We start from the raw sequence: 57,671 nt of genomic DNA on the forward strand, positions 1-57,671 counted from the left end.
GTCTCGCCGCGCACCAGCACGGTCACATAGCCGCCGCCCACGAACTCCCGCCCGATCAGCCGCACTTCGGCGGCCTTGGTCATGGCATCGGCCGCCTCAATGGCGGGGACCAGGCCGCGGGTCTCGATCATCCCCAGGGCAATGCCATATTTGTCGCCACTCATGATGTCTCTCCTGTGTTGTTTCGGATCATCGTTGTCAAAATCCCCGTCATGCCGGTTCCCACTGGTCAATCACCCCGCCCACGGTCAGGTCGGTGAGGATGTCCGCGTTGCCCATGGCATACCGGGCCGCGGAGCCGCTGACCAGGAACACCCAGTCACCCGGGCGAGCCCCCACCGGATCGGTGGCCACGGCTTGGTGGCCTTGGGGGTCCTGCACCAGACGCAGATCCACATGGGCTAGCCCCGGGATGCGCTGGGTGCAGACCAGCGAACCCACCACCTGTCGGACCTCCATCAGCCGTGCTCCCCGGGACCGATGGCACCCGTCTCGGATTCCGGCGGCCAGCGGTCGATGATGCCGACGATGGTCAGATCACTGGGGAATTCCTTGCTGCCGGCGGCCTCCCGGGCCGCCGAACTGCCCACGCAGATCACCCAGTCGCCGGGGATGCAGCCCACGGAGTCCACCGCCACCTGACGGGAACTGCCGTCGCGCACCACCAGCAGATGCTTGTGTTCAAAGCCGGGTATCCGGTTGGTGGATACCAGGGGGCGTTCCACCTGACAGATCTTCATCGGTGTCCTCCTTGTCCGGTCGGGTCCAGGGACGAGGCCACCCGTTCCAGACCGGCGCGGGTGTCACAGTCCCGCACCACCAGCAGTCGGTGCAGCAGGCCGTCGCGAACCTGGGGAGCGAAGCGTTCGGTCATGGCCCGGTCCACCTGCCGGCAGCGGGTGATGGCCCGTTCCCGGGCACCGGGTACCTGACCGTGGTAGTCGAAGCGGATCACCACCGGAATGGGTCTGCCATGGGGGTGATTGAGTCCGCCCAGGATGCGGCAGCCCACATCCAGGTCGGCGGCACCTTCCTCCACCGTGCGCAGGCAGGCGAAGAAGGTAAGGTTGCGCAACTGGATTTCCTCGAAGCCGACGCCCACACCCATGAAACGCTCCGCATGGCCCTGATCCGGGTAGGCACCACCGTGACGGCGTCTCACGTAGTCCAACTGGGACAGATTGTGTTCCACCAGCTGAGCGATCAGTTTCACCATGCCCTCGTCGGGGGCGGCGGGGGCGTGCCGACGAACCTGCTCCAGGATGTACCTGCGGGCGGCCTCCGGCGTCATGGACAGGGTTTGATGGTATATGTCTCCGGTGTCCAGACTCAGTTGCAGATCCATGTGCCCCTGGGCATCGGGGACGTGGATGCGTAGGGCATCGGTATCCGTATCCAGACCCATGAGCAGCAGGGCGACGGAGGCGCCGCAGCAGAATCCGTTTTCCACCGCCTGGCGGAAGGCCAGCAGGCGCTCCAGGCCGGCTCCGGCCGCCGCCGTATCGTCGGAGCCGTGGGCGGCGCAGCCCTCGTGGGACGGGTGACGGGAGCTGAAGTGATAGATCACCGTCTTCAGATAGCGGGTGGGGGCGTCAGCAGTGTTGGGGGTCCCGGCCCGATAGCGGGCATGCTCCACCTCCACCCATTTGCTTACCGTGTCCTCCACATCGAACAGGGCGCCGGCGGATGAACGCCGTCTGACTGCGCCGAAGGGCAGGCGCAGCACATAGCTGATGGCATGGGCCAGACGTCCGTCGGCGCAGGGGGTGACATCCATCAGATGAAAACCACAGCTCTGCAGGAAGGCATTGAAGGCCCGGGTGTCGTGGCCCTTGAGCGGGTCGTGGGCAAAGAAGCCGTCGGCCATGCGGCAATAGGTCTCGAACAGGCAGGCGGCATGGAGCCGTGACATATCCAGCCCCTTGATCCAGGCATCTTCCAGCAGGTGTTCCGGTAGCCGGATGCCCAGGGTCTGTTCCGCCAGGGCCTGTGCCTTGGCAATGAAACCCTTCTCCCGCCGCAGGCCGGTCAGTTCCCGTAGCAACGGCAGGATCCGGTCAAAGGATGACTTCACCGCCGTCTCGTAGGCCTGGAGTCGGTGGTTGGCGGCCTTGTCGGTGAGCGGATGCAGCGGGGGCTGGCCGTTGTGCGCCGGGGGCGTGATCCGGTGCACATGTCCGGGATGACTTTCCTGCCCCTGTACCGGTTCGGGCCGGTGAAACGTCTGGACTGCCGGTGTGTGCGGAGCGGGTGCCCTGCCACGGCCACGACTGTGTACCGTCGGGGCGGTGGCCCAGATCAGGCTGTCACGGTGTGAGCGGCGGCGGGTGAGCATGGTGTGTCGGTCTCTGGCGCTTGTCAGGTCGGTGAATGAACAATGGCTTGGTTCGGTCAGCCCCGGGCACCGCCCGAGTAGGTGACCAGTGATCCCTTTTCCGTGCTGCCGCTGCTGCCGGTGACGCGGCTGACCGGGGGCGGCACATCCTCGTTACGCTTGTGGGCCACGGCCGGCATGGCACCCATGGGGCCGAGGCGAGTGGGATTGCGGCGGCGGGCTGAACTGCCCTCGGTGCCGGTCACCCGCTCGCCCCGTTCCCAGTCATCACCGGTGATTTTTCGGCCGCTGGACTGGCCCTCACCGGTGATGCGGGTCCGGCGGGGTGTCTCCGGCTGGGGGTCAAAGTCGGCCGGCGGGGTATCCGGGATCGGGGCCTGGGGATCCAGCGGCACGGCAGGCAGCCGTTCCGGGCGGACCTGTTCGGTACCGGTGACTTTGTCCGCCGCCATGTCGAAGGGGCCGGTGATCCGACCACCCCGCTGCTCATAGCGGGTACCCGTCACCCCCACAGTGCGTTGTCCACGCGCGACCTGCCGGGCCGGGGAGGCGATGCTGAATTCTCCCCGCGGGGTTGCCTCCAGGGGTTGGGGTAAGTCCGGCCGGCCGGGTTGAGCGGCGAGGCTGGTGCGTGCTTCGATCCGTGCCTGTGCCGCGGGGGGGCAGTAGGCGGCAAACTCTTCCGGCCCGGCGTAGGGTGTGCCGGTCACGGCCTGGCAGGTGCCTGGTTCATCGCCGGTCACCTGATGGGAGCGGCCAGGCAGGCTGCCGGAGAGGGTGTGTCCCCGGGCGGTGGTGCCGTGGCTGACCTTGGGGGGTTGGGTCGGCCCCGGCGGCGGGGTATCGCAGAACTGTTCGTACTGCTCCTGCCCCACGTATTCGTTCCCGGTCACCCGGCGGCAGGTGCCCGGCTCGTTACCCGTCACCCGGGCACCCCGGCCCAGTTCGTTGCCGGTCACCCGGCTGCCCTGGCCGGTGCGGGTGACGTGAACTTTTTCCGGCTGGCTGGGCGGCGAGGTCTGGCAAAACTCGTGAAAGATCTCGGCGCCCAGGTATTCGGTGCCGGTGACCGCGAGGCAGGTGCCCCTGTCATCGCCGGTCATGCCCCGGCTGCGTCCTACCCGCGTCCCCGTCACCGCCTGACCGCCGGCAGTCTCGGACAGACCCACCTTCCAGGTCTGATCCTGCGCCGGCCCCGGACGACCGGGGCGGGTACGCCCGGCGGGAGTGGCGCGTCGGGTGCCCATGGCGCCACCCTGGCTACGCTGGGCCCGTACACTGCGGGCCAGTTCCCGCCCGGACAGGCGAGGGTTGGCCTGACGGGCGAGGCTGGCCGCAGATGCCGGGGTACCGGCCGCTGATTTGCCTCTGGAAGACAGGGCTGCGCGCCGGGCCAGGGACTGCAGGCGGCCGGTGGGCTGGGTATTCGGGGCGGCGCGCCGGGGTGCCGGCCGGCGCCGGTCGCTCCCGGGACGGGACAGGACGTGGCTGCGGGTCACGGTGCTGTCCTGTTTCTGAACGGTGGACTCGGTGTGATGGCCGCATTGTCCGCCGCACCGGCAGCCGGAAGCCTGCGGGTCCCACGCCGCGGCGTCGGGAGTGACGTTCGCGGGGGGGCGGCGGACCCGGTCGCTGGTGGTATCGGCCCGCTTGCCGGCCCGGGAGAGGGCGGCGCGGCGGGCCTGAGCCTGAGCGCGACCGGAAGACTCCGCGACCACGGGCCTGACGGCCGTGTTGCGCCGCCGGGGCGGGGTCGTCACCGTCACCGTTTGCGTGGCCGGGCGGGCGCGGGGGTCCGGCTGGCTGGAGACCGGCGCCGGTCGAGGTGTTGCCGCTCGGGTGGCGGCACCCGCGTTGCCCTTCCCCTGGCTGGAAAGTGCCTGGCGACGTGCCAGTGCCGCCTGGCGCCCGCTGGAACTGCTGGATACTGGATTAGCCATGGTCTCACCCCCGCTCGTGGTCCGCCTCTGTCCGCGATCAGCGCCGCCCTTCGAACACCACGAAGGATGCGCCCTGGCTCTGGGTGTAGTTGTCATAGCCCGTGAGTCGCACATGGTGATCCGGATAGGCCCGGTGGCACGCCTCCAACTCGGTTGCCACGTGGTCCAGGTTCACTTCACCGAAGAAGGGCAGTTTCCACATGGGCCAGTAGTGGTTCATGGCAAAGTCCGGATGTACATGTTCGATGCCCGGCGTCCAGCCCTGGGCAATGATGTAGGCGATCTGGTCAAAGACCTCTTCCTGGGTCAGCGGGGGCAGGAAACCGAAGGTTTCCAGGGTCTGGCGGGTCTGGTAATCACCCATGGTGTTCTGGAAAGGCATGTCTGCAGGTCCTCATGTTCGGAAAAGGGAATGATCCGGTCCGGGATGCCGGGGATCAGCCCGCGTCCAGCTTGTCCACGGTGTCGAATTCAAACTTGATCTCTTTCCATGTCTCCATGGCGATGGCCAGTTCGGGGCTGTGGCGGGCCGCGTCGGTGAGGATCTCGCGGGACTCCCGTTCCAGTTCCCGGCCTTCGTTGCGGGCCTTGACGCAGGCCTCCAGGGCCACCCGATTGGCGGCGGCGCCGGCGGCATTGCCCCAGGGATGGCCCTGGGTGCCGCCACCGAACTGCAGTACCGAGTCGTCGCCGAAGATGCTCACCAGGGCAGGCATGTGCCAGACATGGATGCCGCCGGAGGCGACGGCAAATACCCCGGGCATGGAACCCCAGTCCTGGTCGAAGAAGATCCCCCGGGAGCGGTCTTCGGGGATGAAGGATTCCCGCAGCAGATCCACATAGCCCAGGGTGGAGGCCCGATCACCTTCCAGCTTGCCCACCACGGTGCCGGTGTGCAGATGGTCGCCGCCGGAGAGGCGCAGGCACTTGGCCAGGACGCGGAAGTGGATGCCGTGCTTGGGATGCCGGTCGATCACCGCGTGCATGGCCCGGTGGATATGCAGCAGCATGCCGTTCTTGCGGCACCACTTAGCCAGGCCGGTATTGGCGCAAAAGCCGCCGGTGATGTAGTCGTGCATGATGATGGGTTGCCCCAGTTCCTTGGCGAACTCGGCCCGCTCGTACATTTGTTCCGGGTCCGGGGCGGTGACGTTAAGATAGTGGCCCTTGCGCTCACCGGTCTCCACCTGGGCGGCGGCCACCGCCTCGGCCACGAACTCGAAGCGGTTCTGCCAGCGCATGAAGGGCTGGGAGTTGACGTTCTCGTCGTCCTTGGTGAAGTCCAGGCCGCCGCGCAGGCATTCGTAGACGGCGCGGCCGTAGTTCTTGGCCGACAGTCCCAGCTTCGGCTTGATGGTGCAGCCCAGCAGGGGGCGACCGTACTTGTTGAGCTTGTCCCGTTCCACCTGGATGCCGCTGGGCGGCCCCATACAGGTTTTCACATAGGCCAGAGGGAAGCGGATGTCCTCCAGGCGCAGATGGCGCAAGGCCTTGAAGCCGAACACGTTGCCCACCAGGGAGGTGAGCACGTTAACGATGGACCCTTCCTCGAACAGGTCGATGGGATAGGCGATGAAGGCATAGAAGGATTCTTTGTCGCCGGGCACGTCCTCGATGCGGTAGGCGCGCCCCTTGTAAAACTCCAGGTCGGTGAGCAGTTCGGACCAGACGGTGCTCCAGGTCCCGGTGGAGGACTCGGCGGCCACGGCGGCGGCCACTTCCTCCCGCGGCACCCCCGGCTGTCCGGTGACCTTGAAACAGGCCAGCAGGTCGGAATCCAGAGGGACGTAGTCCGGGGTCCAGTACATCTCGCGGTACTCTTTCACACCCGCGTCGTAGGTCTTCACGCTCATGGTCATCAGCTCCTGTGGTCTGTGCCCCGCCTCTGACGGGAAGGCGACGTTTGCTCTATGGGAAAGCTACATGACCTGTGGGTATATCTATAAATCGATTGTTTCTATTTAATAGATCGACGGAAATCTATGTATGGGCAGGAAGGCCGTGACTACGCTTGATGATTGAGCGATGCGCGCTCCCGCTCCCTCTCCCGCTCCCGCTGTCATTCCCACGCACACTCTCACTGTCATTCCCGCGCCCTTTCCCACCGTCATTCCCGCGCCCCTTCCCACCGTCATTCCCGCGCCCCTTCCCACCGTCATTCCCGCGAAAGCGGGAATCCATGGCTTCAATCCGCGACTGGATTCCCGCTTCCGCGGGAATGACGAATCAAGGTGCGGGAATGACGAATCAAGGTGCGGGAATGACGAATCAAGGTGCGGGAATGACGAATCAAGGTGCGGGAATGACGAATCAAGGTGCGGGAATGACGAATCAAGGCGCGGGAATGACGAGTTCCGGCGGGAATAACATCTTCATGCTCGGGGGACCTATTCAGGCATGGCGATGCCTGAACCTGGAGCACTCATAGATTCGATGAAATGAATTCCTTAACGAACTTCGATTATTGTTGAACTGAATCCCCTTCGATAATGGGTCTACTCAATGAGGAAGCCCAGATGCGAGTCTTCAACGAGATCCGTTTCAACAACCTGAAGGGGGACCTGTTCGGCGGCGTGACGGCGGCGGTGATCGCCCTGCCCATGGCCCTGGCCTTCGGCGTGGCCTCTGGCGCCGGCGCGGAAGCGGGGCTTTACGGCGCCATCCTGATCGGCCTGTTCACTGCCCTGTTCGGCGGCACGCCCACCCTGATTTCCGAACCCACCGGCCCCATGACGGTGGTGTTCACGGCGGTGATCGCCTCCCTGATCGCCGCCAATCCGGAGCAAGGCATGGCCATGGCCTTCACCGTGGTGATGCTCACCGGGGTGTTCCAGATGGCCTTCGGCGCCATGAAGCTGGGACGCTACGTCACCATGATGCCCTATACCGTGATCTCCGGATTCATGACCGGCATCGGCATCATCCTCATCATCCTGCAGCTTCCCGGCCTGCTCGGGCATGCCACCCCGGCGGGGGGCGTGATCGGGACCCTGCAGGGGTTGCCCGGCCTGCTGGCGGCCATCGATCCCATGGAACTGTTGCTGGGCGGTGCCACCCTGGCCATCCTGCTGTTCATGCCGGCCCGCCTGAAACGCTACCTGCCACCCCAACTCATTGTGCTGGTGCTGGGAACGCTGGCGGTCATGTACTGGCTGGGCGGTGAGCAGGTACGGGTGATCGGCCCCATCAATTCCGGGCTGCCCTCCCTGCAACTGCCGGTGTTCACGGCGGAGCAGTGGCTGATCATCGTGGTGGACGCCCTGGTGCTGGCCCTGCTGGGGTCGGTGGATGCCCTGCTGTCCTCTGTCATCGCCTCCAGCATGACCCGCCATGAATCGAACTCGGACAAGGAGCTGGTGGGGCAGGGCATGGGCAACCTGGCCTCGGGCCTGTTCGGGGGCCTGCCGGGGGCGGGGGCGACCATGGGGACGGTGGTGAACATTCAGGCTGGCGGCCGCTCAGCCCTGTCCGGTATCGTGCGTGCCCTGATCCTGGCCGTGGTGGTGATCTGGGCCGCCGGGCTCACCGCCAACATCCCCCTGGCGGTACTGGCCGGGATCGCGGTGAAGGTGGGGCTGGATATCATCGACTGGCGCTTCCTGCGCCGTGCCCACCGGGTATCTCCCAAGGGGGCCCTGATCCTCTACGGGGTGATCGCCATGACCGTGTTCGTGGACCTGATCACCGCCGTGGCCATCGGCCTGTTCGTGGCCAATGTGATGACCATCCGCCGGCTGGCGGACGTGCAGGCCGAAGCGGTCTGCATCCTGCCGCCCCGGCGGCCCGAGGACAACGTCACCAACGGCCGCTGCGCCGACCTGTCACCGGAGGAACGGGCGCTGCTGGCCCAGGGCAAGGGACGCTTGAAGATCCTGCATCTGAGCGGCCCCTTGGTGTTCGGCGCGGCGGCGGCGATCACCCGTCAGGAACCCAAGCTGGAAGGGGCCGGCGTGCTGGTGGTGGATCTGGGCCGGGTGCCCCACCTGGGCGTGACCACGGCGGTGGCCCTGGAGGCCGCCATCCGGGACGCCCTGGCCGGGGGCGTGACCGTGATCATGGCCGGGGTGCAGGACCAGCCCCGGGCGCGGCTGGCCCAGTTGGGGCTGGACACCCTGCTTGGCCCGGATGCTTGGCTCCCGGAGCGGTGCCAGGCGCTGGAGCAGGGGCTGCAGCACCTGATCTGACCCGTTTATTTGAAACGCAGATCCACCAACAGCATGTTTTCCCCCTGATTGGGGGAGCGCAGGCCGGCGTTGCTCAGGTGACGGAACACCAGTCGCAAGTGTTTTCCCAAGCGCAGGGATGCCCCGGCATGGATGTTGAGATGGCTGCCCATGGAGCTGGTGGTTCTGTCCAGTACCGCGCCGCCCAGCATCAGGTCCAGGTGCCCGGTGAAGGGAATGATCACTGACTGACCCAGGAAGGCGGCCGGATAGGCGTGGCCCATGTAGCCGAGGGCCGTTTCCCAGCGGCGGTTGCCGCTCATCTCCATGGCATAGTCGCAACTGCCCACCCAGACAGGTTCCTGAAAATCCAGGCGTCCCAGGTTGCTGCCGGTGGCGATGATCCCGGCCCCCGCATGACAGCGGCTTTCCTGGGCCATGGCGCAGGAAGCAGCCAGGAATAGCCCAAGGGCCAGGGCTGTATGGCGAACGGCATGAAAATACTGCATGGAATACATTGGGTGACTGAAAATGCTTGGAGCCAGGTGATTGAGCCGGGCCGCCCGGCCCCCGTCTCCCAAACCGGGGAGAGGGGGCGAAGAGCCGCGTTACCGGTTTTCCTGCGGGGCCTGGTCGCGGCGGGCCTTCCACCCGTCGGCCATGTCCTCCAACAGTTTATAGAACAGCGGTACGAACAAGAGGGCCAGGGTACTGGCCGCCAGCATGCCGCCCACCACCACGGTGCCGATCTCCTGACGGCTGGCCGCCCCGGCGCCGCTGGCGAATACCAGCGGCAGCGTGCCGATGATGAAAGTGAACGCCGTCATCACGATGGCCCGGAAACGTTGCCGCACCGCTGCCGTGGCGGCCTCGGTGGTAGACATCCCCTCACGCCGGTTCTGGGCCGCAAACTCCACGATCAGGATGGCGTTCTTCGCCGCCAGACCGATCAGCACCAGCAGCCCGACCTGGAAATAGATGTCGTTGGGGAAGCCCCGGCCGAAAGAGGCGATCACCGCCCCCAGCACCCCGAAGGGCACGGCCGATACCACCGCCAGCGGCAGGGTCAGGCGTTCATACTGGGCCGCCAGGATCAGGAGCACCATCAGCATCCCCAGGGCGAAGGCGGCACCGCCGGCACCGGCTCCTGCATCCAGCTGATAGGCCTCGCCGATCCAGCCCAGCAGGGTGTCCGCTTCCTGATTCAGTCCCGCCGCCACCGCTTCCAGGGCCGCCTTGGCCTGGCCGGTGGTATAGCCCGGGGCCGGGTCCGCCAGGATCTTCGCCGCCGGGAAGATGTTGAAGCGGTCGATGAGATCCGCCCCGCTGGTGCGTTCCAGGGTCACCAGGGAACTGAGCGGGATCATGTCGCCATTGCTGGATCGCACGAACACCCGTCGCAGATCCTCGGCCTGGCTGCGGAATTCACCCTCGGACTGCAGGTTCACCTGCCACAGGCGTCCCGAAAAGGTGAAGTCATTCACATACAGGGAACCGAAGGTGCTGCGCATGGCATCGAAGACCTCGGTGATGGGCACGCCCGCGGCCATGGCCTTCTCCCGGTCCACCTCGGCGTGGTAGCGGGGGATACCCGTGGTCAGGGTGCTGCGCACGTTGGTCAGCTCCGGCCGTTCGTTGCCCAGGGTAGCGAGCTTCTGGGCCAGGGCCTCGATCTGTGCCGGCGTGGTGTCCCCCCGTACCTGCAGGTAGCCTTCCACGCCGCCGGTCAGGGACAGGCCCATGATCGGGGGCGGGATGAAGGCAAACACGTTGGCCTCCTGAATCCCCATGCCCATGCCCATGATGCGGCGGGCGATGGCAGCGGCATCCTGCCCTTCACCCTGGCGATCATTCCAGTCGGTCAGATTGGCAAAGCCCACGGCGGCATTGGTGCGCAGGGAGCCGGCGATGATGTCGAAGCCGGCAAACGCCGTGAAGTCCTGGATCTCCTCTTGGCCGATGAGTTGGGCGGACAGGGCGTCCCGCACTTGTTCGGTGCGTCCCAGGGCCGACACCGGCGGCAGCTGCGCCACCACCAGGGAAACCCCCTGGTCTTCCTGGGGCACCAGTCCCGTGGGCATGCGATCCAGCAGCCACACGGCACTGCCGGTGAAAACGGCAAACAGCACCAGCCCCAGCACCCACCGGCGCAGCAGGAAGGCCACCGTGGCCACGAAGGCCTCGGTGATGCGATCAAAGAGCCGGTTGAACAGGCGGAACGGGGCGCTGGGGGCGTGGGGCTGCTTGTCCAGCAGCAGGGCGCACATGGCCGGGGTGAGGGTGAGGGCGACGATACCCGAGATCACCACCGAGACGGCGATGGTCACCGCAAACTGGCGGTACAGTTCGCCGGTCAGCCCGCCGAGAAAGGCCACCGGTGCGAACACGGCCACCAGGACCAGGGTGGAGGCCACCACGGCGCCCGCCACCTGCTGCATGGTCTGGATCGAGGCCTCACGGGCCTTGAGGCCCTTTTCCGCCATCAGGCGTTCCACGTTTTCCATCACGATGATGGCGTTGTCCACCACGATACCGATGGCCAGCACCAGCCCGAACAGGGTCAGCAGGTTGACGGAAAACCCCAGTGCCTGCATGCCGGCGAAGGTGCCGATCAGGGACACGGGGATCGCCGCCACCGGGATCAGGGTGGCGCGCAGGTGCTGCAGGAACAGGAAGGTCACCAGGACCACCAGGGCCACGGCAATGAACAGGGTGATGAACACCTCGCGGATGGAGATCTCCACGAACTCGGTGGTGTCATAGGGAATATGGTAGGTCAGCCCTTCCGGGAAACGGTCCGAAAGCTCATCCAGCGCAGCCCGCACCGCCCGGGCCGTGTCCAGGGCATTGGCCCCGGGTTGCAGATAGATGCCCATGGGCACCGTGGGGCGGCCGTTATGGGTGGCGGAGAAGGCGTAGTTCTGCGCCCCCAGTTCCGCCCGGGCCACATCCCCCAGCCGCAGGGTGCTGCCGTCGGGCTGGGCGCGCAGGATGATGCGCTCGAATTCCGCCGGGTCCGCCAGCTGGCCGCGGGTGGTCACGGTGAAGGTGAAGGCCTGATCCACCGGGGCGGGTTCGGCGCCCAGGCGCCCGGCGGCGAACTGGGCATTCTGCTGCCGGATGGCGTTGGCCACGTCGGACGGGGTGAGATCGAACTGGGCCAGCTTGTCCGGCCGCAGCCAGATGCGCATGGAGTAGTCCTGAGCCCCGAACAGGGAAGCATCCCCCACGCCGGGTAGGCGCACCAGTTCATCCAGTACGTTGAGCAGGGCGTAATTGCTGATGAAGATGGGGTCGTAACGGCCGTCCGGGGAGCTGAGTACCGTCACCAGCAGGATGTTGGTGGAGCGAGCCTGCACCCGCACTCCCTGGTCACGCACCTGCTGGGGCAGGCGGGGCAGGGCGGCCTGAACCCGGTTGTTGACGTTGATGGCCGCCTGGTCCGGGTCCGTGCCCATCTCGAAGGTTACGGTGATCTGGATGGTGCCGGCATCGGTACTGGAGGACTCCATGTAGATCATGTTGTCCACCCCGTTGATCTCCTGCTCCAGGGGCGCCGCCACCGACTCCGACAGCACCTGGGCACTGGCGCCGGGGTAGCTGGCTTGGACCACGATCTGGGGCGGCACCACGTCCGGGTACTGTTCGATGGGCAGCGCCCGCAGCGAGGCCAGCCCCGCGACGATGATGATGATGGAGATGACGGACGAAAAGATCGGTCGATCGATAAAAAAACGCAGCATCACTGATCCCGTCCCTGAGCGTTCACGGGAGACACCTTGATGCCGTCACGCAGGCCCACGTGGCCGTTGATCACTAGGCGTTCGCCCGCGGACAGTCCGTCCAGGATCACCTGCCGGCCATCCACCAACGGTCCCAGGCGCACGTGCCGGGCACGGGCGGTATCGTCCTCGTCCACCAGGAAGACTCGGGGGCCGTCCCGGTCCTGGCTCACCGCGGTTGGATCGATCAGGAACACGTCCTTGAGCTCCTGCACCATGATGCGTACCCGCACGAACTGACCGGGGACCACCAGACGCTCAGGGTTGGGGAACACGGCACGGGCGGAGACGGTGCCGGTGCGGGGGTCGATGTTGCTGTCGGTGAAATCCACCTGGCCCGTGTGTTCATAAAGGCTGCCGTCGGGCAGCAGCAGCTGAACCTCGTGGCTCTGTACTGCTTCGCGTGTCATCATGGCCTGGCGGGCGGTGCGCTGGATGGCGGCATCCTGCTCCGGCAGGGAGAAGCGGACATGGGCGGGGTCATGCTGGGTCAGTGAGGTGAGCAGAGTACCCTGACTGATAAGGCTGCCCTCGGGCAGACTTTCCAGCTCCGTGGTCCCTTCGATGGGGGCTACCACCGTGGTGTAGCGCAGGTTGCGCTGGGCATCGGCCACCGAGGCGCGGGCGAGATCCAGGCGGGCGCGGGCCAGTTCCAGTTCCGACAGGGCCTGGTCCCGGTCCCGGGTGCTGACGACATTGCGCTGATACAGGTCGGAGATCCGGTTCCATTCCCGCTGGGCCTGATTCAGCCCGGCCTGGGCGTTGGCCTGCTCTGCCTCGGCCATCTTCAGGGCGATCTCATAGGGTTCGGGGTCGATGCGGAACAGCGGGGTCCCCTGACTGACCGCCTGGCCTTCCACATAGAGCCGTTCCTCCAGAATGCCCTCCACCCGGGCCCGCACTTCTACTTCCCGGGAGCCGCGTACCCGTCCGGCATAGTCGCCGCGGACCTTCACGTCTTCCGGCTCAAGGGCGTCGAGGGTCACCGGCGGTGGGGGCATGCCGCCGGCCCGGGGGGCGGCGGCTTCTTCGCCGTTGCCGCAGGCGGACAGCCACAGGGCGGCGAACAGGGTCGCGATCAGGCCGGCAACGGGCATGGCCCGGCGGGTCGGGGAGCGGGTGGGCATGGAGTGGATCTCCGGAAAGGGAAATTGCAAAATCACATACAGGCGTGTATGTATACTAAGTTCAAAATACTGACTGTCAAGTGCAAAATTCATGCGACGAACCAAAGAAGAAGCCGAACAGACCCGCGCCCTGCTGCTGGACGCGGCGGAAACAGTGTTCCTGGAAAAGGGCGTATCCCAATCCAGCCTGGAGGCCATTGCCCGCGAGGCGGGCATGACCCGGGGCGCTATCTACTGGCATTTCCGTGACAAAGCGGCGCTCTATGGGGCCATGCTGGACCGGGTACGACTGCCGCTGGAGCGGCTGCGGGATGAGTTCGTCCAGGAGCCGGGCGTGGATCCCGTCGAGGTCATCGAACGGCTTTGTCTTGCGGCGTTGGAGACATTGGCCGGTGATCCGCAGGTGCAGCGGGTGTACACCATCGTCTTTCACCGCCGGGAGCGGGAGGCGGACAATCAGGTCTGGCGGGATGCGGAACTGGAGGGGCGCCGTCGGGCGGCCCGAGTCATGCTGGAGTGCTTCCAGGCGGCCCAGGCGTCGGGACGTCTGCGCCCCGGAGTGACGCCGGAAATGGGACAGCTCACGCTGGAACTTTATTTCACCGGCCTGTTCTACGCCTGGTTGCTTGAACCGGAATACTTTGATCTTCTGAAGGATGCGCCCGCCATGATCCGGCGTATCCTTGATGGTCTGCTGCTCCCGCCCCGGTAGGTCGGGTTGCACTGCCCCGCCCCGTGGGGCGCCAACACACAGTCACCCAGCAGGGAGTTCACATGGAAACGCACCTCAAGGATCTCTGGCACCACCTCCACCATGATGAGGTGCTGGAAACCCTGGAGACCCATGAGCAGCAGGGCCTCACTGACCAGCAGGCCCGCGAGCGCCTGGAGACCTACGGCCCCAACACCCTGACCGCCGCCAGCCCCACCTCCTGGTTCAAGCGTCTGCTGCTGCAGTTTCACAATCCCCTGATCTACATTCTGCTCATCGCCACGGCCGTGACACTGGCATTGGGCGAATACATCGATTCCGCGGTCATTTTCGGCGTCGTCCTCATCAACGCCATCATCGGTTTCGTCCAGGAATCCAAGGCCGAGGACGCCATCCAGGCCCTTCGGGGCATGCTCTCCTCATCCGCCGCCGTCATCCGGGACGGCAATCGCATCACCATCGCCGCCGTCGATCTGGTGCCCGGTGACATCGTCCTACTGGCTTCCGGCGACAAGGTCCCCGCCGATCTGCGCCTCCTGTCCTCCCGGGACCTGCAGATCGACGAGTCCACCCTCACCGGCGAGTCGGTGCCGGTGGACAAGCAGCCCGGCAAACTGGTCCAGGATACGGTGCTGGCGGACCGTGCCAATATGGGCTTTGCCGGCACCTTGGTGACCTACGGCACCGGCCGGGGCGTGGTCATCGGCACCGGTGACCGCACCGAGACCGGTAAGATCGCCGGCATGATCAATGACGCCGTCAGCCTGGACACTCCGCTCACCCGCAAGATCAATGGCTTCAGCCGGATCCTGCTGTGGGTGATCCTGGTGCTGGCGGGCATTACCTTCGGTGTGGGCCTGCTCTATGGCCAGCACTGGGTGGACACCTTCATCGCCGCCGTGGCCCTGGCGGTGGCCGCCATCCCCGAGGGTCTGCCGGCGGTGGTCACCATCACCCTGGCCATCGGTGTGCGCCGCATGGCCCTGCGCAACGCCATCATCCGCAAGTTGCCGGCGGTGGAGACCCTGGGGTCCACCACCGTGATCTGCTCCGACAAGACCGGCACCTTGACCGAGAACCAGATGACGGTGCAGCGAATCATCGCCGGTGATACGGCGTTTGAACTCACCGGCGGCGGCTATGATCCCGACGGTCGAATCCTGCAGGACGGCAGTCCGGTGGAAGCCCCCGCCACCCGTCATCAGGCCCTTCATCACTGCCTGCTGGCCGGCCTCTTGAGCAATGACAGTGAACTGGTGGAACAGGACGGGCGCTGGACCGTGCATGGTGACCCCACCGAAGGGGCGCTGATCGCCAGCGCCCTCAAGGCGGGGTTCGACCGTCACGACATGCGCCGCCGGCTGCATCGGGTCGATGCCATTCCCTTCGAGTCGGATCGCCAGTACATGGCCACGCTCCATCGCCACGATGAGGGCCATCGGGTCTACATGAAGGGCTCGGCGGAGCGGGTGATCGCCCATTGCGACCGGGCCATGAACGCCGAAGGAGAGCGGGTGCCGATGGATCAGGGACGCCTGCAGGAACAGGCGGAGGCGTTGGCGGCTCAGGGCTTGCGGGTGCTGGCCTTCGCCATGCGTGAGACGGACGCGAGCAATCTGGATGTCCCCGATCCGGGCAAGGCCGAGGATCGGCTGATCTTCCTGGGGTTGCAGGCCATGATCGATCCGCCCCGGGAAGAGGTGATCCATTCCGTGGCGCTGTGCCGCAAGGCCGGCATCCGGGTGAAGATGATTACCGGTGACCATGCCCTGACCGCCCGTGCCATTGCCGAGCGCATCGGCATCATTCGGGATGGAGAAAAGGATCAGCGACGGGCACTGACGGGGCGCCAGCTGGCGGAGATGCAGCCGGATGAATTGAGCAAGGCCGCCGAGGAGGTGTCGGTCTTTGCCCGGGTGGCGCCGGAGCAGAAGCTGCGGCTGGTGGAGGCACTGCAGGCCCGGGGCCATGTGGTGGCCATGACCGGCGACGGCGTCAATGACGCACCGGCCCTCAAGCGCGCCGATATCGGCATCGCCATGGGGATCAACGGGACCGAAGTCTCCCGCGATGCCTCGGACATGGTGCTGGCGGACGACAACTTCAGTTCCATTGAGGCGGCGGTGGAGGAAGGGCGCAACGTCTTCGACAACCTGATCAAGTTCATTACCTGGATCCTGCCCACCAACCTAGGGCAGGGCTTGGTGATCATGGTGGCCATCCTGCTGGGCCTGACCCTGCCGGTATTGCCGGTGCAGGCCCTGTGGCTGAACATGACCACGGCAGTCTTCCTGGGCCTGATGCTGGCCTTCGAACCCCGGGAGCCGGGGATCATGACCCGGGCACCTCGCCTGCCCGATGCACCGATCCTGAGCTGGGAGATCATCGGACGGATCTTCTCGGTCAGTGCCCTGCTGCTGCTGGGGGCGTTTGGCCTGTTCCAGTGGTCACTGTCGCAGGGAGCCGGCATCGAAGAGGCCCGGACTCTGGCAGTGAGCCTGTTCGTGGTGGTGCAGAGTTTCTTCCTGCTCAATTGTCGCTCGCTCACCCGCAGCGTGTTCCGCACCCATCCCTTCTCCAATCCCTGGATCTGGTGGGGGATCGGGGCGATGTGGGTGGCCCAACTCCTGTTCGTCTACACGCCGCTCATGAACCTGCTGTTCCAGAGCGCGCCGCTGTCCCTGCAGCACTGGGGCCTGATCCTGGCCTACGGGGTCTTCGTGCTGCTGGTGGTGGAACTGGAGAAGGGGCTCTGGCGTTGGCGCAAGCGGACGGAGTGACCGGTCAGCGGCTGGATCTGAGCCACTCCCCGAACCGCCGCAGCACCCGGCTGCTCTCCGGGGTCGGCCGGACATTGGCCAGCAGGCCATCGATCTGCCGTCCCTGTTCCGCCAGCCGGTCCCGGTAATGCATGACGTAATGGGGGGTGATGCGTTCATCGAATTCCGGATGAAACTGCAGCCCCCACGCGCATCCGTTCACCACGAACCCTTGGTGGGGCTCCATGTCGCTTTCGCCCAGGGCCATGGCGCCGGGCGGCAGTGTGAGCACCGACTGGCTGTGGCTGACCTGGCCGTAAAACCGGCCCGGCAGCACCGAGAACAGGGGATCTTCGGCGGCCTCGGCGCGGAGTCGGATCTCCACCGTGCCCACCTCGATCCCCCGGGGATTCCAGTCCACCCGGCCGCCCAGGGCGTGGGCCAGGATCTGGTGGCCGAAGCAGATCCCCAGGGTTGGCACCCTGGCTGATACCGCCTGCGTCAGCCAGTCGGCGGTCTGCCGGATCCAGGGATCGGCTTCCGTGACCATGGCCCCGGAGCCGGTAATGACGACGCCGGTAATGTCATCCGGTGCCGGCAGGGGATCACCCGCCGGTACATCCACCACCTTCGCCTGGGCCAGGGGCCAGTCCATGCCGTCGGCAATCCAGTCTTCGTAATCCCCGGGAAAGTCCTGAAGAGAGTCGACCTTGGTGCCGGTCTTGATGATGAGCAGTGTGTCCATGTGGCCTCTCGTTATGCGTCCGCTATGCAGGAAGTCAGGAGATTACTCCAGAAAGCTGCGGTGCATCAAAACCCCCTGCCGGAGGGGCTTTTATCTGCCACCGTATTCTCCGGAGTTTAACCCCCAACGCGCCATCCCTCGTTGGAGCGAACTCTTGGTAGAATTGGCTAAACTTGGCAATTCAGGCTGCGAAAGATCAAGCCGAATGGTTTTTTTAACTGGTCAGTCAGCATTGAAATGCAGTTCCAACGGCAGGTCGAGGAGCGCAGGCTGTTTACCGTCAAATGGAAGTTAAGCTATTGACCTGGCAATCGAAAGACTTTGATTGAAAATTTCAAGTCATCGGCTTTGTTTATTTATAATGGAAAACAATCATACTTGTTTGATTGCCGGTTTAATGAATCGAGGATTCGGACGTGGCCGCTACCAACTTCAAGACTGAGAACAACACCTTCAGAAAACTGATCGGCAATGGTTTGACTTACCGCATTCCACGCTTCCAGCGCGACTACAGTTGGACCAGCGACGAATGGGAGGATTTGTGGGTGGATATCCTTGCCATGTTGCAGGCCGATGGCGATGCCTCGCATTACATGGGCTACCTCGTCCTGCAATCTGCCGATGACAAGTCTTTCGATGTGATCGATGGCCAGCAGCGCCTCACTACCATCAGCCTCATCGTGCTGGCGGTGCTCAAGAATATCCAACGGCTTATCGATTCAGGCAACGAAGCTGAAGCAAATGCCCAGCGACTGAATCAGATTCGGCAAACCTATGTCGGCTATCTCGACCCCGTCACGCTTATCGCACGTCCCAAGCTCACGCTCAACCGCAACAATAATAATTATTTCCAGACTTATTTGGTGCCGCTCGGGCATTTGCCCCAGCGCGGATTTCGTGCGTCGGAACATCTACTGCGCAAGGCGTTCGAATGGTTCGACAAACAGATCGCCGTCTATTTGAAGGCTAGCACGGGCGATGAAGGCAAGCGGCTGGCACAACTGATCGAAGACATCAGCGACCGTTTGTTTTTTACCGTCATCACCGTTACCGATGAACTCAATGCGTACAAGGTATTCGAGACGCTGAATGCCCGCGGTGTGCGCCTTTCAGCCACCGACCTTCTCAAGAACTATCTTTTCTCCGTACTCGACCGTGGCGGTGAATCCGACCATGAGCTGCACAGCCTGGAAGAGCGCTGGGAAAATATCGTAGGTCGTTTGCAATCGGAGAATTTCCCGGATTTCCTGCGCGTGCATTGGAACAGCCGACACAACTTTGCGCGACAGGCCGATTTGTTCAAGACCATTCGTGCCAAGGTTGCAAACCGGGAAAGTGTTTTCCAATTACTACGGAATATGGAAGCGGATCTTGATACCTATCTTGCGCTGTCCTCACCGGAAGCCTCGGAGTGGCCGCAGGACGACAAGCAGCTGGCCGGCGTGCTTAAGACCTTCCGCGTGAGGCAACCATTTTCGCTGCTTCTGGCAGGGCGGCGCGCCCTCGACGCCGCCGATTTCACCGGCCTGTTGCGCGCTACGATGGTGATTTCTCTGCGCTACAACGTCATTGGCGCTTACAGCACCGCCGAGCAGGAGCGCACCTACAATGCAGTGGCCGAACGCTTGGCTAAAGGTGAATTGAATCAACTGGGTCCAGTATTGCAGGCCATGCGTGGTATTTATGTGGAAGACAGAAATTTCCGTACCGCATTTGCCGAGAAGTCAATCCGAACCACGGATTCACGCAACAACCGCGTGGTGCGTTTCATCCTGTGCGCGCTGGAAAAAAACCTGTCTGGGCAGGATCACAGCTTTACCAGCGACGCTTTCAACATCGAACATGTCCTGCCTCAGAACGCCCCGGATGGCTGGGGTAGCTTCAGCAATGAGGAGGCCAATAATCTTGTTTATCGATTAGGCAATATGACCTTGATGCAATCCGGTGCCAACCGTGATGCAGGAACGTCGGAATACGTAGCCAAGCATACCAGCTATGAACAAAGCGGTTTTGAAATCACCAAGAAAATGGCAAAGGACAACACCGAATGGACGCCCGAGCGCATCGCCGCGCGACAGGTCTGGATGGCTGATCAGGCCACTTCCATCTGGCGCATTGCGCAACTGAGTTGAGCCGGATTATTTGATCACGGTCAATCAGCAAAAACTCGAACTCACCTGGATCGGGAAGGAGAAGTACTGAACGCCATCAGCGGCCGCCGTAAGCTGAATCCCTCACCAGCTTGGGGCGCTTGCCGCGCACCGGGGCAGGCCGGGGAGATCACGCCCGATCCAGGCTCTTGCGCAGGTCCTCCAGCCGCTTCACCGACACCTTCTCCACCGTCCCCAGTTCCTGGGCAAACAGGGACACCCGCAATTCCTCGATCAGCCAGCGGTAGCGCGACCACTCGCCGCCGGTGCGTCCGGCCGCCCGGCGGGCCTTGCAGTCCTCCCACAGGGGTTCCACATCCACCCGGGCGCGCCGGTCCTTGTCCGGGGCATGGTCCAGTCGTTCCATGCGCCGTTCGATGGCCGCCAGATAGCGGGGGTAGTGCGCCAGCCGCTCCGGCGGGGTCTCCAGCAGGCAGTGGGGATGGACCAGATGATCCAGCTGGTCCCGGATATCCCCTGCCGCCTCCACCCAGGACAGGGGCAGGGCGCCCTTGAGGCGGGCACGGATGCGCTGATAGGCGCTCAGGATCTCGCCCGTCAGGGCGCACAGGGCATTGGCCGTCGCTACCAGTTCGCCCCGGCCCGCCTCCAGGCGTTGCTGAAAGCCTTCCGCGTCCACGGGCCAGGGCGCGGCCATGAACACCCGCTCCACCGCCGCAAACACCAGGTCATCCTTGAGGACTTCGCAGCGATCCACGGGGTTGTACTGCAGGCACAGGCGCTGGATGTCCGGCAGGCTCCGGTACAGGTACTTCACCGGCTCCCTCACCCCCAGCATGAACAGGCGTCGCAGGCCGGCACGATGGATCTGTCTGGCCCGGGCGGGACTGTCCGCCAGGATCAGGGCCACGCTGTCGCCCCGGTCCTCCAGGGCCGGATAGCCCCGCAGGGTGGCGCCGTGTTGTTGAAACTCCACGAAGTCCGCCAAGGGGCCGAAATCCCAGTCGGTCAGACCTTCCCGTTCCCTGTCCTCGGGTCGGTGGGCCTCGAAGCTCTCCACCGCCCGTCCGGAGAGTTGGTCCTTCAGGGCCTGCAGGTCCCGGCCGCTTACCAGGGTCTTGCCCTGGGCATCCACCACCTGGTAGCGCAGTTGCAGATGGGGTTCCAGGCGATCCGGCTGCCATTGGTCGAGGGGGACATCGGTGCCGGTGATCTGGCGCAGGACCCGGGTCAGGGCCGGGATCAGCTCGCCCTCAGGTTCTCCCAGCCGGGCCAGGGCCGCCCGGGCAAACTCCGGGGCCGGCACGAAATGGCGTCGCAGGGATTTGGGCAGGGTCTTGATCAGGGCGGCGAGCTTTTCCTCCAGCAGACCCGGCACCAGCCAGTCCCCCAGCGTCGGGTCCAGGGCATTGAGGGCGGCCAGGGGGAGGGTGAGGGTGACCCCGTCCGCCTCATGGCCCGGCTCGAAACGGTAGCTCAGGGGCAGTCGCAGCCCCGCGCTCTCCAGCACGTCCGGGAAGCGCTCGCCGCTCAGGTCCGGGGCCTGTCGCTGCAGCAGGATGTCCCGGTCCAGGCGCAGTATCGCCGGGTTGCCCCGCTCCGCCTGCTTGCGCCAGCGTTCAAAGCCCGCGCCGTCATGGACTTCGGCCGGCAGGCGGCTGTCGTAAAAATCGTAGAGCACCTGTTCGTCCGCCAGCAGGTCCCGGCGCCGCCCGCGGGCCTCCAGATCCTCGATCTCCCGGGTCAGGGCCTGATTGTGGGCCAGGGCCGGGGCACGGCTGCGCAGCCGACCCGCCACCAGACCCTCGCGGATGAACACCCGACGGGCATCTTCCGGGTCTACCCGACCGTAGTTCACCTTGCGCTTGGGATTGACGATCAGACCGAACAGGGTCACCCGGTCCCAGGCCGCTACCGTGCCCCGGCGGGGTTCGAAGTGCGGCTCGTAGTAATGGTGCTTGAGCTGGTGGCCCGCCACCGATTCCAGCCACTCCGGACGGATGGCGGCACATTCCCGGGCGTAGACCCGGGTGGTTTCGGCGATTTCGGCGGCCATGACCCAGGCCGGGGCACCCTTGAACAGCCCGGAGGCGGGGTGGATGTGAAATCGCCGGTTGCGGGCACCCAGGTAGTCGTTCTTCTCCGTCCGGGTCCCGATCTGGGTCATCAGGCCGGTGAGCAGGGACCGGTGGATGGCCGCCGGCTCGGCCGGTTCCTGGTTCTCCTTCAGGTCCATTTCCCGCAGGCTCCGGCGCAGTTGGCCGTGCAGGTCCTGCCATTCCCGCATGCGGATGAAGGACAAAAAATGCTCCCGGCACCAGGCCCGCAGCTTGGCCTTGGACAGATGGCGGGACTGTTCCCGCCAGGCGGCCCAGAGCTTCAGGTAACCCAAAAAATCAGAACCCGGCTCCCGAAATCGGGCGTGGGCTTCGTCGGCGGCCTGGCGTTTCTCGGCGGGGCGTTCCCTCGGGTCCTGGAGGGCCAAAAAGGCTACGATCAAGGTCACTTCCGCCAGGGCCTGTTCCCGGCTTGCCGCCAGCAGCATGGCGCCCAGCGTCGGGTCCACCGGCAACCGGGCCAGTTGTCGGCCCGTCTGGGTGATGCGATGAGCGCCGTCCACTGCCTGCAGGATCTGCAGCAGTTTGAAGCCGTCCCGGATCAGGCGCGAGTCCGGTGGGTCCACGAAGGGGAAGTCCTCCGGATCACCCAGGTTCAGGTGGGCCATCTGCAGGATCACCGAGGCCAGGTTGGTGCGCAGGATCTCCGGGTCCGTGTACGCCGGGCGAAGCTGGAAGTCTTCTTCGCCGTAGAGGCGGATGCAGATCCCCGGTCCCAGGCGACCGCAGCGGCCGGCCCGCTGGCTGGCGGAGGCCTGGGACACCGGCTCCAGGGACAAGCGCTGGATGCGGGAGCGCCAGGCATAGCGGGCGATGCGGGCCAGCCCCGAGTCGATCACGTAACGGATGCCCGGCACGGTGAGGGCGGTTTCGGCCACGTTGGTGGCCAGCACCACCCGACGGCCGGTATGGGGGGCAAAGACCCGATTCTGTTCCGACGCCGACAGCCGGGCATAGAGGGGCAGGATCTCCGTGTGCCGGGGGTGGTGCTTGCGCAGGGCCTCGGCGGCCTCGCGGATCTCCCGCTCCCCGGGCAGGAAGACCAGGATGTCGCCGGGGCCGGCCTGGGCCAGTTCATCCACCGCCGCCAGCAGGGCCTCGTTCAGGTCCCGCTCGGTGTCGGCGTCATCCTCGCCGGTGACCGGGCGGTAGCGGATCTCCACCGGGTAGGTGCGGCCGGGCACTTCGTAGATCGGGGCATCGGTGAAGTGGCGGGCGATGCGTTCCGGGTCCAGGGTGGCGGAGGTGATGATGAGCTTGAGGTCGGGGCGCCGGGGCAGCAGGCGCTTGAGATAGCCCAGCAGGAAGTCGATGTTGAGGCTGCGTTCGTGGGCCTCGTCGATGATGAGGGTGTCGTAGGCGCTCAGCAGCGGGTCCGAGCGCAGTTCCGCCAGCAGGATGCCGTCGGTCATGAGCTTGACCAGGGTGCTGGGACCGACATGGTCGGAGAAGCGCACCTTGAAACCCACCTGCTCGCCCAGGGGGCTTTTCAGTTCTTCGGCGATACGGCTCGCTACCGAGCGGGCGGCGATGCGCCGGGGCTGGGTGTGGCCGATGAGGCCGTCGGTCCCTCGGCCCAGTGCCAGACAGATCTTGGGCAGCTGGGTGGTCTTGCCCGAACCGGTCTCGCCGCAGATCACCACCACCTGATGGGTCTGGATCAGGCGGCCGATCTCGTCTCTATGAGCACTGACGGGCAGGTCATCGGGAAAATCGAGGTTGGAATGGAGCATGCGATTTCGGGGGCGGGATGCTGACGCCTTCAGGCGTCGGGCACCCGCACCATGATGGTCTGGACCTGGTTGGCGTGCAGGCGTTCACGCATCCGGTTCAGGTTGTCCAGATCCGTGAACGGTCCTACCTGTACCCGGTGCCAGGTATCGCCGTTTACAGACACCTGCTGGATACGGGCCTCCACCCCCATCAGGGCCAGGCTGGCCCGCAGGCGGTCCGCCTCCTGCTGGGCCCGGAATGAGCCGGCCTGCAACAGGTAACGACCGGGCTGCTGCACCGGGGTCGGTGGGGGCGGCGGACCGCCGGGGGCGGTGCGGGGCTGGACCTGGGGTTCCGGGACCACCACTTCCAGTTCCGGCAGCAGGGTATAGAAATCGAACCGGGGCCGAGGCGCCTCCTCCACCGGCTTCTGGGCCGGTGCCGGGGCTGCTGGTCGAGGCTGTTGCAGCGGCTGCTGCAAGGGCTGTTGCTGGATCTGGGGCGCCGCCACCGTCGTCGTGGTGGTCGGTGCGTCGCGCTGGGTCTGCAGATAGACCACCGCGGCAGCGAACAGACCCACCGCCAGGCCGGCCGCGCCCCAGACCCAGCCGGGCAGAGGTGCTCTTTCTTCCGCCTGCCGGCGGCGGCTGGCCTGGCGCCGGGAGCTGCGGGCCATTACATCTCCTCGGGCGCGGATACGCCCAACAGCGTGAGACCGTTGGCCAGTACCTGGCGCACGGCCAGGATCAGGTTGAGGCGGGCATCGCGCAGGTCGGCATCGTCCACCAGGAACTGATGGGCGTTGTAGTAGGTGTGGAAGTCATTGGCCAGATCCCGCAGGTAGTTGGCCACCTGGTGGGGTTCTTCCGCCAGGGCGGCCGCTTCCACCAACTCGGGATAGTGGGCCAGGCTGCTGAGCAGGGCGGATTCATGATCCTCCGTCAGACGATCCAGGCGGGCGTGGCCGTTGACCGGATCATGACTCAGGCCCTTGGCCTGCATCTGCCGCAGCACGCTGCATACCCGGGCATGGGCATACTGGATGTAGTACACCGGGTTGTCGGCGGATTGGGACTTGGCCAGATCCAGGTCGAAGTCCAGGTGCTGTTCGCAGCGGCGCATGACATAGAAGAACCGGGCGGCATCGTTGCCCACTTCTTCGCGCAGTTCCCGCAGGGTGACGAAGCTGCCGGAGCGGGTGGACATCTGCACCCGCTCGCCGCCCCGGTAGAGGATGGCGAACTGTACCAGCAGCACGTCCAGACGGGCATCGTCCCGGCCCATGGCATGCAGCGCCGCCTTTACCCGGGGCACGTAGCCGTGGTGATCGGCGCCCCAGACATCGATGACCCGATCATAGCCGCGGTCGAACTTGTCCATGTGATAGGCGATGTCGGAGGCAAAATAGGTGGTCTGGCCGTTGTCTCGCTGGACCACCCGATCCTTCTCGTCGCCGTATTCGGTGGAGCGGAACCACAGGGCGCCGTCCTTTTCATACAGGGCGCCCTTATCCCGCAGCTGTTCCAGGGCCTTGTTGACGGCCCCCTTGTCGGTGAGGGAGCGCTCCGAATACCAGGTCTCGTAGGTGACGCCGAATTCCGCCAGATCGTCACGGATATCATCCAGAATGACGTTCAGGCCCAGTTCGAAGACGTAGCGGTAGCGGTTGTCGCCAAGCAACGCCTTGGCCCGGTGGATGACCGCATCGATGTATGCTTCCTTGTCGCCGCCATCCGGCTCGTCCGGCGGCAGCCTGTCCATCAGGGCCTCGGTGGTGACGGCGTAGTCCTGGCCGTGTTCCTGGAACAGGGTGTCGGCGATGTCACGGACATAGTCGCCGCGATAGGCGTTGGTGGGAAAGTGGAACTTCACCCCACAGCGCTCCAGGTAACGCAGCCAGACGCTGGTGCCGAGGATGTCCATCTGTCGGCCGGCATCGTTGACGTAGTACTCCCGGTGCACATCAAAGCCCACGCTCTCCAGCAGATCCGCCACCGCCGCACCGTAGGCGGCGCCGCGGCCATGGCCCACGTGGAGGGGGCCGGTGGGATTGGCGGACACGAATTCCACCTGCACCTTCTTGCCGGCACCCAGCCGGCTGCGACCGTAGGCGTCACCGGCTTCCAGTACCTGGGTGATTACCGTCAGGCGGGCGCCGCGGCTGATGAACAGGTTGATGAAGCCGGGACCGGCGATCTCCACCTTGTCCAGGATGTCCGACTCGGGCAGGTGGTCGATGATCAGCTGCGCCACCTCCCGTGGCTTGCGTCCCAGGGGCTTGGCCAGCTGCAGGGCCAGATTGGTGGCAAAATCACCGTGGGCCTTGTCCCGGGTGCGCGTCAATTGAACCTCCACCTTCATCTCGGCGGGCAGACTGCCGTTGCCGGTCAGGGTGTGGAGGGATTGTTCGAGCAGGGCCTGTAATTGAGGTTTCAAGGTTTCGGTATCCGAAGAAGAGCGAACGGCGGGGAACATCTGAACGAGGGCAGATTCTATCGGGAATGGCAAGGGGGGTGAATACCCTTGCCGGGATGCGGGACGGGATGATGGGTCGGAATGACGGGGAGGGGCGGTCGTTCATTGCAGATCCACCGGATCCACATCCACGGACCATCTGACCTTTTTGGCCCCCGGTAATCGGGCCAGTCCGGGCAGCCAGCCCGCCAGGGCCCGCTGCAGATCCTGCCGCCGCTGTGCCTGCAGCAGCAGATGCGCCCGATATCGACCTGCCTTGCGCTCCATGGGGGCCGGGGCCGGCCCCCATGCCTGCACCCCTTTGGGGGTTCCCGACTCCAGGGCTTGGCGGGCGGTCTCCAGAAACACCTGGGGCGCTTCGGCCGCCGTGGCTTCCGCCCTGAGCAGCGCCAGCGCCGCATAGGGGGGTAGCCGGGCCTCCCGGCGCTCCGCCAGTGCCGCCCGTGCAAAGGCCCCGTAGCCGGCGCCCAGCAGGGTCAACAGCAGCGGATGTTCCGGGTGATGGGTCTGAATCAACACTTCGCCGGGTCGGGTTCCGCGCCCGGCCCGTCCGGCCACCTGGACGATGGTCTGGGCCAGCCGCTCCACTGCCCGGAAGTCGGCACTGAACAGCCCCTGATCCGCCTCCAGGATGGCCGCCAGGGTCACGTTGGGAAAATCATGGCCCTTGGCCAGCATCTGTGTCCCCACCAGGATCCGGTGCCGGCCACTGCGCACCCCCTCCAGTACTGTTTCCAGAGACCCCTTGCGTCGGGTGCTGTCCCGGTCGATGCGCACCACGGGGTAAGCAGGAAAATGTCGGCGCAGGGCCTGTTCCACCCGTTCGGTCCCCTGGCCCCGGCCGGCCAGGGGGCGGCTGCAGTCCGGGCATTGGCCGGGCACGCCGCTTTCATGGCCGCAGTGATGGCAGCGCAGGCGACGGGCACCGGCATGCCAGGTCATGCGGGCGTCGCAGCGATGGCAGTCGGCCACCCAGCCGCATTCGTGGCAGATCAGGGCCGGGGCATAGCCGCGTCGGTTGAGGAACAGCAGCACCTGACCATCGTCTTCCAGGTGTTGCTGCATGCGGTCCAGCAAGGGGACGGACAGGCCTTCATCCATGAACTGGCTGCGCACGTCCAGCAGCTTCAGGCGCGGCGCCGAGGCGCCACCGGCCCGGCCGGGCAGGGACAGGTGCCGGTACTGCCCGCGCTCCACGTTGGCCAGGCTCTCCAGGGCCGGGGTGGCCGACCCCAGTACCACCGGCACCTGTTCCCGATGGGCGCGCATCACCGCCAGGTCCCGGGCGTGATAGCGGAAGCCGTCCTGTTGCTTCAGGGAGGGATCATGTTCCTCGTCGACGATGATGAGACCCGGGCGTGCCCAGGGCACGAAGACCGCCGAGCGGGTGCCGATGATGACACCGGCCTCGCCGCTACGGGCCGAGAGCCAGGCGCAGTGACGCTCGCCGTCGCTCAGGCCGGAGTGGAGCACCGCAATGGGGACATCCAGACGGTCCCGGAAACGGGCCAGCAGTTGAGGGGTGAGAGCGATCTCGGGCACCAGTACCAGGCACTGGCGTCCGCTCGCCAGCACCTGCCGGATCACCTGCAGATAGACCTCGGTCTTGCCGCTGCCGGTGACACCCTCCAGCAGATGGCAGGTGAACCGGCCCAGGGTTGCAGCGATGGTATCCACCGCCTGTTGCTGGGCGGCATTGAGTTCAGGCGCCGGTGCCATGGACGTCTCCGGCGGGCTCAGGCAGGGGCGGCTGCGGATCTCTGCCAATCCCTTGTCCACCAGCGCCTTGAGGGACTGGCGAGGATCGGTGTCCTGGTGTTCCCTGAGCCGTTCCAGGTTCAGGCCCTCGGGAGCGTCCTGCAACAGGTGCAGCAAGGCCGCCTGGCGGGGTGCGCGGGTGAGGGTGGCCGGGTCGGTGCGACGTCCGGTCTCGGTCGGGATACCATACTCGATGCCCCGGGCCTCGGCGGGCTTGCCCTGGCGCAGGCTCAAGGGCAGGGCGGCGGCCATCACCTCGCCCAGGGGATGCTGATAGTAGTCGGCGGCCCAGGTGAGCAGGTTCAGCAGCGGAGCATCCAAGAGCGGCGCGGCATCCAGGGTGGCCTTGATGGGGCGCAGCCGGTGAGACGGTATGTCGGACTCCCGGCTGTGACCGATGACCAGGCCCACCACCTGGCGTCGTCCGAAGGGCACCCGCACGCGGGCGCCGATGGCGGACAGGCCGGCTTCATCGGGAGCGGGCAGGTAGTCGAAACACCCATGCACGGGGGTGGGGACGGCGACACGGAGGATGGTGGGCGCAGAGGACTGGGGCATGGTGGCGAATGATGCCACATCCATCCGAGGATAAAGCCCCTCTCCCCTTGCGGGAGAGGGATTGGGGTGAGGGGGGGTAAAACGAAAAAAGCCCGGCGATGACGCCGGGCCTTGTCACGGTCCTTCGTGGGAGCAGGATTAACCGATTTCCTTGATGCCGGAGATCAGTGCGCTGGCGGCCTTCTGGCCGTCGCCGTACAGCATGCGGGTGTTGTCGGCGAAGAACAGGTGGTTCTCCACGCCGGAGAAGCCGGCACCCTTGCCACGCTTGATGACGATGACGTTCTTGGCCTGGTCCGCATTCAGGATCGGCATGCCGTAGATCGGGCTTTCCGGGTTGGAGCGGGCCACCGGGTTCACCACGTCGTTGGCACCGATGACGATGGCCACGTCGGCGGTCTTGAACTCGCTGTTGATTTCATCCAGGTCGTAGATGATGTCGTAGGGCACACCGGCCTCGGCCAGCAGCACGTTCATGTGGCCGGGCATGCGGCCCGCCACCGGGTGAATGGCGAACTTCACCGTCACGCCCCGCTCCTGCAGCAACTGGGTCAGTTCCCAGATCTTGTGCTGGGCCTGGGCCACGGCCATGCCGTAACCGGGGACGATGATCACCTTGTCGGCAAACGCCATCATCACACCGGCGTCGGAGGCCTCGATCTCCTTCATGGTGCCGGTCACTTCGGACTGATCACCACCGCCGGTTTCGCCGAAGTGGCTGAACAGCACGTTGGAGATGGGACGGTTCATGGCCTTGGCCATCAGCTGGGTCAGCAGGGTACCGGCGGCACCCACCACGATACCGGCAATCATCAGCGCGGCATTGTCCAGCACCAGACCCTTCAGGCCCACGGCCAGACCGGTGAGGGCGTTGTACAGGGAGATCACCACCGGCATGTCCGCGCCGCCGATGGGCAGGGTCATGAGGATGCCGAAGGCCAGGGCCAGCAGCAGGAACACGGTCAGCAGGGCACCGTTCACCTGGGCACCGCTGAAGCTGATGATGATGCCCAGCAGCACGGTGGCGCCGAGCACGCCCAGGTTGATCTTCTGCTGCATGTCAAAGCGCAGGGACTTGGTGATCAGGCCCTGCAGCTTGGCAAAGGCGATCAGGGAGCCGGAGAAGGCCACGGCGCCGATGATCACACCCACCACCGCGATGAACTGGATGGCCCAGCTCAGTTCGTAGGAACCCATCAGAGCCACGATGCCGATACCGGCGGCCGCGCCGCCGCCCATGCCGTTGTACAGGGCGATCATCTGCGGCATGTCGGTCATGGCGACGCGTTTGCCGGTGTACCAGGCCAGACCACCGCCGATACCGATACCCAGGATGATCAGCAGGTAGTTGATGAAGCCCCGTACTTCAGGGTGCAGGAAGGTGACCAGCGTGGCGATGACCATGCCCCAGCCGGCCCAGACGATCCCGCGACGAGCGGTGACTGGCGAGGCCATCTGCTTGAGGCCGACGATGAACAGCACCGCCGCCGCAAAGTAGGCTACGTTGATGATGAAACCCATTTACTTGGCCCCCTTGCTGGACTTGAACATCTCGAGCATGCGCTCGGTCACCACGTAACCACCCACGGCGTTACCGGCGGCCAGGATCACGGCAATGAAACCCACCCACATCTGGGCAGTGGTTTCGGCATGGCCCAGGGCCACCATGGTACCCACCAGCACGATGCCGTGGATGAAGTTGGAACCGGACATCAGTGGCGTGTGCAGGATCACCGGCACCTTGGAAATGACCTCGTAGCCGGTAAAGGCGGCGAGCATGAAGATGTAGAGTGCAACAAAACCCTCGATCACTTTTGATCTCCTTCCACAAGGCTGCGGGTTGCGTCGTGCTTGATCTCACCGTCGTGGGTCAGACAGCTCTTGGCAATGATCTCGTCGTTCCAGTCCAGGTTCAGCTTGCCGTCGGCGAGCATGGGGGACAAGAAGTTGAGCAGGTTCTTGGCGTACATTTCGCTGGCGTGCAGCGGCACCTGACTGGGCACGTTCAGGGGGCCGTGAATGGTCACGTTGCCCTTGGTGACGGTCTTGCCGGGCTTGGTCAACTCGCAGTTGCCGCCGCCTTCGGCGGCCAGGTCGATGATGACCGCGCCGGGCTTCATGCCGTCCACCATCTTCTGGGGAATCAGCATGGGGGAGGGGCGGCCGGGAATGGCGGCGGTGGTGATCAGCACGTCACACTGGCTGATGAACTTGGCCAGGGCCTCCTGCTGCTTCGCCTTTTCCTCGTCGGTCAGTTCGCGGGCATAGCCGCCTTCCCCTTCCGCCTTCACGCCCAAGTCCAGGAATTTGGCGCCGAGGGATTCCACCTGCTCCTTGGTGGCGGAGCGCACGTCATAGGCCTCGACGATGGCGCCCAGCCGGCGAGCGGTGGCAATGGCCTGCAGGCCGGCCACACCGGCACCGATCACCAGCACCTTGGACGGACGGATGGTGCCGGCCGCGGTGGTGAGCATGGGGAAGAAACGGCAGGACAGATCCGAGCCCATGATGGCGGCCTTGTACCCGGCCACGGCGGCCTGGGAGGACAGGGCATCCATGCTCTGGGCACGGGAGATGCGGGGGATGAGTTCCATGGCGAAGCTGGTGATCTTCTTCTTCTGCATCGCCTTGACCACGTCCGTGTTCTTGTGGGCATGGAAGAAGCCGATGAGGGTGGCCCCATCCTTCATCATGTTCACTTCTTCCTGGGTGGGCGGCGCCACCTTGACGACGATGTCGGCTTCCGACATCAGGGCCTTGGCATCGTCCACCACGCGGGTGTCCGCGTAGGCGTCATCGGGAAACTGAGCGTTTTGCCCGGCACCCTTCTGAATCACCACTTCAAGGCCCAGCTTGGTGAAGCGCGCGGCGACTGTGGGGTCCAGTGCGACGCGCCGCTCGCCCTGGGCGGTCTCTTTGGGTACGGCTATCTTGATCGGCATGGCTTGACTCCGTCTGCCCGTGCAGGGGTAATGGCCGGATGACGACCGATCCTGACGATGAGGACTGCAACGGTTGTTTGGGTGGATGCGAACCAGTCGGGCACCGTCCCAAGGGGGGATGCCCAAAAACAGGGCATGGTAGCGGAATTTATCCGCCCTTTGAACATCCAATGTCGGTCATGGTGTCATCCGGGTACGAAAAATCGTGTCGGGCGCTGCCGAACAAGGGGACTCAGGTCAACGAATCAACGGCTTGATAATTGCTTTCTGGGTCCGTTTGCGGCAGAGTCGGGCGGTGCCGGTATAACCTCCCGAGGGTAAAGGGGTGTACGAGTTCGGTCAGCAGGTACTGCGAACTGACGCATCGGGCATGCCGATGGAATGGATCGACTATCAGCAGGCGGTGCGGCTCTACCACGCTGGGCAGGTGGCCTACGCCTGCGGCTCCCTGTTGTATCGGATCCGCGGCGGCATCAATGCCCGTACCGGCCGGCGCAGCCTGGTGATGGTGAATTCCATCATCGCCACCTACGGTACCAACAAGGCCGTCAAGCAGGCCTATTCGCCGCCACTCAACAATGCGGCCTTGTTCAAGCGTGATGCTCATCTATGTCTTTACTGCGGCAATCACTTCTATCACCGCGACCTGTCGCGGGATCATGTCACCCCCATCAGTCAGGGAGGGCAGGATCTATGGTGCAACGTGGTGACCGCGTGCAAGCGATGCAACAACCACAAGGCCGGCCGTACACCCGAGCAGGCCGGCATGCAGTTGCTGGCGGTGCCTTTCGTGCCGACCCATGCGGAATACATCTATCTTCAAGGACGCCGCGTGCTGGCGGATCAGATGGAGTTTCTGCAGGCTCATTTTCCAAGAACCAGTCCCCTGCGACTGCGTCTTCGGCAGTAGTGCGTCGTCCATCAGGCATCATCGGTGGCGTGCCCCTGCCCGGGAACTGGTTTCCTTCGGTCTGCCTTGAGGGGGCAGGCTGTCCGTCTGCGCGGCCGTACTCCGGAGCTGGTGCATACTTGCCTGCCGGTTTACAGTCGCGCCTTGTGTCCTGGGGGGAGCGGTCCAGATGGCTCTTGAAGTAGGGAGGGGTACACTTGGCCTTCGCGGTCCCGCGTTGCGGGGGGAGGGTGATTCGATCTCCGTGGAGAGCGATCACGCCACCCGAGGGTTGTCGTCAAACCATAAAGCAGAACAAGCCATGACCTATATTGGCGAGCCGAATTACCGACATGGGAGTCTTCATAGCCTGGGGGTGCTGATCACCAACCTGGGGACGCCCGATGCGCCCACGCCGCAGGCGTTGAGGCGCTATCTCAAGGAATTCCTCTGGGATTCCCGGGTGGTGGAGGTGCCGCGCCCCGTATGGTGGCTGCTGCTCAACGGCCTGATTCTCAATACCCGGCCCCGCCGGAGCGCGGCCAAATACGCCCGCATCTGGGGCGAGGACGGCTCACCGCTGCTCACCATCACCAAGGCCCAGGGCCGGGCGGTGGCCCAGCGGATCGCCGAACGGCTCTACGGACCGGTCAAGGTGGCGGTGGCCATGCGCTATGGCAATCCCTCCATCCGTTCCGGTCTGGAAGAGCTGCGTCGCGCCGGCGCCCGCCGCATCCTGGTGCTGCCCCTGTATCCCCAGTATGCGGCCTCCACCACCGGCTCCACCTTCGATGCCGTCACCCGCGCCCTGAGTGAATGGCGCTGGGTGCCCGAGACCCGCTTCGTCATGGGGTATCACGACGACGACGCCTACATCGACGCGGTGGCCGCCGGTATCCGCGAGCACTGGGCGACCCATGGCCGGGGCGAGCGCCTGCTGTTCTCCTTCCACGGCATTCCCCGCGACTATCTGGACCAGGGCGACCCCTACCATTGCTACTGTCAGACCACGGCCCGCCTGGTGGCTGAGCGTCTGGGGCTGTCGGAGGATCGCTGGCTGGTGTCCTTCCAGTCCCGTTTCGGCAAGGCCCAGTGGCTGACGCCCTATACCCTGGAGACCATCGTCGGTCTGCCCGGGCAGGGGGTGAAATCCCTGGATGTGGTCTGCCCCGGCTTTGCCGCCGACTGCCTGGAGACCCTGGAAGAGATCGCCGACGAGAGCCGCGAGGCCTTCATTGAGGCGGGTGGTGAGCAGTTCAGCTATATCCCCTCGCTCAATACCCGTCAGGACCACACGGATGCCCTGGCTGATCTGATCTGCCGTCACGTGCAGGGCTGGCCCGAGGCGGACGAGAACTATGATCGCGAGGCGCAGCGCGAGGCGGGTGAGCTGATTCGTGCCCGGGCGCTGGCCATGGGGGCGAAGAACTGAAGCATGAAGAGCCGAGGGATGTGAACTGAATGCAGATCGGTGGCTTGATCATCGGGGATGAACTTTTGTCCGGCAAGCGGCGGGACAAACACATGGACTTTCTCATCTCCGTGCTGGCCCGGCGAGGGCTGGAGCTGTCCTTCGTCCGTTTCGTGGGGGATGACCCCGCTCTGCTGGGCGAGAGTTTTCGTCAGACGCTGGATTCTCAGGCGCTGATCTTCAGTTTCGGCGGCATCGGCGCAACACCTGATGACCGTACCCGGCAATGCTTCGCTCAGGCCGCTGATGTAGAACTCGGGCTGCATCCCGAGGCCGTGACCATTCTGGAAGGGCGTTTCGGCGAACAGGCCTATCCACATCGAATCCGGATGGCGGAGCTACCCGTTGGGTGTGCGCTCATCCCCAATCCGGTGAATCAGATCCCGGGTTTCAGCATGCGGCATCATCACTGCGTCCCCGGCTTCCCCAACATGGCCTGGCCCATGGTGGAGTGGGTGCTGGATACCTATTACAACCACCTCTTTTCCCGGGTCCCCGTCGTCGAGCGCCTGCTCCTTGTCAGCGATACCCCCGAAAGTGACCTGGTGCCGGTGATGGAAGCGGTACTGGCACGGTTTCCTGAGATTCGCATGTCCAGTCTGCCGTCGTCGGAAAGCGGTTGTCGGGAAGTGGAACTGGGTATCAAGGGGTTGGCCGATCAGGTGGCCGAAGCGGCCGTCCTGGTCATCGAAGCCCTCAACCGGGGTGGCATGCCCTGGGTGGAAAAGCCTCAGCTGTCGCAGGTTCTGTCTTAGGGCAGGGGCGGTGGCGCAACATTGGTGAAAAAAAGAGCCGGGCATTGCCCGGCTCTTTTTTTCCTGTAAGACGGCCTTTAAGCCTGAGATCAGTTGAACAGGCTGATGCGGGTGGTTACCCAGTCCCGACGCACGCGGGCGTGGTAGATGGCTGCTGCCACATGGATCACGATCAGCGTGATGATGCACAGGGCGACCACGGTGTGGGCCTGGAACAGGGTCTTGGAGAGTTCCGGATCCTGGCCGATGAAGCCCGGCAGTTCATAGGTACCGAAATTCACCGGGTTGCCGGCGGCAGCGGTGGCCAGCCAGCCGATGATGGGCATGGCAATGACCAGCACGTACAGCAGGAAATGCACCAGACCGGCAAAGAAATGCTGGGTGCGGGACAGGTCGATGGCATATTCGGGGGTGCCCTGGCTCACCCGCACCAGCAGGCGCAGGACCATCAGGCCGAGGATGGTGATCCCCAGGGTCTTGTGTCCCATGTAGGCGTAGCCGGCCATTTCCGTCCCGACCAGTTCCACGAGACGTTCATAACCCAGTGTTCCCAGGGTTATGCCGCCGATCAGGGCGATGATGAGGAGGACGGCGATCACCCAGTGCAGCAGTCGCAGCAGATAAGAATAACGCGGTAGCCCGGAGGCCACGCCAATAGTCGGATAGGCAGTGCTCATGTTTGCTCCCTTGTGGGTTGTCGTCAGCTTGCGCACGGGCCGACAGGCCTGTTCTCCCCCTGAACCCGTCTGCAGATGTATCGTGTGCAGACGCGATCAATGCCGACCCTGCAGAAAACCACAATCTAGCTTAGCAGTATCGGCGGGTCTTGTTCGGAGTGTCCACGATCTGGGACAAAAAAATGCCCCGAAAATCGTCGGGATGTTCTTTGTACAGGTCTCATCGGGATGTACTTTATCCCGGTCTCGCCGGGATGTCGTGCATCCAGGGCGCGTCGGCATGCCGTGATCCAGGTCATTCCCGCGAAAGCGGGAATCCAGCCACGGGCTGGCACGCCCCGGACTGGGCTCCCGCCTTCGCGGGCGTGACGGCGGGGCAGTGCATGATTGGGGGGCGCCCTTGGGGGTGTGGTAGCCCGGGAATTCCGGGCACTGGTCGCATTACCTCCGTTTCCGACGCCGAGGCATGTGGTTTGCGCGGGGGGCGCGGATGGGGGCTTGCATAGCAGCAGGCTTATTGCGTGGGCATGGATGTCGACCCAGCAGCCCGGATTGTCCCGCTGAGGTTCCGTGGTGAGTTCGCAGGATCAATCCGACGATCAGGGGAGGCGGGGGTGATTGCCTAAGTGTCTGATTTGATTGGTGGGCCCGGTCGGACTCGAACCGACGACCAAGGGATTATGAGTTTGCACGCAACGCTGCAAGCCCAGTAAAATCAGGGGTAATCTACCGTAAGTCAGATAAGCTAAAAGTATTTACGTTACAGTAGGTTAGCGTACTTTTGCGAAGATGGCCAGAACGGGTGAGTGTACCGCTACTGTACTGATTCCGCCTGCTTTTCAGTACAGTCAGCCGCGCTTCGCTGGTGGCCATTTGAGTCCTCAAGGATTCCTTGACTACTGCCCTCGGAATGCTCAGATCCAACTGACAAGGATTCCTTGACAGTTGGATGGCGTGGTTCGATCTCAGGCTACTGCGTCGAAGAGCCGGTAGTCTGGCTCAGGCAGGCGGTGCCTGTCGTCTGCACATGGTTTGGTGGCTCAAACTCATAGCCTGTGGCGACAAGCTCGGCTTCAACGTCTTCGGTGATGAAGAACGGCTCAAGTTGACCATTTTCTTGAGTCGGTAGGTTTTCGTCCTCACCGGCACTCATGTCGTCAGCTCCTTTCGTGTGTTCATCGGGCCTGAGGCCGGTCTTAGTCTTCTGTCCGCAAGCCGACCACCTGGCTGCCAGGGCCTTGGGCGTGCAGCGTCAGGTTTGGGCTTTGTGACGCCAGGTAGCCCAGCGGTTGATCGAGAACGAGTGGATAAAGCACGGCCAGGGACGACAGAGCCGCCACAGACACCGATTTACCGCCGTAGCGCAAGGCAGCTTCAATCAGCCAGGCAATGGTTTCGGCTTCGTTGAGCACAAGGGGTTTCAGGCGGACCAGACGCTTGCCTTTCTCCACGCGCTCGATGGCACCCCAGCTGGCTTGCGACTGCAGGACCATGTTGGTCATGCGGTAGGTGCCTTCCCGCTCACCATAGACTTCGCTCATGCGGCGATGGACTTCTGTCGAGGCGCAGTCTCCCTGGAGTGCGGACAAGCGGCCCACCAATTCAGCGACCTTGCCGAAGAATGGGTAACTGGCGATGGCCATTCCCCAGGTCAAGGCAGCGGTTGGAACGCCAGGGTTGGCCTTGTAGAGGGCGATACCGCGTTCAGCGAAGCTGGCCAGTTCCGGTCGTGGTTCGAGCCATAAGCGATTCAGTACGGTGCGCGTCTTTTTGCGCGCCGCCACGCCGAGCCCGGCCTCATCCAGCAGGGCATTCAAGTCATCGGGTTCAGCCAGGCCGGCACGCACCCGTAAAGCTGCTGACGCCCACTCCAGCGCTATGTAGCGGTCGAAGCCGATTTTTGGGGCAGGCGGATTGGTCGTTTTCAATTGACGTAACTCACTTTCACAAAGGGCACGATAAGTTCTTCCAGGGACATGCCACCGTGGACCACTACCTGGTCACCCTTTGGAACAAAGGCTCCGCGCTCTCCTGCAAACAGCGGCATAAAGTTGGCCGGCAGGCCAGCGATATCGAGACGAAAGCTGTCCGGTATCGCAGCTTCTGTCTCGGCAATCATGGTTTCACTGCGATAGGTGCGCACCCGTTCGCCGCGCAGCTCCGAGGCAACCCCCTGGTTTGGGCGGCCAATGCCCACGGCTTCCGCATTGCCGTGGTCGGCCGTCAGGTAGATGTGGAAGCCCTGGTCGAGCAGCATCGCAAAAAGCTGATCAACAAACCCCGACTCACACCAGCTGTTGATCTGCGCAGCCACGCCGCGTTTGCCGAGCACGGCTCCGTGGATGATTTCATCCACGGTATCCACCACCAGGCCGGCGACTTTCAGGGCGGGATTCGAGAGCAGCTCCTGCAACTCCGGCAGCTCATCAGTGCGCTTGATCGCCTTTCGATAGAGGATCTCGTTGGCACGCAATCCCTGGTCCTGCCAGAACCGGGTCCAGTGCTGAGGTTCTTTTGAGGTTGTTTCGATGTGCTCGGCGAACTCGCGTGGGCGCAGGCCGGAGAATAACACCTGTCTGGAAATGGACGTCAGCGTGGGCAGCCAGGCAAAGCAGGCGTTTTCATCAAACATCAAACGCGGCGCATGCTGGATAAGGTTCTCGCGAATTTGTGTCCACTGATCGACAGCCAACCCGTCGAAGACGACCAGCGCAATTTTTTCCTCACCGTTAGCTCGGCGCATCGCCAGGTAGCGTGGCACTTGATGCACCATCACCGGCCCCTTGGCAGCGGGCAGGGAAGGTAGGTCAGCGTAGTGCGCCCGAACCCAGGTTTGCAGCTCATTGTCGGCGCGAGCCACCAGGTCCTTCATGTCCGCCTTCAGGCCTTCTGCGCGCACGGCATCCAGGCTGTGGAAACGTGAAATAACTTCGCCGAGGCGCCGCGCAAAGTGGGTCCAATCCCTGTGAGACGACGTGGCGCCAGGCAGCTCTTCACTGAGGCTCTTGATACCTTCCAGCACCAGATTACGCATCGCTGCGGGGTCCTGCACCACCCCAGCTTTTGCCCATTCCGGCAAGCTGACCGGCACGCCCTGAATGGCCAGCGGGTGTAGCGTGCCGTCCAGGAACATCGAATCAACGATGACGCGGATATCGTGATGCTCGAACGGAATGTCGATCTTCGGTATGTAGTCCGGCGCTACCGGTTCCGCCGTGCGTCTGCCGATCAGCCCCAGTTTGTTCAGGTAGCGGTACCAGGCGTCCTGCACCACACGCAGCGCAAAACTTCTGTTGGAGAACAGCTCGGCAATCGGGCTGCTGGCGAACACCGGCCGGTCGGCCAACACCTGGTGAATGTGCTCGGCCAAGGTCTGAGGCAACAGCGTCTCGCGGTAGTGCAGACGCAGTAGCTCACGCCATAAGTCTTCCGGTCTGGTAATCAGGTGGGGGCTTACCCGGTAGATGTGCGTCAGCACAAATTCTTTGGTGGCGGCTTCGCCCATCGCTTGAGTCGCGTGGCGGGCCTGCACCTCGAACAGCGACGGCAGGATCTCACTACCCAGCTGCCTTAGCACCGTATAGCTGAGCTTTGGAAACAGCTCTGCGAGCGAGAGACTAACCTTGCGCGCCTGGCGTAAGTAATCCCAGGGCAGCTCCGCAGTGCTGGAATCGCGCACCTGGATAACCAGGGCGCTGGGTGCATTGGGCTCCCCAGCTTCCCAGGCAGCGCGGTAGCGTTCTTCGTATTCGGCACGAAAGGCGACACTGTCCTCGAACGGCAGCACATCAAAGCCGCGTTCACGCAGTCCGGCCAGTACCTGCTCGTCCAGCAGCACGTTGTCCGGGTCCGCTACAATCCATAGCCGGGCCAGGTCGGACGGGAACTCCTTCAGAATGCGATCAGCCAGCAGCGTGCTGCGATGGGCGACATTGTCCCTGGATAAGTACGTCATGCTGCGGCCCCTCCCGCCGAGCCAATGCGCAGTATCAGCACCGCATTCAGCTCCGGCGTGCAGGCTTCTGCTTCCGCCAGATCCGCCATACGGGCTTGATGTTCGGTTTCGAGGCGCTTACGCCGGTGTTCGCGGACGGCAGGCAGGCCGATTCGGCCAATGGCCTGAAAACGCGACTCGAAGGCATAGCGGGCGCGCTCACATTCCTCGGCAAGCCAGGTTCGGTGCTCTTCCAGCAGCTCGGAGAACAGCCGCTCACCCTGACCTTTGGCTGCCGTCAGCGATTGCTCAAAGAGTGCGGCTGCATGCTCACTGTCCGAGTCCGCCGTCAGGCGCACCTCTTCGGTCAGCAACAGATCCCAGATCCGCTTGGCGGTGGGAACAAAGCTGCGTCCATCATCGGTAACAAAGACCGGCAGGAAGCGACGCCGGGTGAAGTTGGCCGAGCTGTTGGAAGCCGCCAGGCTCACGCTCCACAGCGACCAGGTACCCTGCACGGTGTCAGGCAGTCCGGTTACCTGTACGACAGGCAGCGGCTGGCCGGCCACGCAGCGCGGCAGATCGCCGATCAGCGCACGGGCTCGGGGATCTTCCAAGGTGATCCACTCCATCTCCGGGTTCTGCTCGGCGGTTCGCGCATCGAAGCAGACCGGGAAAGACTCACTGCCGTCCGCCCAGGTTAAACGCCAGGTATGACCTGACTGCTCTGCTGCGCCGCCACGGGTTGGCAAGCCGGTTGTTACTGCACGCTCCAGCCAGTACTGCGCCGGGTGGTCCCGCCATTTCTGGGACTCAACCGCTTCCAGCGGGTGATCGTCGGTCAGCAGATCCGTATCAGCGCGGCTCGCGGCCACTTTCTCGCGTACCTGGTTGATGACCGCGTCGCACTCCTTGTCGATGGATTCCGGGTCTTGCAGGCCATACACAAACAGCTCATCAAACAGCGGCTCGACTTCCACGGTGTCCATCACGTCGGCGGCTTTATCGACACCGAACTCCTGGGCAATGATCTCCAACTTCTGCTCCAGCACTTCGCGGACACGGTGTTCCACGGTGTCTTCCAGCACGAAGTTGATGGCACGCACCACATGGGGCTGGCCAATGCGGTCGACGCGGCCGATTCGCTGTTCCAGACGCATCGGGTTCCAGGGCATATCGAAGTTGACGATCACATGGCAGAACTGCAGGTTCAGGCCCTCACCGCCGGCGTCGGTGGAGATCAGCACCCGAACATCGCGGGAAAATGCCTGCTGGGCGCGGGTGCGTGCCTCCAGATCCATGCCGCCGTTAAGCAGGACAATGGAAAACCCACGGCTTTCCAGAAACTCGGCCAGCATGGCCTGGGTGGGCACAAACTCGGTGAATACCAGCACTTTCAGTTCTGGGTCGTTCTCTTCCTGTTGCAGCTTGTAGATCAGTTCCAGCAGCGCTTCGGCCTTGGCATCGGTGCCTTGCCGTTCGGTTTCCCGAGCCAGATCAAGCAGCATCTCGACCTCGGCCTTTTCCTGCTCCCAGTTGCTGGCCTGTAGGGCCACGTCCAGTTGTGACTGCCCGTCAAGCTCTGCCCATTCGTCCAGGTCCACGTTATCGAACAGGTTGGCCTGTGGCTGTGGCGCATCCAGCAAGGCCTGGCGTCTTTCCAGCGTGGCACGGATGGCTGCGGTGCTGGAGGTCACCAGCCGTTGCATCAGGATCATCAGAAAACCGATGTGGCGCTGCTTGGCGGCCATGGCCTGGTTGTAGCCGTGGCGCACATAGTCGGTGACTGCGTCATACAGCTGCTTCTGCGCCGTGTGCCGTGCCTGCCAGGCAACCGCCTGCAACCGCGTGGAGCGCGGCTTGAACAATGGCTGTCCATCGGCATTGATGGCGGACCGCTTTTCGGTGCGGATGACGAAGGGCTGCACCCGGTCACGGTGAATGCTGCCTTCATCAACAAAGGCCTCGCGGTCGAGCAACTGCATCAGACGCAAAAACTGATCGGTCTTGCCCTGGTGTGGCGTAGCGGACAGCAGCAACAGGTAGGGCGCCGCTTCGGCCAGAGCGGCGCCCAGCTTATAGCGGGCAACCTGGTCGGTACTGCCGCCCATGCGGTGGGACTCATCAATGATCACCAGATCCCAGCCGGCGGAAACCAGATCTTCGAAACGCTCGCGGTTGTAGCTGTTGAGTTGTTCCAGGCTCCAGCCACGGCGGCCTTCAATGGGTTTGACCGAATCCAGCGAAACAATCACCTGGTCGTGCATGGCCCAGAGGTTGTCGTCATTCTGCGAGCCCTCGGCGCGCCAGGCGCGAAAGGCAGCCAGCTCGGTGGCTTCGATAAAGCGCAGGTGCTCGCCGAAATGCAAACGCATCTCCGCCTGCCATTGGCGTATCAGGCCTTTGGGGGCCACCACCAGCACCCGCCGCACCATGCCGCGCAGCTTCAGCTCGCGCAGAATCAAGCCGGCCTCAATGGTCTTGCCCAGACCCACCTCGTCCGCCAGCAGGTAGCGAATGCGGTCGCGGCTCATGGCCCGGTTCAGCGCATACAGCTGGTGTGGTAGCGGCACCACACTGGACTGGATAGGGGCCAGCAGCAGGTTGTCTTCCAAAGCGTCCAGCAGCTTTGCGGATGCCGCCGTATGCAGGATCTGCTCAACCGCCGGGCGCACCGCTGCCAGGTCATCGAGATCCTGGGCGCGGGCACGCACCACCGTATTCTTGGCCGGCAGCCATACGCGATAGGCCACCTCGCCCCACACGTCCTGGCGTTCAACAACGCGGCACGGGGTCGCCTGCCGGACGAACCAGCACCAATCACCAATGGTGTAATCGCCTGGTCGCCGTGTCATTCGGTGTCACCAGTGCGCAGTGCTGTGCCTCGCTCGGTGAGCCGATAGCGTTGCTTGCTGGAGCGGGGCTTGTCCGGCTGGGTCATTTCGACCGCACCCAGGGCCAGAGCCGGAAGCAGGTAGGCGTCACGGAAGTGGTCTTCATGCTTCAGGCCCAGTGCCTCCTGAATTTCCCGGCGCCTCATCTCGCCAGACATGACGGCCAGCAGTCGGCGAACTTCCCCGGTGACTTCCCCGGTAACTACCCCGGTAACTACCCCGGTAACTACCCCGGTGACTTCCCCGGTGGCCTTGTCCTGACTTGGCCCCGACTTGGTCCCGACTTGGTCCCCAGCCTGAACTTCTGTCTCACGAGCAAAACGCTGACGGATCTCATCCCGCACCTGGTATTGGGTGTCACTGAGCTTGTCCAGCAGCTGCTGCAGTACCAGATGGTCGGCCACTGCCCGAGCTTGCTGGGTAGTACTGATGCCCAGGCTACGGATTGCGGTAAGGGACAAGGGCTCGTCTTGCGGCAATGTCAGGGCCAGGGTCAGCGCATCGGCTTGCTCCGGCGTGAGGGTGGCGCCCAAGGCTTCACGGAAGCGCTGCATGGCCTCGGTGACCAGCGGCTGGTTAATCAGCTCCAGCTCGAACTCCTTGCGTGCCTTGTCGTTGTTCAGCCTTGGCGGCGTGCGCCCCAGCTCGTGCCAGTTGCGGAAGATGGCGCGAATCCCGGTACCAGCCTGGTCTGATAAACCAATACGGCGGAACGCTTTGACGATGGCCGGGTTGCGCACTTCCTTCTCGGTCGGGTCCAGCAGCTCCGCTTCGGTGGCAAAGGCATCGCCGGGGTTCCAGAACACCGTGCGGTCGGTAAAGAGTTTGATGGATGCCTTGCGGCCGTGATCACCGTAATCCTGGTGAATCAGCAGGTTGATGGCCGCTTCGCGAAAGGCCACATAATCCGGCGGATCGTCATTGCGGCGCAGTGTCGCCGGGTCAAGCGAAAAGGGGTGCTCTGCGAGACGCATATAACGTGCCACCAGCCCTTGCCAGGCCTGAAAGATGTTCTCTTCAAACACATAGCGGTCATGCCAGCGCTGATCGGCCGACCAGTTGTCGAAGCTGGTATCGATACGCTGATAGTCGAGCACAGGGCGGGGCAAAATCTGGCGTACATAGCGCCCTGTACCAAACAGCAGCACGCCAGCACGGGTTGGCAATGTCTTCCCACGCTGTTCAACCACAAAATTCCAGTTCAGCAGAAAGGCAATCGGATCAGTGATCTCCACGTGCTCGGGATTACGCCGGGCAAACTGTTCCTGGTACCAGCGCACGGTGGTTTCATCAAAGCATTGGTCGACCGGGATGTCGGTGAGTACCACGCCATCGTATCTGTCCTGCGCGGCATCACGCAGAAAGCGTTCCAGCTCACTTTGGGTAACCTGCTCATCACCCGCCGCACGCCGAATATAACTCTGCCTGGGGTCGCCCTTGAGGTAGGCAGGTTTTTCAGACCGGGATAGCTCCGGCACATGGAAGGCAAATACATGCTTGCCGTCGATCTCGAAACGATGCGCATCGACCGCAATCACCCGATTCAGCTTTTGCCCACCGCGCAGCACCGCCAGAAAATCATTCTGGACCTTATCCGGCTCCGCGACGCCGGTCACCTCCAGCTGACCGTTGGCCTCACTGACACCGAACACCAACCAGCCGCCCACCGTATTGGCAAAGGCGGACACCGTCTTGTAGGCATCCTCCGGCACACCACGTTGGGCTCGTTTGCACTCGAAATCATTCCATTCGATGCCGTTAAGCCGTGCCAGCAAATCGTCCTGGTTCATACTTAACCAGCCTCCACGGCCAGACGGCGCAGCCCATCACGAAGTTTGCCAAAGCTTGGTGATATATTTTGGTCGGGTTCGAGTAATGGGCCGATTTTTTCCGCCCATTCATGCTTCACTTGACCCGGCAAAGGCCACCCGGCTTTCTTTATGGCGGCTGATCCACCCGGGTAGATGGCGTCAGCAAGTCGCTCCCAGGTTTCGCAAACACTGTCTTGCTGATAACGGTTCAGCACATCAGTCTTGGCTCTTGGGTAAGCTGTTAGCAAAGCCTGTCGGTCGCCAAAATACCAGGCTTCCATCTCCTCGACCGCAATGCGAAAGAGTGTGTTTGGCGCAGGATTGCACCCTGCCGCCAAAGCTTTCAGCTCGGCCAAAAAGTCCACGCAATCACGTCGATCTGAATCGAGCACAACTACTACAGCGTCAATACCCGGTGTTCGTCCGTAACCCCGAAGTAGTTTCGGCAATTGATCCAACAAAATCCGTTTGGCTGGGTCTCCTCCTGCATTAAGGTTTTTAGGAATACGGCCAATACCTTTGTAGAAGTGAATACGCCAGGTGTGGGGGTCGCCTTGCGCCCCTAAGATCTTCGGAACTAATGTTTCCAGCAACATTTGGCCTGAACTATCTTCCACCAGTATCTCGATATGCATGCTTACCTCTCATCGAGATAGTCGCTGTACCACAAACCGCCCAGCGGCAGACCTTCAGCCACTAGACTCCTGACAACCTCCAGGTCGGAAGCCCGGCGAATGGTGGAGAAGCCGTCGTCACCCTTTTCGAGAATCCACACCTCTTCAGGCGTTAAAGCATCTACAAAATACGGCTGGTGAGTGGTGGTGAAGATTTGAGGCGCATTCTTCTTGCCCGTCGCATGTGCACGAAACTCTTGGGCCAGCGCTTCTAGCAACTTGTGATATAGCCCATTTTCCGGCTCCTCAATACAAATGAAAGGATGCGGATCGGGATCTTCAAGCAATAGCAGATAGGCAAACATTTTCAGCGTGCCATCAGACATTTGCTGGGCAAAAAACGGATCTCCAAACGCACCATCATCGAACCGTAACAGCACCCGCTTATCGTCGGTTACTTTCGTGTCAATGTTGGTGATTCCCGGGATCTTGCTGGCAATACGATCCAGAATATTCTTGAAGCGATCCTTATGCTCTCGCTCCATGAACTGTACTACGTTGCCAATGTTATCCCCGTGCACGTTTAGATGTCGCTGCGGTCCGGCTGTTGGCAGGCTGCGAGCCGCATCAGGATAGAAATAGGAGAGATACCAACCTTTTAGGAAATCCCTGAATTTACGGATGCGGGGATGCTCCTTGAGCGTACCCAAGGTTGAAATCCCTAACTCTCGAGGGTCTGTAAGCTCTACAGTATTGCTGACATTTTCTTCCTCTTGCCCCTCGATTTCGACGGCATCTTCACCTGCCCAAACCGTTCCCTTGCCCTGAGCCAACCGTAAAAATGGAAAGGGCCGACCGTATTTCTGGCCCTTTCTCCTTTGCTTGAGCACTTCGCTCAAAACAAATGGCCGACCGTTTTCGTCCATGTCAATCGCAAGTTCGTAGCTGATCGGGCGTTCATTCTGAGCTTCGCGATAGTAAATCTCGAAGCGAATCGGTTCCGCTACTCCCTTGGACCGCATGCGCTCGAATCCGCCGCGCTGCTTCATGTCGCATGCAGTTTCTACATCCGTTGCTAGGCAATCAGCGACGAAGCCGAACGCGTCAAACAAAGTGCTTTTGCCGGCGCCGTTCTTGCCGATCACCACAGTGAATGGCGTCAGTGGATCGCCTGTCTTCTCGCCTGACAGCTTGCCAAGGGTCACATCACGCAGGGCACGAAAATTCTGTACGCGGAATCCTTCGATTATGGCCATTTAGCTTTCCTCCGTTCGAGTCATCGCCTGGTCGTACCAGAGCAACAGTTTTTCATCTTCCTGCAGCGCCTCGTCGGGAATCTTCTTGGCCACTGCGATGATGGTCTGGTAGTCCTTCTTGCCCCAGGCCTCCTTGAACCCGGCGCGGAGCACTTCCAGGCGGAACTCCTTAAGGCGTCGGCCGGTGAAAGCCTGGTACACCTGAAACTCTTTGAGCAGCGCCTTTTCGCGCTTCTTCTCCAGATCCTGTGCCTTATTCGGATCGGGCACAAACCAACGGTCTTTGGCTTTGGCGATCAGGCGTGGGTCGCTCTTCTCGAGACCACGCAGATCCTTGTGGTTGGTGGAGAGGTAGCTGTGGATCTGGCTGGGCACTTCGCCAGTGCCGTCGTATTTCAAGAAGTTGTTTTCCAGCAGTGCCATCAGCTCTGGCTTGGCTTCGTGTTTCTTCCAGCCGGCGCCGAGTTGAGCAGTGAGTTCAGGATGGACCTCTTGATAGGTCGAGGGACGGCGCTTCAGGAAGTCGGTCAACCAGTCGATGGCGCTGCGCTCGTCAGAAACAAACAGATCCATCTGCGGCGCCTGGGCTACCTGGGCACGCTTTTTGTCATACTCGGCCACTTGGTCAGACAGAAAAACCATGCCATCGCGGTCGGGGAAGCGACTACGCAGACCGTCCTGAAACTCCTGACTGGAAAACGGCACGGGCGCGCTATGCCTCACGAACCACGCCACCATTCGGTCAAACAGGATGCGCGGATCACGCTCAGCGACAAACTCTAGTTCGCCGTCCCTCATCTTCACCACGGGTAGTTGCTTCAGGTGGGTCTGAACAAAGTCCCATGCCGATTCTGGTGTGGCCCCGCGTTGTGCGAAACGTTGCTCCAAGCCACCGTTGGGTTTGTAGGCGGAGATGACCAGATCTTGTTTGACGGCGACCGCCGTGGTCACGGCTTTGAAGCTGCCTTGCTTCTTATCCAGTGCGGAGACGTTGGCAACCACAAATCCTGCTTGCTGCATGGCTGTTTGTAGCCCATTCCATACCGCTGCTTGCGTATTGGAAAAAACCACGGTCATCCAGCGGCCAGGTTTCAGTACGCGGAAATACTCGCTGAAGCAATCGGCCATCAGCTTCCGATAGTCCTCAACCGACTTCTGTGCTGCGCGGTTTTCCTTGGCGCGATCCACAATTGCATCCAGCTTTGCCTGAGTGGTTACTCCATGCCAAGCCTCGACAATGAAATTCAACTCGGCATAGGGTAGGTTTTCGCCAAAGGGTGGATCGGTGAAAATATAGTCGATGGAGTCATCAGGAAGTGGCAGCTGGGCTGCTGTTCCTGTAGTCACAGCTGCACCTTCTGGCTTAGCGTGATACTTCTGAAACGCCTTGACCAACCGATCAAGTTTTCCACCGAGAATGTACCAAGGGCTACACTCTGCATGCTGTGAGGATACGTAGTACACGCCTGCCAAATACTGGTTGACCTGAGAAAAATGGGTCGGCGCGTAGCGCGCAAGAACAGTCATTCCCCAAATGGCCTGCTCTACAGTGAACAGTAAAAAGGCACGAACCCTTGTGTCCGGATGCGTCTGGGCTTTCGTCCACAGCAAGCCCATCGCCTGGGCAGCGCGTGGAAGAAACATGTGATGAGTGTGAGAAATCCCCTTGTCACGCATGCGAGGCGCCTCCCACATGTCCGCGAAGGGAAACGCGACCACAGGTACATCGTCATGCAGTGGCATGGCATCAATTCTTTGTTGAAGTGCCAAATCCGCCGCATCAGGCTTTTTCTCGTATTTTGTTTTGCCAATGCGATATGCAATCAGGCTGGGTACACGCTTAGGAGTTGATAGCGTTTCACCTGTAACCTTGTCGAGCGTGTTGATGTAAAGTCGATCAAGCTTTTTCTTTGTGAGGACTACGTTGCAGTGCGGGCACGGGAAGCTTTCACGTACGCGCTTACTCTCAGTATCCAGTGCCTCATCGAGAAAGTTCACTTCTCCGGCGCATTCAGGGCAGCTGAACACCTCACTCCACACGGTATACTCGATCCGCGCCTTCGTCTTGCCATCGCTGTGCAGGGTCTCGTACATCCAACCGATTTCCTGCTCGACTTCTTTTAGCAACTGTTTGCCTGCTTTCGCAAAGGCATCAACATCAAAAGGGATGTTGTAGTTTGCACCAATGAAAGTTGCCGCCGGCGACAGGTCGTTCAGTACAACGCGCCGTGCGCCCCACTGGGGGGCTTTGCGTCCCTCCTGCTTCCAGGCCATCTCGATCTCGTGCCGATAGCTGGCTGGTGCAATTCCACACCACTGGGCGGCAACACCGGTCATGCCGGAGCCCGAAAAGCCGTCCAGCACGATATCGCCGGGCTGGGTGTAGTGCAGTATCGACGGCACAATGGCCAGGTGCGGCACTTTGGTGTGGTAGGAATGCGCCCGATAGATGGCGTCTGTCTTGCCGACCGATACGTCAATGGCTAGGGGTTCCCGGTTATATGTGTGCTGCGGATCGTACGGCTTGCCGTAATGCTCGACGAACTCCGCCAGCCAAGGGTTCGGGCAGGCGGTGTAATAGGGCGGATCGGACATTGCTAGAATCGCCTCATCGGTGCCCTGCGGAAAGCCTTCCTGCTTGCGGAATTCCGGACCTTTCAGCTTTTCGGCCAGCAGCTTCAGGTAATGCTCACGGCGAGCCTGATCGCTGGGAAAGGTTTGGCCCAGGCACTCCACCGGGCCTGATGTGGACTCTGATCTCAAGTCCAGGGTATCAGTCGAATTCATTGCTGTGCGTCCGTTGTCTGTTGGCATGCAAGTTGGCAAGACCCACAACTTGCGGTCGAATCTTGATCAGCTGAATAAGTAACTGAACATCTGTAGCAGAAGCCTACTGCGCCTTGTTCAGTCACTTGTTCAGAGGTTGTCTGTACGGTGGTTTCGGTCACGGTCACTCCACCACAAACCGCAGTTTGCTGGCGTCCTTGCCCTTGCAGCGCTCAGTCATGAATGACTCGAAGCGGCGGCGCAGGTCTTCCGGGGTGGCCGGAGAGCCGCCGGCCAGCAGTGCCTGCTTGATGTCGTCGCCGGTGACCAGGATCTTCTCCAGGCCGGACAGCGCCTCCTGGATGGTGGTCACAAATTCCGGCGTGACCGGGTCGGGCAGTGTTTTGGACGCCAGGAAGTTGGTGATCAGCTCGCGTTGGTTGCCCTTTAGCAGCTCGAAGTTGGCCTGGATGATGGGGTCGTCGAGGTTGTCCAGCAGGGTCTGTTGCCAGCCTTCGAGCAGGCGGTCCAGCTCTTCATCCAAAGCTTTGAGTACGTTGGCGGCTGGCAGCAGGTCGGCTTGCTCGTTGGCCGGCCGGAAACCGCAGTGCGGGCACACCGGGCTGTTGGCCAGATCGGCTTCGACCAGAGAGGCACAGCTCTTGAGCTTGTCCAGCTTGTCCTCAAAGCTGGTGAGCTGTCCGGTAGGCATCAGCGAGATGCCCGCCAGGGCGCGCAGCGTGGTGATGCGCGAATCCCGGCGCAGGGCGGTCTTGGTCTTGTCCTCGGCTACGCCGAGGCGTGCCTTGCTGTGCTGGGCCACATAGGCGTTGATGTAGTCCTTCTTGAGCGCAGCCAATTGTTGGCGGTAGGTGGCGGCCTGGGCTGCACTCTTGTCTTGGGCGAGCTTGTCAAGAATGCCCTTGCGGGCCGCTTGCGCCTGCTGCACCCAGGGGTGGTCACTCGGCAGGACCATTTCCGCCTGGGACAGATAGCCAGCCACGCTACCCAGCTCGGCGACCAGATCACGCAGTTTCTCAACGGCGGAGAGCACGTCCAGGTTCTTCTGTTGTGCTTCGATGTCGGCCTGGGTGATGCGCAGGTTCTTCAGCTTGCCCACGGTGTTGTAGGGGGACAGGCTTTCCAGGAAGCTCTTGAGGGCCTCCAGGCGGCTGCGCCAATCACGCAGCTCTTCCTCACGCAGCAGGGATTGACCCCAGAAGCTCAGACGGGTTTGCAGGTCGGTACCCACGGTGAGCACGCGGTTGACCAGCTTGGCAACGGCTTCCAGTAGTTCCTTGACGGGCTCTTCCTTGCCCTGGGTGGCCATCTGCGCGAATCCGCTTGGCAGGCCCAGTAGCTCGAACAGTGAGCGAAGAACGGCGACGTTGATCTCCTTGGGGGCTTCAACGTGCTTGAAGGTCTTGAGATCGTCCAGGGCGCGCTCCACCAGCAGGGAGAGTTTGCCGGAGTCGATCTTGTCGCCGGTGATGGCGAGCACAATATCGCCGGAGTAGACCAGGCCACCCAGCACCGCCATCAGCAGGTCGGGCTCCAGGCGGAAGCGTATCGGTGCGAAGAACTCGACATCTGTGGCGCCACTGATCAGCTCGGCCCGGTTGAGAACCTGGCCGTGGCCCTTGGCGGTGAGGCGGCTGAGGACTTCCTGGGCGTAACGGGAGCGGGTCGGCTCGATGCGGTCGCCATCGAGCATTTCCAGGGCATCGAGGATGACAATGGCATCCTTGGTGCGGGTGCCGCCGGCAAGTGCCTTCAGCGCATTGCCAATGAGCTGCTTGCGGTTGGCTTCGGTGACCAGGGCGGAGAACGTCGGGTACTCCGGTGCCAGGTCGGCAAAATGGGTGCCGAGGGCCAGGCCTGAGGTAACGTTGACGATGTCACGGAAGTTGGCGCGCTCATCCGGCCCCAGGCGCAGCTTGTCACGCATGGAAACGCCCTTGGCCCACTCCTGCAGGGTTTTGGTCTTGCCCTGGTAGGTGACTTCGAAGGCCGTCATCTGCTTGTCCTGCAGCCACTTGCTCATGTCGCGCAGGGCTTCTTTGGCCTTGTCCAGATACACCGACTTGGCGCCACCGCTGGCTGATGACGCCAGCTCCTGGGCTGCGGCATAGCAGGCCAGATAGCGCTTGATGGCATCGTCCAGGCCTTTCAGGCGGAAGAACACCTCATCCGTGCGGCTGTCGTCGCGAAAGCGTGGTGGCTCGAACGGCTGGATGAAGTAGATGTAGAAATCACGTTCCGGCTGGGCTGTCGGCCGGTCGTTAGGGGCGCCAAGGAACAGGTAGCCGTTGCGTTCGACACGCCGCTCCTGCCATTCCACCTGGTGTTGCCAGATCCGGTAGCCGGTGACATAGGTGTCTTCCTCGGTACGCTCCATCAGCTGCATCAGGGCGCCGTAGTAGGCGCGATCCAGCGCGTCGTCGGACAGGGCTTCGGCGCGTTTCTCGATTTGTGCGTCGTAGTCGACGTCTTTCTTGAGGTCGAGGTAGTACTGCTCGGTGTCGGGCGCCTTGGAGATGAACTGGCCGTTCACCGTCTTGACGATCTCGCGCAGGGTGGTTTGCACTGCGGTCAGCAGGTCGTCGGCCGGTTCGCCCCCCATGTCCTCGATGCCGGGTTGGTACAGGCAGAGGGTGTCGCGCAGCTCTTCTGCGGTCGGCCCAACGGGCACGTAGATATCGCCGCCGGTGGTCAGGCGGTGGACGGACAGGCCTTTGATGACGCGAATGGCCATGGCCTTGTAGGCGGGGCGAGAAAACGCTTTCTGCACGCGCTCGCCCAGCACTTCAGCGACATTGAGTACAGGGCCGATATTCGGGTCTGAGCGCAATACCGAGTTGGATGTGACCGTTTCCCAGAATTTGTCGAAGCCGATCAGGCCCGGGCGGTCGGTGGGTACTTCATCGTCTAGGATGGCCTGGATCTGGTCGCGCAGGGTGACCAGTGCGCCGCGCTTTTCGGTAAAAATCAGGCGCTCGAAGGTGCCGATGTAGTCCGGGTGCACCGGAAACAGTCGCACGTATTCATCCATTCGCTCGTTCATGTTGTGGTAGAACTTGGCGAAGGGTGTGAGGTAGGTGCGGATCTTGTGCTGCTGGTCAGCCGATTTTTTCAGCAAACGCTCAGCGACCACGAAGCTGACATCCTGACGGGCCAGCAACACCTGGGCGAAACGCTCGTTTACGCGGCGCAGGCTGTCGGCAACATGTTGGAAGCGGCTGTTGTCGAAAATGGCTTCCTGTACGCCAGCCACAAAGCGGAAGCGCAGGTGCTTGGTGACTTCACCGATCTCGCGCAGGAAGGACAGATCCAGCACCAAGTCGTGATCCTTGCGCGAGCGCAGGAACTCAAGGAACTCGTCGACCACCAGCAGCACGCCCTTGCCAGGGTGTACTTCGTCAAAGGCAGCCATCATTTCCTCGAACGCGGCCTTGTTGTTGACGACTTTGTCGGCCGGCGGGAAGGCGTAGCTGACGCCCTTCTGCTCCAGGAAGATCTCCAGCTCCTGGGTGATGATGTCGCGCAGGGACATCTGGCTGGAGATCTCGATGCGGTGCACCTTGAACTTGCCGGCGATGCTGCCGGCCGCCTCGGCGACTTTGGGGTGCTGAACCATCGGCACATAGGCGGCGTCTTCGGCGATCAGCGACAGCACCGACATCAAGTGCGATTTACCGGTGCCGTAGTTGCCGACCACCAGCACGCCCTTATGGTCAACCGACTCATCGAAGGAGAGCTGCGGGATCATCTGCTTGGCAATACGCTCGGCCATGTCATCGGAAATGACATAGGTGGCGACGAGCTTCTTGGCCTCGTTGGGCCGATTGGCGTCGAGCAGCTGAATGACCGACTCAATCGGCTCGAACTGAATAAGATCCCCGTAGCGCATGTGCTTCCCCTTTACCCCAACAATTCAATTTCAAATGGAACCAGGCCACCCAGGCCGTAGTCCTGATATTCCGGATGCCCCATCTCGGCATAGACGAGCCGGCCTTCGCGCAGCTCACCCGGCCACACCGCGACTACGCGGCGGCCGTGGGCGTGGCGCTTGAGCAGATCCAGCGGGTCCAGCTTGAGCGAGCGGTCGAACAGCAACTCGAGATTGTCGAGCAACAGCAGGTCGCCCTTGGCATGTTCATCGGCCAGATCTCGCAGAACCACATTTGCCTGGAGTGCTCGCTGCCGCTGAGACATCGCCGCCAACTGGCGGCCCAGGGCGGCACCGACATTCATCACACAGATGCCGTGCTGCTTTGCTAATGCACCGATCAAGGCACTCTTGCCGCTACCAGGGCGGCCAATCAGCAGGACCAGCTTGGTTTGCAAGGCGCCTACTTCGTTAATTCGTTGTTCGAGCTGCTCCAGCATGGCGGCCTCAGTCCAGTTCGGCCGCTTGCTGCTGCTCTGACGAGCAGTAGCCGGGTGCGAGCAAAGCGCTCTTGACGCCATAAATGGCAAGGTGGTCTTTCAACCACAGGCGATACGCTGGCCCCCGCAGGCTGTGATCCGGGGAACAATCAACGCTCCATTTGCGCAGGATGTAGCCCGCCGTGGCAGCCCGCAATTTCATGCGCAGGCTGCCGTCCTCCATGCCGTAATCCATTTGGGTGATCTCAGGGCGCGGCTGCGCTGGATGCGGAACCAGTTCTAGCTCCACGATGCGGGTCCACTGGATATCCTGGTCACTGCGCTCGTGGGCTTGCACGCCGGCATCCCGTGGGGCCGTAGGGTGCTTTATCCGTGTAATCACGAAATCCCTGAATTCCTGGGTTTTGCGATCAAAGGCGCGGACGTGCCAGCGCAGCCCGTTGTCGATCAGAGCAAAGGGCACGATTTCGCGCTGGGTGCGGCCGCTGGAAATGGAGTGATATTCGAAGGCCAGCGGCCGCTCCTGGTGAATGGCCCGGGTGACGGCGGCCAGTACGTCCAGATCCGGATGCGTGAGTCTGGATGGGATCTCACTGGCTACACATGCTCTCAGCCGGGATGGTTCGCCGTCCCCAAACCCTTGGGTCAACCAAGCCAGGACCCGCTCGGTCTGGAAGTCAAAAACGGGTTTGAAGTGCTCGCCGAGTACGTAGTACTTGGCTTTGGTGTCGTAGTCGATATTGCCTGGCGCCAGTTCCTTGTAGATCGCCAGATCCCGCGTGGCAGCGGCGGACTGGATGCCGAAGCGCGATACCAGATCCTGGCGGCGGATATCCCCAATGAAGCGCACCCGCAGCTCTACAAAGGCAAGGCGGTCGCGCTGCGGCTGGGTAAGGCCGTCAAGCTGTTCGTTGGACATTCCTGAGACTCATGCTGGAATCGGGGCCATGATTGTTTAAGGAAGTATATGGCACGCGCCAGCATGCGTCCATTGCCAACATTTTAATTCAGTGTGGCGATCATTGTGATCAGGACTATGCCGGGGCGATGTTGGTGGATAGTGGGTTAGGACTCACTCTTGTTGTGGCCGGTATGCTCGGCTGTGCCAACCAGGCTGTTACCCTCGAACGACGGGGTGCTTGCCCGTAGCGATGACGCCAGGCGACCGCCTGCTGTATCCGCAACGCGGTCTTTGATCTTCTCAGCGGCCACAGCGCCGATGCCTTTGGCCAGGTTGCCCGCCGTGCCGGCCGCGAGGCTAACAGCCCGCTTTGCGCCGCTTTCTGAGCTGCCACCAAACCCGGCTGCCTGGGCGAACGGGCTGCTGCCGGCATTGCCGTCACCGCCGGCGTTGGTAGCAGTGCCGCCAGGACTACTGTTTGACATTCCTCCCATGGTGAGCATGTCGCTCCCGCTCGACATCGAGGCTTGTGCCTTGTCGAACGCCGCCTTGATCGCTGAACCGCCACCCGCCAGATTTGCCGCACCACCCATGACGGCAGAACCTGCCACGCTTGCTGCGCCCGCTGCCATTCCAGCGGCCCCCATAACGGCACCTACCGCTGCTCCGGTACCGAAGTTGCCGATGCCGCCGGCAGATCCGATGCCGGAACCTGTGATGATCCCGCCTACCATTGGCGGCACCCGGTTAACCAGCAACAGCAACGCCATGCAGAACACCAGCATGACGCCAAGCTCTTCGAAGTTGAGCACGTTCTGGTTCATCCTGGCGTAGAACGTAGACAGCATGTCGTTACCAATGCCGACCAGTAGCACCATTGTCATGATCTGAACGGCAACGCCAAGGACGGTCTTGTAGTAGTTAATCGCCATGTCAGAGGTCCAGCGCGATCCGCCGAACCCCAGGAAGAAGATGCCGGCATAGGCCATCAGCCAGGCCGTGATCAGCATCAGCAGCATGTTGATGGCGACCAGGGCCAGAAGCAGCATGATTGCGGCACTCAATACGGCACCCACCAGACTATCGACGGGCGACCAGGCCGACAGGTTATTGATGGCCTGCTTCCAGATCATAAAGCCCACATCGACAATGCCGGACGGCGTGACAGAGGACACGCCGGCCGCCTGCTCACCGATTCTGGCCAAGGACTGGATGATCGAGTTGGCAAACGCCGGGCCATTGACCAGCAGCCACCAGAAGAAGCCAGTGAAGATGATGAAACGGACCAGCTCGGCGAAGAACTCGCCGATGTCCGCTTTGCGCAGGGCCATCATTCCGAACGTCCAGACCATCGAGATCACCACCAGCGTCCAGAACAGCCACGAAGCAGCATCGATAATGACGTACTGCCAACTGGTTGCTCGGGTGGCGTAGTCGGTTACTACCTGGTCGAGAATCCCTTGGTTGGTCAGGTTTGCACTGGCAAGGCTCGAATGCAGCAACAGGACTCCACCGCTCAGGATTGCTTTGGTTTTGGTGTTCATCAGTTGCCCTCTTGGTCTTGCGGCCCGTTCAACTCCAGCCAGTTAAGCGGCTGCTCGGTGGGGGCAATGCCGCTGCCGGCTGGCCGGCGTGAACACAACCCGGCAAACGTCTCCCGAGTTGCCCTGTCCGGGATCTTCATTATCTTTGCCATCTGGCAGTTGGCATCGTTGACATCCGGCATGGTCGGGGCGGGTGGGGTGTTGTCGCAGCCAGTGATGGCGAGAAAGAAGCCTGCCAGCATCGGAATAGTGAATTTGTTCATGGGTGCCTCTCCTTGTCAGCGGGCCAGTTCGAGCCAGTTCTTGGGGCTGCTGGTCGGCGCTATTCGCGATTCGGTGGAAGCGGCATGGGCAGCCTGTTGCTTGGCATCGAGGTCGGCCTCGGCTTGCATCCGTGTTGCGATAACCTGGTGCTGCGCGAGCAACATGGCGCGCATCTGCAAGAGCTGGTTAGCCTGCTGGCTGGCAAGTTGGTTGGCATAGCCCAGGGCCTGCATTTGCCCGTACGCACTCTGGGCGCTGTGCTGGAGCCGTTCCAGTGTGCGTGCATCTGCTTGCAGTGCATCCTGCTGCTGTTTCAGGGTATGGAACAGGTCATCATTGGCGCGCTTCTGGCTTTCGTTCGCCAGGCGGCGGTTCTCGTTCATGGCTGCCCATTCGGCGTCTGTGCAGCCGCCAGTGGCGTTAAAGCACGGCGAACCACGGTAGAAGGCCACGTCCTGAAACTTGCCGAGATAGGCATCCAGGCTGCCTAGCTGGGTCTGGTAGTAATCCAGGGTGTTCATTGCCGCACGCAGGTTGTCCATCGTGCGGGTGGCCTGGTCCCAGATATACGCGGCCGGAGCCATGGTGTTCTGTAGCTGGTTTTCGTACTGCTGAAGCTGGGTTTGATACTGCTCGATCTGCTTGAGTGTTTGCGCCACCGACTCGATGGCAGTCATGACGTTTTGCGTCAGGTTGCCCCCGTCAATGACTGGAATCCCGGCCTGAGCCGGTAGCGAGCCGCCACCGATGGCGAGTGAGATCAGGAACGCGGTTTTAGCCGCTAAAATTTTGCGAGTTCTCATGGTCGATAGCCTTTGCTGAAAGTGGCAAGCGTCATCGAGTAGCCGCGCCACGGAGCTATTCGGTAATTGACCAGAGCGACACCGAAGCCCGGCCGTTTTTGTTTGAATCACGGTGTCATTTTTTTAGCGGCTAAAATCACCGATCAGCCTGAGGCCGAACAATGGTCCTCATTACCAGGGTCATCTGGTCCTGGGTGGCCTCGATCCTTGCCAGAAGGCGGTGGATCGTTTCCGGGCCGAAAGCTGCGGTTCTCACATCGTCGGTTAGCCACAGCTTGAGCAGCCCTCCCAGGCGACCGAGGTCACCATTTATGCGGGCAAGCTCTCGCACCCGCTGGTAATCCGTGACGCCCTTGATTTGGTAGCCCTGACCCACCTCCCGCAAATAACGGGCAACACTCATTCCGGCCTGTTTGGCCTGCTGTTCGATATGGATTTTCTCTTCAGGCAGTACCGGAACCCGAAGATGGTGTCGGCGTTTGCGGCTCGTCTCTTTCATCATTGCCAGCCTCTCTTGAACCCTTTCGGCGGTAGCCGATGCCTCGCAGAGCAGGATGAGCGTTGAACACCCTTGGGTGTGAATAAGATCCAGTGAAGATAGATAACCGGCTTGACGGTTAGCTAACTTCACACATCCTGCCCTGTGCTCAACATGCAATCTTTCACATGCACGCCAGGCAATTCATCGCTATTTCATTGCTGCTGAACAGCAATTCCAGTTACCTCATGCAAATAGGCGATAAAACAGCGGTATAATGACGTTTAACAGTGCTGCAACAGCGATTCGGTAGCGGGGTAACAGTGATCTTGTTGCGCTATTTCTTTGCTGTTGATTGTGATGTGCCTCGTATGCGCGCAATCGTTGGTTTAGTTTTAACTCCAGGTGAGTGCGACATATCGAAGGGCGTTCCATTTCGAAGCAGGTAAAACGATCTTGTTTTATCTTCATCACGCATTTCGAATGCGGGGCCATCACTTCCTCCTGGCGTTCACGTCACGGCGCAAGCCGTTTTATTAATCTGAGTCTTTAGTAACCTCAGTTCTTTTTATCCTTAGTATTTATTAGCGTCGGGTTTTCCGAATACGGGTTATCCGTAGTTAGATTTACCGTAGTTGGAAAATCCGAACGTGGTGAATCATGATCCCGGTACTCGGGATGGTCTGACACGAGCCAGGTCGTGTGACTGAATTTTCCTCGTTCTCCACGCTCTCGCTTGATTCGCAGATAGCCTGCTTGTTGTAGCTCCTGGAGCCCTGTTCGCGTCGCGTCTCGCCCCGACTTTTTCTGCTTGGACAGGTGGGACAGGCGAAGTCGGAAGTTGTCCGGAAGTGACAGCACGAACACCAGGATTCCCAGCGCTTTCCAGGACAGATTGGGGTCCCGGATAAGCTCATTGGGTAGGGTGGTGAAATTCGACCGGACTTTGCGACGAACAATGACAGTATCATCCACATCATCGCCCTCA

42 protein-coding genes (1 of these 42 running past the window's edge) are annotated in these 57,671 nt (G+C 62.4%); 7 read left to right on the forward strand and 35 right to left on the reverse strand.

Features of this window, described 5'->3' with window-relative positions:
- The 7 genes from LQ952_RS02210 to LQ952_RS02240 form a co-directional block, all read right to left on the reverse strand.
- The coding region (locus tag LQ952_RS02210; RefSeq protein WP_238621079.1) for a BMC domain-containing protein at positions 1-164 on the reverse strand (164 nt) is incomplete at its 3' end.
- A gap of 46 nt (positions 165-210) precedes the next feature.
- On the reverse strand, positions 211-459 hold the full coding sequence (locus LQ952_RS02215; protein ID WP_238621022.1) for a carboxysome peptide B: 249 nt from the start codon (positions 457-459) through the stop codon (positions 211-213).
- Positions 459-740 (reverse strand): alpha-carboxysome shell vertex protein CsoS4, encoded by a 282-nt coding sequence (gene csoS4 / locus LQ952_RS02220; protein ID WP_238621023.1) that lies wholly within the window; start codon positions 738-740, stop codon positions 459-461. Before csoS4 ends, LQ952_RS02215 begins: the two co-directional genes overlap by 1 nt.
- Positions 737-2,335, reverse strand: coding sequence for a carboxysome shell carbonic anhydrase (locus LQ952_RS02225; RefSeq protein WP_238621024.1), 1,599 nt, complete (start codon positions 2,333-2,335; stop codon positions 737-739). The genes csoS4 and LQ952_RS02225 overlap by 4 nt, the downstream gene beginning before the upstream one ends.
- A gap of 56 nt (positions 2,336-2,391) precedes the next feature.
- Positions 2,392-4,275, reverse strand: a complete 1,884-nt coding sequence (locus tag LQ952_RS02230) for a CsoS2 family carboxysome shell protein (protein WP_238621026.1) — start codon at positions 4,273-4,275, stop codon at positions 2,392-2,394.
- Between the two features lie 37 nt (positions 4,276-4,312).
- Complete coding sequence (locus LQ952_RS02235) at positions 4,313-4,657, reverse strand: ribulose bisphosphate carboxylase small subunit (protein WP_238621027.1); 345 nt, start codon at positions 4,655-4,657, stop codon at positions 4,313-4,315.
- A 55-nt stretch (positions 4,658-4,712) separates the two neighbouring features.
- The gene (locus tag LQ952_RS02240) at positions 4,713-6,128 is read right to left on the reverse strand and encodes a form I ribulose bisphosphate carboxylase large subunit (RefSeq protein ID WP_238621029.1); all 1,416 of its coding nucleotides are present in this window, start codon (positions 6,126-6,128) and stop codon (positions 4,713-4,715) included.
- A gap of 663 nt (positions 6,129-6,791) precedes the next feature.
- Between LQ952_RS02240 and LQ952_RS02245 the strand changes: the two genes are divergently transcribed.
- Positions 6,792-8,459, forward strand: coding sequence for a SulP family inorganic anion transporter (locus LQ952_RS02245; RefSeq protein WP_238621031.1), 1,668 nt, complete (start codon positions 6,792-6,794; stop codon positions 8,457-8,459).
- A gap of 5 nt (positions 8,460-8,464) precedes the next feature.
- On the opposite strand, the gene LQ952_RS02250 is transcribed toward LQ952_RS02245, so the two are convergent.
- From LQ952_RS02250 to LQ952_RS02260, 3 genes are all read right to left on the reverse strand, one after another.
- Positions 8,465-8,947, reverse strand: coding sequence for an acyloxyacyl hydrolase (locus LQ952_RS02250; protein WP_238621033.1), 483 nt, complete (start codon positions 8,945-8,947; stop codon positions 8,465-8,467).
- 99 nt (positions 8,948-9,046) lie between these two features.
- A complete protein-coding gene (locus LQ952_RS02255; protein WP_238621035.1) occupies positions 9,047-12,181 on the reverse strand; it encodes an efflux RND transporter permease subunit in 3,135 nt (1,044 codons plus the stop codon).
- Positions 12,181-13,347 (reverse strand): efflux RND transporter periplasmic adaptor subunit, encoded by a 1,167-nt coding sequence (locus LQ952_RS02260; RefSeq protein ID WP_238621036.1) that lies wholly within the window; start codon positions 13,345-13,347, stop codon positions 12,181-12,183. Before LQ952_RS02260 ends, LQ952_RS02255 begins: the two co-directional genes overlap by 1 nt.
- Before the next feature lie 91 nt (positions 13,348-13,438).
- On the opposite strand from LQ952_RS02260, the gene LQ952_RS02265 reads away from it, so the two are divergent.
- On the forward strand, positions 13,439-14,059 hold the full coding sequence (locus LQ952_RS02265) for a TetR family transcriptional regulator (RefSeq protein WP_238621037.1): 621 nt from the start codon (positions 13,439-13,441) through the stop codon (positions 14,057-14,059).
- Positions 14,060-14,121: 62 nt separating this feature from the next.
- Complete coding sequence (locus LQ952_RS02270) at positions 14,122-16,839, forward strand: cation-transporting P-type ATPase (protein ID WP_238621039.1); 2,718 nt, start codon at positions 14,122-14,124, stop codon at positions 16,837-16,839.
- 4 nt (positions 16,840-16,843) lie between these two features.
- On the opposite strand, the gene LQ952_RS02275 is transcribed toward LQ952_RS02270, so the two are convergent.
- Entirely contained in the window at positions 16,844-17,563 is a 720-nt protein-coding gene (locus LQ952_RS02275; RefSeq protein WP_238621040.1) for a glutamine amidotransferase, read from the reverse strand.
- Positions 17,564-17,979: 416 nt separating this feature from the next.
- On the opposite strand from LQ952_RS02275, the gene LQ952_RS02280 reads away from it, so the two are divergent.
- The gene (locus LQ952_RS02280) at positions 17,980-19,695 is read left to right on the forward strand and encodes a DUF262 domain-containing protein (RefSeq protein ID WP_238621041.1); all 1,716 of its coding nucleotides are present in this window, start codon (positions 17,980-17,982) and stop codon (positions 19,693-19,695) included.
- Positions 19,696-19,843: 148 nt separating this feature from the next.
- Here the strand turns inward: LQ952_RS02280 and hrpA are convergent, their stop codons facing one another.
- The 7 genes from hrpA to LQ952_RS02315 form a co-directional block, all read right to left on the reverse strand.
- Entirely contained in the window at positions 19,844-23,557 is a 3,714-nt protein-coding gene (hrpA, locus tag LQ952_RS02285; protein ID WP_274521937.1) for an ATP-dependent RNA helicase HrpA, read from the reverse strand.
- Positions 23,554-24,180 (reverse strand): SPOR domain-containing protein, encoded by a 627-nt coding sequence (locus LQ952_RS02290; RefSeq protein ID WP_238621043.1) that lies wholly within the window; start codon positions 24,178-24,180, stop codon positions 23,554-23,556. The genes hrpA and LQ952_RS02290 overlap by 4 nt, the downstream gene beginning before the upstream one ends.
- Positions 24,180-25,940, reverse strand: coding sequence for an arginine--tRNA ligase (argS, locus tag LQ952_RS02295; RefSeq protein ID WP_238621044.1), 1,761 nt, complete (start codon positions 25,938-25,940; stop codon positions 24,180-24,182). Before argS ends, LQ952_RS02290 begins: the two co-directional genes overlap by 1 nt.
- Positions 25,941-26,081: 141 nt before the next feature.
- A complete protein-coding gene (locus LQ952_RS02300; RefSeq protein WP_238621046.1) occupies positions 26,082-28,319 on the reverse strand; it encodes a primosomal protein N' in 2,238 nt (745 codons plus the stop codon).
- A gap of 114 nt (positions 28,320-28,433) precedes the next feature.
- Positions 28,434-29,816 carry an NAD(P)(+) transhydrogenase (Re/Si-specific) subunit beta gene (locus LQ952_RS02305; RefSeq protein WP_238621048.1) on the reverse strand — a complete coding sequence of 461 codons (1,383 nt, stop codon included), beginning with the start codon at positions 29,814-29,816 and terminating at the stop codon, positions 28,434-28,436.
- Positions 29,817-30,074, reverse strand: a complete 258-nt coding sequence (locus tag LQ952_RS02310) for an NAD(P) transhydrogenase subunit alpha part 2 (protein WP_050814270.1) — start codon at positions 30,072-30,074, stop codon at positions 29,817-29,819.
- A gap of 29 nt (positions 30,075-30,103) precedes the next feature.
- The gene (locus LQ952_RS02315; protein ID WP_238621049.1) at positions 30,104-31,237 is read right to left on the reverse strand and encodes a Re/Si-specific NAD(P)(+) transhydrogenase subunit alpha; all 1,134 of its coding nucleotides are present in this window, start codon (positions 31,235-31,237) and stop codon (positions 30,104-30,106) included.
- A gap of 370 nt (positions 31,238-31,607) precedes the next feature.
- Between LQ952_RS02315 and LQ952_RS02320 the strand changes: the two genes are divergently transcribed.
- From LQ952_RS02320 to LQ952_RS02330, 3 genes are all read left to right on the forward strand, one after another.
- Complete coding sequence (locus LQ952_RS02320) at positions 31,608-32,147, forward strand: HNH endonuclease (RefSeq protein WP_238621080.1); 540 nt, start codon at positions 31,608-31,610, stop codon at positions 32,145-32,147.
- 301 nt (positions 32,148-32,448) lie between these two features.
- Entirely contained in the window at positions 32,449-33,558 is a 1,110-nt protein-coding gene (gene hemH, locus LQ952_RS02325) for a ferrochelatase (RefSeq protein ID WP_238621050.1), read from the forward strand.
- Between the two features lie 29 nt (positions 33,559-33,587).
- Positions 33,588-34,352, forward strand: coding sequence for a competence/damage-inducible protein A (locus LQ952_RS02330; RefSeq protein WP_238621051.1), 765 nt, complete (start codon positions 33,588-33,590; stop codon positions 34,350-34,352).
- 89 nt (positions 34,353-34,441) lie between these two features.
- Here the strand turns inward: LQ952_RS02330 and LQ952_RS02335 are convergent, their stop codons facing one another.
- The 17 genes from LQ952_RS02335 to LQ952_RS02415 form a co-directional block, all read right to left on the reverse strand.
- Complete coding sequence (locus LQ952_RS02335) at positions 34,442-35,029, reverse strand: cytochrome b (RefSeq protein ID WP_238621052.1); 588 nt, start codon at positions 35,027-35,029, stop codon at positions 34,442-34,444.
- 970 nt (positions 35,030-35,999) lie between these two features.
- A complete protein-coding gene (locus LQ952_RS02340) occupies positions 36,000-36,182 on the reverse strand; it encodes a hypothetical protein (protein ID WP_238621082.1) in 183 nt (60 codons plus the stop codon).
- A gap of 43 nt (positions 36,183-36,225) precedes the next feature.
- Positions 36,226-36,957: a hypothetical protein gene (locus LQ952_RS02345; protein ID WP_238621053.1), complete on the reverse strand. Its 732-nt coding sequence runs from the start codon at positions 36,955-36,957 to the stop codon at positions 36,226-36,228.
- Entirely contained in the window at positions 36,954-38,984 is a 2,031-nt protein-coding gene (gene pglZ, locus LQ952_RS02350; protein WP_238621054.1) for a BREX-3 system phosphatase PglZ, read from the reverse strand. The genes LQ952_RS02345 and pglZ overlap by 4 nt, the downstream gene beginning before the upstream one ends.
- Positions 38,981-41,818 (reverse strand): DEAD/DEAH box helicase, encoded by a 2,838-nt coding sequence (locus LQ952_RS02355; RefSeq protein ID WP_238621055.1) that lies wholly within the window; start codon positions 41,816-41,818, stop codon positions 38,981-38,983. Before LQ952_RS02355 ends, pglZ begins: the two co-directional genes overlap by 4 nt.
- Entirely contained in the window at positions 41,815-43,647 is a 1,833-nt protein-coding gene (locus LQ952_RS02360; RefSeq protein ID WP_238621056.1) for an RNA/DNA-binding domain-containing protein, read from the reverse strand. The genes LQ952_RS02355 and LQ952_RS02360 overlap by 4 nt, the downstream gene beginning before the upstream one ends.
- Positions 43,648-43,649: 2 nt before the next feature.
- A complete protein-coding gene (locus tag LQ952_RS02365; RefSeq protein WP_238621057.1) occupies positions 43,650-44,303 on the reverse strand; it encodes a DUF4276 family protein in 654 nt (217 codons plus the stop codon).
- Positions 44,304-44,305: 2 nt separating this feature from the next.
- Positions 44,306-45,538, reverse strand: coding sequence for an AAA family ATPase (locus tag LQ952_RS02370; RefSeq protein WP_238621058.1), 1,233 nt, complete (start codon positions 45,536-45,538; stop codon positions 44,306-44,308).
- Entirely contained in the window at positions 45,539-48,325 is a 2,787-nt protein-coding gene (locus LQ952_RS02375; RefSeq protein ID WP_238621059.1) for a DNA methyltransferase, read from the reverse strand.
- A gap of 163 nt (positions 48,326-48,488) precedes the next feature.
- Positions 48,489-52,214, reverse strand: coding sequence for a DUF6079 family protein (locus LQ952_RS02380; RefSeq protein WP_238621060.1), 3,726 nt, complete (start codon positions 52,212-52,214; stop codon positions 48,489-48,491).
- 11 nt (positions 52,215-52,225) lie between these two features.
- Complete coding sequence (gene brxF / locus LQ952_RS02385; protein WP_238621061.1) at positions 52,226-52,693, reverse strand: BREX-3 system P-loop-containing protein BrxF; 468 nt, start codon at positions 52,691-52,693, stop codon at positions 52,226-52,228.
- 7 nt (positions 52,694-52,700) lie between these two features.
- A complete protein-coding gene (locus tag LQ952_RS02390; protein WP_238621062.1) occupies positions 52,701-53,612 on the reverse strand; it encodes a WYL domain-containing protein in 912 nt (303 codons plus the stop codon).
- A 146-nt stretch (positions 53,613-53,758) separates the two neighbouring features.
- On the reverse strand, positions 53,759-55,138 hold the full coding sequence (trbL, locus tag LQ952_RS02395; RefSeq protein ID WP_238621063.1) for a P-type conjugative transfer protein TrbL: 1,380 nt from the start codon (positions 55,136-55,138) through the stop codon (positions 53,759-53,761).
- Positions 55,138-55,401 (reverse strand): entry exclusion lipoprotein TrbK, encoded by a 264-nt coding sequence (gene trbK, locus LQ952_RS02400; protein WP_238621064.1) that lies wholly within the window; start codon positions 55,399-55,401, stop codon positions 55,138-55,140. Before trbK ends, trbL begins: the two co-directional genes overlap by 1 nt.
- Before the next feature lie 15 nt (positions 55,402-55,416).
- The gene (gene trbJ, locus LQ952_RS02405) at positions 55,417-56,205 is read right to left on the reverse strand and encodes a P-type conjugative transfer protein TrbJ (RefSeq protein WP_238621065.1); all 789 of its coding nucleotides are present in this window, start codon (positions 56,203-56,205) and stop codon (positions 55,417-55,419) included.
- 136 nt (positions 56,206-56,341) lie between these two features.
- A complete protein-coding gene (traJ, locus tag LQ952_RS02410; protein ID WP_430733752.1) occupies positions 56,342-56,836 on the reverse strand; it encodes a conjugal transfer transcriptional regulator TraJ in 495 nt (164 codons plus the stop codon).
- A gap of 832 nt (positions 56,837-57,668) precedes the next feature.
- Positions 57,669-57,671, reverse strand: partial view of a DNA-binding protein gene (locus LQ952_RS02415; RefSeq protein WP_238621066.1) — the 3' portion only. 210 nt of this gene lie beyond the right edge of the window; the window shows 3 of its 213 coding nt (coding positions 211-213); its start codon lies off the right edge, out of view; the stop codon is at positions 57,669-57,671.

Source organism: Ectothiorhodospira lacustris (assembly GCF_022227785.1).
Classification (GTDB): domain Bacteria; phylum Pseudomonadota; class Gammaproteobacteria; order Ectothiorhodospirales; family Ectothiorhodospiraceae; genus Ectothiorhodospira; species Ectothiorhodospira lacustris.

Bases quoted from the DNA above. Each gene is read 5' to 3' on its own strand.
- LQ952_RS02215 (WP_238621022.1), bottom strand. From the start codon at position 459: ATGGAGGTCCGACAGGTGGTGGGTTCGCTGGTCTGCACCCAGCGCATC.
- csoS4 (WP_238621023.1), bottom strand. From the start codon at position 740: ATGAAGATCTGTCAGGTGGAACGCCCCCTGGTATCCACCAACCGGATA.
- LQ952_RS02225 (WP_238621024.1), bottom strand. From the start codon at position 2,335: ATGCTCACCCGCCGCCGCTCACACCGTGACAGCCTGATCTGGGCCACC.
- LQ952_RS02230 (WP_238621026.1), bottom strand. From the start codon at position 4,275: ATGGCTAATCCAGTATCCAGCAGTTCCAGCGGGCGCCAGGCGGCACTG.
- LQ952_RS02235 (WP_238621027.1), bottom strand. From the start codon at position 4,657: ATGCCTTTCCAGAACACCATGGGTGATTACCAGACCCGCCAGACCCTG.
- LQ952_RS02240 (WP_238621029.1), bottom strand. From the start codon at position 6,128: ATGAGCGTGAAGACCTACGACGCGGGTGTGAAAGAGTACCGCGAGATG.
- LQ952_RS02245 (WP_238621031.1), top strand. From the start codon at position 6,792: ATGCGAGTCTTCAACGAGATCCGTTTCAACAACCTGAAGGGGGACCTG.
- LQ952_RS02250 (WP_238621033.1), bottom strand. From the start codon at position 8,947: ATGCAGTATTTTCATGCCGTTCGCCATACAGCCCTGGCCCTTGGGCTA.
- LQ952_RS02255 (WP_238621035.1), bottom strand. From the start codon at position 12,181: ATGCTGCGTTTTTTTATCGATCGACCGATCTTTTCGTCCGTCATCTCC.
- LQ952_RS02260 (WP_238621036.1), bottom strand. From the start codon at position 13,347: ATGCCCACCCGCTCCCCGACCCGCCGGGCCATGCCCGTTGCCGGCCTG.
- LQ952_RS02265 (WP_238621037.1), top strand. From the start codon at position 13,439: ATGCGACGAACCAAAGAAGAAGCCGAACAGACCCGCGCCCTGCTGCTG.
- LQ952_RS02270 (WP_238621039.1), top strand. From the start codon at position 14,122: ATGGAAACGCACCTCAAGGATCTCTGGCACCACCTCCACCATGATGAG.
- LQ952_RS02275 (WP_238621040.1), bottom strand. From the start codon at position 17,563: ATGGACACACTGCTCATCATCAAGACCGGCACCAAGGTCGACTCTCTT.
- LQ952_RS02290 (WP_238621043.1), bottom strand. From the start codon at position 24,180: ATGGCCCGCAGCTCCCGGCGCCAGGCCAGCCGCCGCCGGCAGGCGGAA.
- LQ952_RS02300 (WP_238621046.1), bottom strand. From the start codon at position 28,319: ATGGATGTGGCATCATTCGCCACCATGCCCCAGTCCTCTGCGCCCACC.
- LQ952_RS02305 (WP_238621048.1), bottom strand. From the start codon at position 29,816: ATGGGTTTCATCATCAACGTAGCCTACTTTGCGGCGGCGGTGCTGTTC.
- LQ952_RS02310 (WP_050814270.1), bottom strand. From the start codon at position 30,074: ATGCTCGCCGCCTTTACCGGCTACGAGGTCATTTCCAAGGTGCCGGTG.
- LQ952_RS02315 (WP_238621049.1), bottom strand. From the start codon at position 31,237: ATGCCGATCAAGATAGCCGTACCCAAAGAGACCGCCCAGGGCGAGCGG.
- LQ952_RS02320 (WP_238621080.1), top strand. From the start codon at position 31,608: ATGCCGATGGAATGGATCGACTATCAGCAGGCGGTGCGGCTCTACCAC.
- hemH (WP_238621050.1), top strand. From the start codon at position 32,449: ATGACCTATATTGGCGAGCCGAATTACCGACATGGGAGTCTTCATAGC.
- LQ952_RS02330 (WP_238621051.1), top strand. From the start codon at position 33,588: ATGCAGATCGGTGGCTTGATCATCGGGGATGAACTTTTGTCCGGCAAG.
- LQ952_RS02335 (WP_238621052.1), bottom strand. From the start codon at position 35,029: ATGAGCACTGCCTATCCGACTATTGGCGTGGCCTCCGGGCTACCGCGT.
- LQ952_RS02340 (WP_238621082.1), bottom strand. From the start codon at position 36,182: ATGAGTGCCGGTGAGGACGAAAACCTACCGACTCAAGAAAATGGTCAA.
- pglZ (WP_238621054.1), bottom strand. From the start codon at position 38,984: ATGACGTACTTATCCAGGGACAATGTCGCCCATCGCAGCACGCTGCTG.
- LQ952_RS02355 (WP_238621055.1), bottom strand. From the start codon at position 41,818: ATGACACGGCGACCAGGCGATTACACCATTGGTGATTGGTGCTGGTTC.
- LQ952_RS02360 (WP_238621056.1), bottom strand. From the start codon at position 43,647: ATGAACCAGGACGATTTGCTGGCACGGCTTAACGGCATCGAATGGAAT.
- LQ952_RS02365 (WP_238621057.1), bottom strand. From the start codon at position 44,303: ATGCATATCGAGATACTGGTGGAAGATAGTTCAGGCCAAATGTTGCTG.
- LQ952_RS02370 (WP_238621058.1), bottom strand. From the start codon at position 45,538: ATGGCCATAATCGAAGGATTCCGCGTACAGAATTTTCGTGCCCTGCGT.
- LQ952_RS02375 (WP_238621059.1), bottom strand. From the start codon at position 48,325: ATGAATTCGACTGATACCCTGGACTTGAGATCAGAGTCCACATCAGGC.
- LQ952_RS02380 (WP_238621060.1), bottom strand. From the start codon at position 52,214: ATGCGCTACGGGGATCTTATTCAGTTCGAGCCGATTGAGTCGGTCATT.
- brxF (WP_238621061.1), bottom strand. From the start codon at position 52,693: ATGCTGGAGCAGCTCGAACAACGAATTAACGAAGTAGGCGCCTTGCAA.
- LQ952_RS02390 (WP_238621062.1), bottom strand. From the start codon at position 53,612: ATGTCCAACGAACAGCTTGACGGCCTTACCCAGCCGCAGCGCGACCGC.
- trbL (WP_238621063.1), bottom strand. From the start codon at position 55,138: ATGAACACCAAAACCAAAGCAATCCTGAGCGGTGGAGTCCTGTTGCTG.
- trbK (WP_238621064.1), bottom strand. From the start codon at position 55,401: ATGAACAAATTCACTATTCCGATGCTGGCAGGCTTCTTTCTCGCCATC.
- trbJ (WP_238621065.1), bottom strand. From the start codon at position 56,205: ATGAGAACTCGCAAAATTTTAGCGGCTAAAACCGCGTTCCTGATCTCA.